Origin of the sequence: Mesorhizobium sp. M8A.F.Ca.ET.208.01.1.1, assembly GCF_004791315.1 — a bacterium.
GTDB lineage: Bacteria > Pseudomonadota > Alphaproteobacteria > Rhizobiales > Rhizobiaceae > Mesorhizobium.
Genome location: NZ_SRUT01000002.1, coordinates 1032811 through 1087186, shown reverse-complemented (window position 1 = coordinate 1087186; position 54376 = coordinate 1032811). Strand labels below are relative to the sequence as shown.

Here is a 54376-nt window from a genome sequence, read left to right as displayed (position 1 = left end):
CATTCGCGATCCGTCGACAGTCGGCCAGAACCTCAAGATCGCGCATATTCCCGACAGGGCGCTGATCGAAACCAGTGAAACCGGGCCTTTGCCGATGCGCTCCGCCGATGGCCGGCGGCCGTTCGACGTCTATGCGCGGCCATGGTCCGGCACGCGTGGCGCACGTGTTGCCATCGTCATTGGCGGGCTCGCTGTTTCACAGACCGGCACCCAGGCGGCGATCGCCAAACTGCCGGCGGAAGTGACGCTGGCCTTCGCGCCGCAGGGCAACAGCATCGGCCGCTGGATGCAGGCCGCGAGGCAGAGCGGCCATGAGATCGTCATGCAGGTGCCGCTCGAACCGTTCGACTATCCCAACGTCAACCCCGGCCGCAACACGCTGACGGTGGCGGCGACCCCCGACGAGAATCTCAGGAATCTGCACTGGGCGCTGTCGCGGACGACGAACTATACCGGCGTCATGAACTATATGGGCGCGCGTTTTTCCTCCGACGCGGCGGCGATGCAGCCGTTCATGGCCGAGCTCGGCAAAAGGGGCCTCGCCTATATCGACGACGGCTCGTCGGCGCGCAGCCTGGCTCCGGACATGGCGTTGAAGGATGGCGTGCCCTTCGTCGCCGGCGACACGGCGATCGACGCGGTCCAGGATCGCGGCGCCATCCTGAAGAAGCTCGACAGTCTCGAAGCGACCGCGCGTGCCAAGGGTACCGCTGTCGGTATCGGCTCGGCTTTCGACCTGACGGTCGACACCGTCACCTCCTGGATCGCTGAAGCGAAGAAGCGTGGCATCGAGATCGTGCCGGTTTCAGCGGTGGCCGTCGATCCGCAAAAAGGCTAACAGCCCGTCTTGATAATTCTACTCCGGTGGGCATCTGGCGGTGCTTTCCGCGCTTCCGGTACTCGCGTACTTTAAGTACGCTCCGCTCCGGTTCTCGAAACCGCTCTCCACCTGCGTCACCGGGAGCGAAATTCTCAAAACGGCTGGAATCTCACCCATGGCCAAAAAAGTCGACCGCGAAACGCTGCCTTATCGCCCCTGTGTCGGGCTGATGATCCTCAATGGCGATGGCCTGGTCTGGGTCGGGCATCGCATTGCCGAACCCGACAGCGAGTTCGCCGGCACGACGCAGCTCTGGCAGATGCCGCAGGGCGGCATCGACAAGGGCGAGGAGCCGCTGCAGGCGGCGGAGCGGGAGCTCTATGAGGAGACCGGCATGCGCAGCGTCTCGCTGCTGGCCGAGGCGCCGGACTGGATCAACTACGACCTGCCGGATCATCTCGTCGGCATTGCCTTCAAGGGCAGGTATCGCGGCCAGACCCAGAAATGGTTCGCGTTCCGCTTCCACGGCGATACCAGCGAAATCCAGATCAACCCGCCGCCGGGCGGCCACACCGCCGAATTCGACAAATGGTCGTGGCGGCCGATGCAGGATCTTCCCGACCTGATCGTGCCGTTCAAGCGCAAGGTCTATGAAGACGTGGTGGCGGCGTTCCGGCACCTGGTGCCGTAGCTGGACGAGTTGCGACCGGGTTCGAAGGACCTTGGTTGCCGTGCCGGCGCGTCGGTCCTATTGATGTTAATCCGCTACAAGGAGGGTCGCCATGAACGACGCCCCCGCAAGGTCGCTGCCCCATGACGTCGCCGCCGTAAGCCAAGCGGCTGCCGGGGCGATCTTGACCATCGATCTCGGTGCGATCCGTGAAAACTACCGGCGGCTGAAGGCAAGGCTGGGCGGCGCACGTTGTGCCGGCGTAGTCAAAGCCAACGGCTACGGTCTCGGCGCGAGCCAAGTGGCATCGGCGCTGATGAAGGAAGGCTGCGGCATCTTCTTCGTCGCGCTGCTGGCCGAAGGCATCGCGCTGCGCAAGGCGATCGGAGCCGGACCTGAGATCTACGTGCTGAACGGATTGCCGCCAGGCTCCGAGCCGGAGGCGGTCGCGTCCGATCTGTGCGCGGTCGTCAACAGTGGCGCGCAGTTGGAAGCCTGGCGCGCGGCGGCGCATCGCGTTGGCCGAAAACTTCCAGCCGCCATCCAGGTCGACAGCGGCATGTCGCGGCTTGGCATGGCGCCGGCCGAAGTCGAGGCGATGGCCGGTGATGCCGCCGCGTTCGACGGCATCGCCGTCAGATATGTGATGAGCCATCTGGCATGCGCGGACGAGCCGCGCCATCCCGCCAATGAACAGCAGCGGCTGGCCTTCGAGCGGTTGCGCGCCAGGCTACCCGAGGCACCCGCTTCGCTCGCCAACTCCTCCGGCATCTTTCTGGGGCCGTCCTACCATTATGATCTCGCCCGCCCTGGCGCCGCGCTCTACGGCATCAATCCGACACCTGCCGAACCCAATCCGATGCAGCCCGTGGTGCGGCTGCAGGCCAAGGTGGCGCAGACGCGCAGCGTCGAACAGGGCACCGGCATCGGCTATGGCCACACCTATCACGCGGAAGCGCCGCTCAGCCTGGCGACGATCTCGTTCGGCTATGCGGATGGCTGGCTGCGCCGGTCCGCGTCGGCCGCCTGGTTCGAGGGGGTGCGCCTGCCCTTCCTCGGACGGGTGTCGATGGATTCGATCATTCTCGACATTTCCGCCCTGCCGCCCGGCAAGCTTCGGGAAGGGGATCTCGTCGAACTGCTCGGCCCTTCGCAAACCGTCGACGACGCCGCCGGCCATGCCGGCACCATCGGCTACGAAATCCTGGCCAGTCTCGGCACGCGCTTCCACCGGCGCTATGTCGGCGGTTGAGCGGTTTGGCCACGCTTGACAAGCGGACGCCTGTCGGCAAGGTTCGGCGCATGAGCAACCTCGCTTATATCAGAACCTTGTTCAGGGTCTGCCCGATCGCGGGATCGTAGCCCCGGCGCGGCCGCCTTTCGGCGTTCGTCCGTACCGGGGCATCCATACATCCACCCATCGCCATCAAGCCGCACCGCTCTCCGCGGCTGCCGGCTTTCATCAGGCCGCCGTCAACGCGGCGGCAAGCGCGCATCCGTTCGATGCGCCGATCCATGAGGTTTGCCATGCAACATGCAACGGGACTGCATCCATCCGTCCAAATTCTAATCAGCGACACCGACCATGACAGGTTGACCGGCCTGGCCCGGACCGTGCTCGACCGCGCGCCCGAGACGGCCGATGAGCTGCTCGCGGAATTGGACCGGGCGGTGATTACGGAAGCGGCGGCAATTCCGGCCGGCGTCGTGCGAATGGGGTCGACAGTCACGGTTCGCGGTGAAGGCGGTGATATCAGGCGCATCACGCTGGTCTATCCAGGCGACGCCGACATTGCCGAAAACCGGATCTCGGTGCTGACGCCGATGGGAACGGCGCTTGTTGGCGTCAGCACCGGACAGGTGGTGTTCTGGAGCGGCCGTGGCGGCCGCAAACTGTCGGCAACCGTGGAGGCGGTCGATACGCCCGCCGGCGGCGGCGAGCACTGATCGTGGAGGCGATAATGAAAAACGGAAGCTGCCGCCTGACGACGAAGGATTTCGCCGTCCTGGAAGTAATGCTCGAGCGCCGGCGGGCATTCGCGGATCCGATGGTCGCGATGATCGAAGAGAAGCTTTCCAATGCCGGCGTCGTGCCCATCGAGTCGGTCGAACCCGATATCGTGACGCTGAACAGCCGGGTGGTGTTTTGCGTCGATGCCGGTGCGGCCGAGACGCGCACCCTGGTGCAGAACGACGTGCGCGGACCGGTCGGCTCCAGCCTGTCGGTGGTAACCAGGCGCGGCCTGTGCATGCTTGGCATGGCGCAAGGCCAGACGGCATCGCTCGAACACCCCGACGGCAGGCGCGAATCGATCCGGATCAAGGCGGTGCTCTATCAGCCGGAAGCCGCGCGGCGGGCAGCCCGGGAAAGAGCTTCCGCTGGCGGATCGCGGCCACATGGGCTGACCCTCGTCTACAGCGCTGACACGTCTATCCGGCCTCTTGGCGAGACGGCAGGAATGCGGCAGACAGGGAAAGACGACGATCCCGGTCCGTCGGCGGCGTGAAAAGCCACGGCGCATGGTTGAGAAGATCGGAATCGATTTTCGCCGGCGATCGTGCGCAAATCGCAGATGTGGCCGTGTCCTTCGGCATGAAGGACACGGCGTAAGGAGTGAATGATGAAGATCATGGTGCTGGGCAGTGGCGTCATCGGGGTGACCACGGCCTATTATCTCGCCGAGGCCGGCCATGAGGTGACGGTGATCGACCGCCAGAAAGGCCCGGCGCTGGAGACCAGCTTTGCCAATGCCGGCGAGATTTCGCCCGGCTATGCCTCGCCCTGGGCCGGCCCCGGCATTCCGCTCAAGGCGATCAAGTGGCTCCTGATGAAGCACGGCCCGCTGGTGGTCCGGCCGGCCTTCGACCCGCATATGTGGACATGGCTGGTCAAGATGCTGCGCAACTGCACCGCCGAGCGCTACGCCATCAACAAAGCGCGCATGGTGCCGCTGGCGGAATACAGCCGCGACACGCTGAAGGCGCTGCGCGAAGCGACCGGCATTGCCTATGACGAGCGGACCCAGGGCACGCTGCAGCTGTTTCGCACGCAAAAGCAACTCGACGGCACTGGAGGCGATGTCGAGGTGCTGAAGAAATATGGCGTGCCGTACGAAATCCTCGACAAGGATGGCTGCATCGCGGCGGAGCCGGGGCTGGCCGGCGTGCGCAAGAAGTTCGTCGGGGGGCTGAGACTGCCGCATGACGAGACCGGCGACTGCAAGATGTTCACCGACAGGCTGACCGAGCTCTGCGTGGCGCGCGGCGTCAAGTTCGAGTACGACGTGACCATCTGGCGCGTCATCCGCAGCCGCAATCGTGTCGCCAATCTGAGCACCAGTGCTGGCTGGAAGGCGGCAGACGCCTATGTCATGGCGCTGGGCAGCTATTCGGCGGGTTTCATGCGCCGGATGAAGCGGTCGATCCCGGTCTATCCGGTCAAAGGCTACTCGATCACGGTGCCGATCAAGGACGCCGCCGCCGCACCGGTGTCGACCGTAATGGACGAGACCTACAAGGTCGCGATCACCCGGCTTGGTGACCGCATCCGCGTCGGCGGCACGGCCGAGATTTCCGGCTTCGATCTCAGGCTGCACGAATCGCGGCGCCGCACCCTGGAACACTCGGTCGGCGATCTCTTTCCGGGCGCCGGCGCCATGCGCGAGGCGACGTTCTGGTGCGGGCTGCGGCCGATGACGCCGGATGGACCACCGCTGATCGGCCGCACCGAACTGTCCAACCTCTATCTCAATACCGGCCATGGAACGCTGGGCTGGACCATGGCCTGCGGCTCGGCCAAGGTGCTGGCCGACATCATCTCGAACCGGGTACCCGACATCGACGTGCGTGCCCTGGCGCAGGAGCGTTATCTTAAATAGCCCGCGCGCGTCTCGCCGGCGCGCTCTGTTCCTTGCTTTGATGCATGTCGTTGCCCCAAAACCGGAGCCACTTTTGGGCGACATCTCTTGGGTGGATGCAATTCCGGACGGAAAACCGCTTCGCACTTTTCCTGGAATTGCATCAGAACGCCTGCCTGACCCAGGCCTCGTCGAACAGCAGCCGGTAGGCCCACGGGATCGTCAGTTTGGTGGAAACCGGGTTCGAGTGGGCGAGATAGTCGTCATAGACCGGCTTCATCCTGGCGTAGAAGGCGGGGTCGAGCACCATCATGCCGTTTTCCGAATCGTGGAAGAAGCTGCGGTTATTGAGGTTGACCGAGGAGATGGCGACCAGCCTTTCATCGATCATCATGATCTTGGAATGCAGCACCACGTCAGGTGCCTTGAATTCGCGGATGTCGATGCGGTCGCCATATTTCTCGACGAACAGCTTGTTGAGCGCGGTGAGGAACCTGCCGCCGATATCGCCCTTGAGGTCGATGCGGCCGACAATGTCGATCTTGACGCCGCGGGCGAGCGCCCGATCGAAGGCCCGGGCGAGGCTCGGCGTCAGATTGAGGTAAGGGTTGACGATCTGGATATGGTGCTGGGCGGCGTCGACCAGCTCGACGAAATAGGCCTCCAGCGCGTGGTCATCCTCATAGGGCACCGAAATGAAATGCCGGACATTGCCAGATGGCAGGCCATCTCCGTGGACCGGGATGGAGAAGGGACGCGCCAGGTTTGTGTCGGCGTCGCGCAGCCATATTGTCGACAGATGCGCGGCGAGCGTCTCGACCATCGCCCTGTCGGCGAACTCGATGTCGAAGTCGCTCCAGTTCGAATAGTAGTTCAGCGAAAGGCCATCGGTCTTGCCGTATTGCTCGAGGTCCGGATAGCGGGACAGGTCGATCGGCCGGTGGAACAGGAAGCCATCATGGATGTTGCGGCCGCCGATGATCACGCGCGAACGCGCGGGGTCCTGCGCCAGCGTCGCCAGCATCTTGATATGATGGGTCTTGTGCAGCTGTGAAATCTGCTCGTCGATCGGCGCGCCATGATCCGCCCGCCAGCGGTATTCCTGCAGCTCGACATTGGGGAATTCGGCCGCCAGGCGCTGCAGCATGGCGTCGTCCTTGTCACGTTCAAGCACGTCGGTGACCATGATGCGCACCTTGGCGCCAAGCGCTGCATGATGGCGGATCAGCCGTTCGATGATGCGCCCGGAAAAGTCGGCCTTGAATTCGAGCGAGGACAGATAGATCAGCTTCAGCCTTGGCGCCTTCGAGAAATCGAGCGGCAATTCCGGATCGCCCTTGTCTATTGCCGCATCGGACAGAGGCGCGCCCATCAGTGCCTCGACCTTGGCGTTGAAGCCATCGCGCGATTTGCGCAGCAGCCTGGGGTGGCCGATCGGCATGGCGCAGGTCTGCGACAGCCACCGGCCGGCATAGAACGCGCGCTCGAGGGCGTCGAGGCCGGCGCCGTCGGGGACCGGGCAGCGCTGGTAGCGGCTATCCAAACTGGCGAGCGCCGGATCGGCGGTCTCTTCGCGCCGGATGGTGAGCGGCGCGCCGGTGGGCGCGAGGCTGGAGCGGATCCTTGCCGTGCACCGGTTCAGGTCATCGGCCGGAAACAGGCTGACCGTGTCGTTCTCGCTCGACAGGCGAAGGCGGAATGCCGCGCCGGCGGCAATGGTGCGTGAGGCTCCGGCGGCGCGGATCGCCAATGCGCCGTCGCAACTGCCTTCGATATCGGCTGGCTGCTGGCCGGCCTGGCGCACGACGATCTCGGTGTTGCGTGCCTGCAAGCCGGAAAAATCGAAGGTCTTGGAAGCCGAGGCCCGCGCCGCCGCATCGATGTAGAGCGTCTGCCGCGACACCCGCCAGCGGCCGTCGAAATGGCCGTCGCCGCCGCCCCCACTGGCCGGCGGCAGATGAGCGTTGGCGACCGGTCCGGCCAGTTGCCGTAGTGTCGAATATGTTGCCTGGAAATCGCGGTTCTGGACATCGCGGCGGTTGCGCCCGAACGGGCCGGTGCCGTTGGCTCGGTCCATGGCGCCGAGCTGGTTGTTGGCAAGCAGCGCCAGGAACCGTCTTTCGTAGTCGCTGTCGATGGCATTGCCGAAGAACCACGCCGCCGCGACCTGTGGCCCGGGCGTGCCGGCCGACAGCGAGGGCCGCGCGCAAGCTTCCTGTCCCGCCAGGAAGTCGCAGGCATTGCTACCCGCACCGGCACAACCGGCAAGGGCAGCCAGCCCGAACAGGGCGAGGATGACGATCGTGCGGCTATTCACCCGTTGGCTCCGGCCTTCATGGCGCTCAACTGCGCCGGGTCGCGCGGCGGCATGAAACCTTGCGGAAAAACCTTGCAGACGGGTATGGCGAAGGTGGCGATCAGCAGTTCGGCCTCGCTGCGCGTCTTGCGCGGTGCCGTCTTGTCGTCGCGGATTGCCCGCGCCGAGGCGACAAGGGCGCCGTCGCAGTCGCAATGGTCGCGGCGGGCGATGTAGCAGGCGTCATGGGTTCGGCAAACGGCGTCGAGGCGGTCGACCGGCCGGGCCGACAGATCGCCGGTGCGGGTGCCGGGACCGCAGTAATTGCCGATGACGAAAGGCGAGGGGCGCGCCATGGCGTAGCGGATCGGCTTGGGCAATTCGGCTTCCGGTACCTTTGTCCATGGATTGGCGCATGCGGAGACAAGAAGCAGCGGCAGGATGGCAAGAACGGCTCGCATGTCTATCCGCGCCAGCTTTCTGAAAGATGTCCCCACCCGGCGCCCGCCTTGCGTGGCCGAGGGCCGCACGCCTGATGCCACACTGGCTGGTTTTGTGGCAAGGAAAAGGCGGCGTGTGGGGACCGGCCGTGTTTGTGCCGTGACGGCGCTTCTACAGGAAGAGGCCCCGCTCACGCTCAACCGCCTTGGTGATGAAGCTGGCGACGATCTGGACGCGGCGCAGCGGCCTCACCGATTCATGGTAGACCAGCCAGTAGGCGCGGCGGATGGGCGCGACCACGTCGACGGCCACCAGCTCCGGCATCGAGCGGGCGACGAAGGTGTGCAGGATGCCGATGCCGGCGCCCGAGCGCACGGCTTCGGCCTGGCCGAGCGCCGAGGAGATGGCGAAGCTGGTGCGCCAGTCCGCGCTGAATTCGGCCGCGTAGTCGAGCGAAGGGCTGACGATGAGGTCCGGCACATAGCCGATGAGGGTGTGCCGGCCGAGTTCGGCGGCGGTTCTGGGCAGTCCATTGGCTTCGGCGTAGGCGCGCGACGCGAACAGGCCGAGCGAATAGTCGACCAGCTTTCCGGCAACCAGCCGCCCTTCGGTCGGCCGCTCGACGGTAATCGCGATATCGGCCTCGCGCCGCGACAGCGAAAAGGAGCGCGGCACCGGCACGAGCTGGATGGTGAGTTCGCGGTGCAGGGCGGTGAGTTCGCCCAGCCGCTTGGCCAGGAAGGCGACGCCGAAGCCGTCGGGTGCACCGATGCGCACGGTTCCGGACACGTCGTCGCCTTCGCCCGATATGGTCGAGCGGGCGGCGATCATGTCGCCTTCCATGCGCTCGGCGATGTCGAGGAAGCGCTCGCCTGCCGGCGTCAGCTCGCTGCCGGTGGTCAGGCGGCGGAAGAGTTTTGTCCTCAGTGCTTCCTCCAGGGCCGCGATGCGGCGCGAGACGGTGGCATGGTTGAGCTCCAGCCGCCGCGCGGCGCCAAGGATCTGGCCGGCGCGCGCCACGGCGAGGAAGATGCGGACGTCATCCCAGTTCAAGGGCGTGGTCCGACAGGACGGAGGGGGGCGCGAGGGAGCTCAACTTAACGATTCCAGCGAGAGTGAGCATACCTATCATTTGCGGCAATTGATGCACAGACCTCGCTTGTTGTCTATTTTCCGCACAACGGTTGCGTTCTCCCTCGCGTTGCCATTCGCCGGCCAAAGGCGGACAATGCGCCATCACCAACAAGGGAGAGAAATCATGATCGACTACGGTCATTTCATTGGCGGCAAGCGTGTCGCCGGCACCAGCGGCCGCAAGCAGGACGTCATGCAGCCGATGGACGGCTCGGTGCGCGGCACCGTGGCGCTGGCCTCGCAGGCGGAACTGCGGGCCGCAGTCGAGGATGCCAAGGCCGCGCAGCCCAAATGGGCGGCCACCAATCCGCAGCGCCGGGTGCGCGTGCTGATGAAATTCCTCGAACTGGTCGCCCGCGACTATGACGAACTGGCCGACATCCTGGCGCGAGAACACGGCAAGACCATCGCCGACGCCAAGGGCGACATCCAGCGCGGCCTCGAAGTGGTCGAGGTCTGCATCGGCGCGCCGCATATGATGAAGGGCGAGTTCACCGACGGCGCCGGCCCCGGCATCGACGTCTATTCGATGCGCCAGCCGCTCGGCGTGGTCGCAGGCATCACGCCGTTCAATTTCCCCGCCATGATCCCGCTTTGGAAAATCGCGCCGGCGATCGCTTGCGGCAATGCCTTCATCCTGAAGCCTTCGGAGCGTGATCCGGGCGTGCCGATGCGCATTGCCGAACTGTTCATCGAGGCCGGGCTGCCTGCCGGCATCCTCAACGTCGTCAATGGCGACAAGGATGTCGTCGACGCCATCCTCGACGATCCCGACATCAAGGCCATCGGCTTTGTCGGCTCGACCCCGATCGCCCACTACATCTATTCGCGCGGCACGGCGGCGGGCAAGCGCGTGCAGTGCTTCGGCGGCGCCAAGAACCACATGATCATCATGCCCGATGCCGACATGGACCAGACCGTCGACGCGCTGATCGGCGCCGGCTACGGTTCGGCCGGCGAGCGCTGCATGGCAATCTCGGTCGCCGTGCCAGTCGGCAACGACACCGCCAACCGGCTGATGGAAAAGCTGATCCCTCGCGTCGAGAGCCTGAAGGTCGGTCCGTCGACGGATTCGGCCGCCGATTTCGGCCCGCTGGTCACCGCCCAGGCGCTGGAGCGCGTCAAGGGTTATGTCGACACCGGCGTCAAGGAAGGCGCCAAGCTGGTGGTCGACGGCCGCGGCTTCAAGATGCAGGGTTACGAGGACGGCTACTATATGGGCGGCTGCCTGTTCGACAACGTGACCGCGGATATGCGCATCTACAAGGAAGAAATCTTCGGACCGGTGCTCTCGGTTGTGCGTGCGCCGCGCTATGAGGATGCGATCAAGCTCGCCAACGACCACGAGATGGGCAATGGCGTCGCCATCTTCACCCGCGACGGCGATGCCGCCCGCGACTTCGCCAGCCGTGTCCAGGTCGGCATGGTCGGCGTCAACGTGCCGATCCCGGTGCCGATCGCCTACTACACGTTCGGCGGCTGGAAGGCGTCTTCCTTCGGCGACCTCAACCAGCACGGCCCGGACGCCTTCCGCTTCTACACCAAGACCAAGACGGTGACCTCGCGCTGGCCGTCCGGCATCAAGGACGGTGCCGAGTTCGTCATCCCGACGATGAACTAAGCCGGACGGTTTCTTGGCTGCGCGTCCTCGCCTTCGGCTGCGGGCGCGCGGGCCGGCATCAAGGACGGAACCGAGTTCGTCATCCCGACGATGAGCTGACCGGACGCTCCCCTAAACCGAAGTTGAGAAAGCGCGGTGCAAATCGCGCTTCTTTTTCATGGGCGTCGGGAATGTGGGGGCTTTCGTCCGCTTAAGCCTTGCGCCGTCCAGCTGCGCCGCCGCGAGCGCGACGTCAGGTACATTATGCCAATGCCTCGCGCCCCGCGAGCATCTCCACATTCTAATAATTCCATCGCCGTGTGATGGAACCAACAGACCACCATCCGCCTTAGGCTTTATTCCTGCCACGCGTGCAGGCAATCAAACAGCGCCGGTGGCAGCCGGGGTTCTCGTCTGGCGCAAGGAGGTGTCAGATGACACGATTTCTTATGGCGACACTTTTGGCGGCGGCCGCGATGACCGGTGGAATCGCGCCAGCGAACGCGGCGGCGCAATGCGCGGCGCGCGCGGACATCATCAAGGCGCTCGGCGACAAATTCCACGAAACCGAGGCCGGGCGCGGCCTGATCAATCCGAACGTCGTCCTCGAGATCTTCATCTCGGATAAGGGTAGCTGGACCGTGCTGGCCTCGGACACCAAAGGCCAGAGTTGTGTTCTGTCGGTCGGCGAAGGCTGGGACAGCCCGACCATCACCGCGGCGATGCCGGGCGCTTGACGGCGCGAGGCTGCAGCGGGACCTCCCAGCGGCGGCCTTCAGACCGTCGGAATTGTGCCGCCATCGATGACGTACTCGGCGCCGTGGATTGCGGATGCGCGATCCGAAACGAGGAAGGCCACCAGTTCCGCGATCTCTTGCGGCCATGCCGGCCGGCCGATCGGGATGCCGCCCATCGCGTCCATGATACCTTGGCGGGCGGTCTCCTCATCCGAGCCCGAATGGGCCGCCAGCCGCTTCACCATTGCCTCCGAGGCGGTGGTGTGGATCCAGCCCGGCGCCACTATGTTCACGCGAATGCCTTGTGGCCCGAGTTCCTTGGACAGCGCCTTGCTGTAATTTGAAAGGGCCGCCTTCGCCGCCGCATAGGCGATGGTGGATTCGTGGAGCGGCAACCGGCGCTGGATCGACGAGATGTGTACGATCGCCCCGGAGCCCTGCTCGATCATGCGCGGGACAAGCAGGCGGTCGAGCCGCACCGCCGCAAGCAGATTAAGATTGAGTTCATCCTGCCAGATCCGGTCGGACAGCGCCGCGAAACCGCCGCCTGGGCTTTTCGACCCGCCAACGCTGTGAATGACGATGTCGATGCCGCCAAGACGGTCGATGATGGCGGCGGCCACGTTTGCCGCACCGTCGAGAGTGGCGACGTCAGCTTGCACGAAGAGTTCCGCCGGTGATCCGGCGTCGGGCGAACGGGCTGTCGTCGCGACCGTTGCACCTGCTGCGGCAAGCCGGTGAACGATAGCTTCGCCGGCGCCTTTGGTGCCGCCGGTGACCAGCACGCGCCTGCCCCGGAACTCCTGGTCATCGATCGCGAATGTCTGCCGGATGGTCATAGGCCAATCTCCAGTTTCGCGATCCGGTCGCCGCCCAGCGTGAAATTGTAGTGGAGCGTTATCGGGCTGCCGGGGAAGTCACCGGAGACGATACCGGCGATCCGCCATGCGTTGGCTGTGACACCGGCCTCCTTCACCTCGACTGTCGCGTGATATTTGTCGGTCGTACTTTGCATCCACCTGCGGATCGCTTCGGTTCCGCGATGGGTCTCGCCTTCGTCCTTGACGATGGCGTCCAGCGTGAAAGGCGCGAGCATCGCGCCGATGTCGTGGCGGTTGTTGGCGGCGAAATAATCCGCCAGCGGCGGAGGAAGGGTCACGGTCACGGTTTGTCTCCAATTGGATGCCGCCGTCTGTGGGAGGGGGCGGCTGTTGTCGGCCGCTAAGATGAGGTATGCTGGAGAAATGACAAGAACCGACGAAAAAGTAAGGTACTTACCCGAAAGTGAGGCTGAGACGCTGACGCCGCTCTCCGCAGCGAGCGGTGTGGAAAACGTGCTACGCATCCTCGAGGGCCGTTGGAAGCTGGTGATCCTGTTCCATCTGTTCGGCGGCAAAGTGCTGCGCTTTTCAGACCTCGAGCGGGCGATACCGGCTATTTCGCAGAAAATGCTGATCCAGCAGCTCCGGCAGATGGGCGCCGACGGGATTGTCCGCCGTATCGTTCACCATCAAGTACCGCCAAAGGTCGAGTATTGCCTGACCGATTGGGGTCAGGCCCTGTGCCCGGCTCTCGATGCCCTGTTGAAATGGGCGGCGCAAAAGGGCTCCGCCGACGCCTGACCGAGCCTATCGTGTCGCAGCCACCTCGGCATGGCCGCGCAGCAGCGCCATCAGCTTCTTGGCGTCCTTGGCGGCGCCCTCCTCGTCGCCGTCGAGGATCGAGCGGATCAACGCGACATGGTGCTCAGCGGATTCCGCCAGCCCGGTGTCCGACTTGTAGCGGAACCAGAAGCGGCGGCTGTGGGTCTGCAACGGGGCGGCCAGCCGGGCGGCGAACGGATTGTCGGCGGCCAGCGCCAGCGCTTCGTCGAGCGCCTTGTCGGCCTGGATGAAGGCAAGCACATTGCCCGAGATCACCGCCTTCTGCATGGCAAGCGCGGCCTCGTGAAACAGGTCGGCGGCCTCGCGGGTGACGAAGCGTGCGGCCGATCGTGCGAGCACCACCTCGACGCCGCGCCTTGCGTCGAGCACGCGCAGCCAGTCGCCGGGATGCAGCGGTGCGATCGCGATGCCGGCACGCGGCCTGACATCGAGCAGTCCCTCCCAGGCCAGCCGCTGGATCGCCTCGCGCACCGGCGTGCGGCCGAGCGCCAGCCGCTCGATCAGGGAGCCCTCGGTGACAAAACTCGCCGGCGCCAGTTCGAGCGTCACGATCATGTGTTCGAGGACGCGATAAGCCCTGGTCGCCGCGGGCTCGGACACGGTGCTTGCTTCCATGGATATCAAAGGCGGTCTCCTGATATATCTAAAATATATCATAACAGATTCCGCATTGACAGCGGCTTTCCTAACAGATATACGGCTGATATATCAGATGGAGAGATAGTCATGTGGACCGGAGTTTTCCCCGCCGTCACGACCAAATTCACCGCCGACGACCGGCTCGATCATGCCGAGATGGAGCGTTGCTTCAGCCTGCAGATGGAGGCCGGCTGCGACGGCATCATCGTCTGCGGCTCGCTCGGCGAAGGGCCGATGCTGTCGCCTGACGAGAAGATCGAGGTGCTGAAGACCGCGCAGAAGGTCGCTGGCAAGAAGCCGGTGCTGCTGACGGTCAACGAGGCCGGCACCCGCGAGGCCGCCAGCATCGCCAGGCGCGCCGCCAAGGAAGGCGCCAACGGCCTGATGGTGGTGCCGAGCCCGATCTATCATACCAACGCGGAAGAGACCGTGGCGGCGCTGCGCGCCGTGGCCGAGGCCGGCGACCTGCCGGTCATGATCTATTCCAACCGGCTCGCCTACCGCGTCGATGTCACCGTCGACCAGATGGAGGAGCTTGCGTCGGACAAGCGTTTCGTCGCCATCAAGGAATCCTCCGACGACATCCGCCGCTCGACCGAGATCATCAACCGCCTGGGCAGCCGCTACGACCTGTTCACCGGCGTCGACAATCTCGCCTTCGAGGCGCTGTCGGTGGGCGCCATCGGTTGGGTGGCCGGCCTGGTCACCGCCTTCCCGCGCGAAACCGTCGCCATCTACCAGTTGATGAAGCAGGGACGCCGCGAAGAGGCGCTCGCCATCTACCGCTGGTTCCGGCCGCTGCTCGACCTCGATGTCTCGACCTATCTGGTGCAGAACATCAAGCTTGCCGAAGTGTTCGCCATCAACACCAATGACCGCGTGCGCATGCCGCGCATGCCGCTCTCGGGCGAACGCCGCAAAGCGGTCGAGAAGATCGTCAAGGATGCGCTCGCGGTGCGGCCGACGCTGCCGCAATTCTGAATTGGCGATGGCGCAGGCCCCCTCATCCGGCCGCTTCGCGGCCACCTTCTCCCCAGGGGGAGAAGAGTTCGCCAGCGTTGGCGTCAGCCTCTTCTCCCCAGCGGGGAGAAGGTGGCCCGAAGGGCCGGATGAGGGGGCTGGCACGGAGAAGCGAGAGAGGGCGTTTTGCACTGTGCGCCGCCATGAGTAACAATGCCGTAATCGACATCGCCATCATCGGTGGCGGCATCATCGGCATCTGCGCGGCGGCCTTCCTTGCCGAGGCGGGACTGGATGTCACGGTCTTCGACCGCACCGGTATCTGCGAGGAGACGAGTTCCGGCAACGCCGCCGCCTTGGCCTTTTCCGACGTGCTGCCGCTGGCGCACAAGGGCATGATCCGGCAGCTGCCGAAATGGCTCGCCGATCCGCTCGGCCCGCTCAGCATTCCGCCCGTCTACCTGCCGAAGCTGCTACCCTGGCTGGTTCGCTTCTGGCGCGCCGGCGCGCCAGGGAAATACGAGGCGAGCCTGGCGGCGCAGTCCGGCATGATGAAGCTTGCCGAGGCCGAGTGGATGGATCTGCTCGATCGTTCCGGCACGCGGCCGATGCTGCGTGAGGACGGTTCGCTCGAGCTCTATGAAAGCGAAGCCGAGTTTCGCGCCTCGATGTCGGGCTGGGCGGCGCGCGAGCGCTTCGGCATCGGCTTCCGGCACGTCGAGGGCAAGGACCTGGCGGACTTGCAGCCGGGGCTGTCACCGCGTTTCGTCAGGGGCACCTTCGTGCCGGGATGGAAGACGGTCGCCGATCCAAAACTGCTCGGCAAGGCCGTGTGGGCCTACGCGCAGTCCAAGGGTGCCCGTTTCGAGATGGCCCGCATCGACCGGGTCGCCGCCGGTCAAGACGGCGCGACACTGACGCTGGCAGAAGGCTCGACCAGGCAGGCCAGGCACCTCGTCATTGCCGCGGGCGCCTGGTCGCACCTGCTGGCGCGGCAGCTCGGCGACCGCATTCCGCTGGAAACCGAACGCGGCTACAACACGACATTGCCGAGAGCCGCGTTCGACGTGAGGCGGCAACTGATCTTCTCCGGCCACGGCTTCGTCATCACCCCGCTCGACACGGGCCTGCGCGTCGGCGGTGCCGTCGAGCTTGGCGGCATCGAACGGCCGCCCAATTTCAACAGGGCGAAAGCGCTCTTGCGGAAGGCGCAGGCATTCCTGCCGGGGCTCGATCCCACGGGCGGACGCGAATGGATGGGGTTCCGGCCCTCGCTGCCGGATTCGGTGCCCGTCATAGGCAAGGCAGCGCGAAGCCGGGCGGTCATCTATGCCTTCGGCCACGGCCATCTCGGCCTGACCCAGGCTGCGGCAACCGGGCGGTTGATCAGGGAATTCGTTCTGGGGCAGACTTCGTCCGTCGATCTGGTCCCCTTCAGCCCACAACGATTTTGATTTTTTCGGGTTTTGATTTTCGAGGAGCGACATGGCCAAGAAATCCTTCTTCTGCATCGACGGTCACACCTGCGGCAACCCGGTGCGGCTGGTCGCTGGCGGCGGTCCGCTGCTGCAGGGCTCGACGATGATGGAACGGCGCGCGCATTTCCTCGCCGAATATGACTGGATCCGCACCGGCCTGATGTTCGAGCCGCGCGGCCATGACGTGATGTCCGGCTCGATCCTCTACCCGCCGACACGCGAGGACTGCGACATCGCCATCCTGTTCATCGAGACGTCAGGTTGCCTGCCCATGTGCGGCCACGGCACCATCGGCACGGTGACGATGGCCATCGAGCACGGCTTGATCAGGCCGAAGACGCCGGGTGTGTTGCGGCTCGACACGCCGGCCGGCCTGGTCATCGCCGAATACAAGCAGGTCGGCGAGTATGTCGAGGAGGTGCGCATCACCAACGTGCCGTCGTTCCTCCATGCCGAAGGGCTGACGGTCGAATGTCCCGGGCTCGGCGAGATCACGGTGGATGTCGCCTATGGCGGCAATTTCTACGCCATCGTCGAGCCGCAGGCGAATTATCGCGACATGGCGGATTATTCGGCCGGCGACCTCATCGCCTGGAGCCCGGTGGTGCGGCAACGGCTCAACGAGAAATATACCTTCGTGCATCCGGAAAACCCAGGGATCAACCGGCTGTCGCACATGCTGTGGACCGGCAAGCCGACGGTCGAGGGCGCGGATGCGCGCAATGCCGTCTTCTACGGCGACAAGGCGATTGATCGCTCGCCCTGCGGCACCGGCACCTCGGCGCGCATGGCGCAGCTCCATGCCAAAGGCAAGCTCAAGGCCGGAGACGCTTTCGTCCATGAATCGATCATCGGGTCGCTGTTCAAGGGCAAGGTCGAAAAGGAGGTCAACTTGGCCGGGAAGCAGGCAATCATCCCCTCGATTGGCGGTTGGGCGAGGATGACCGGACTGAACACCATCTTCATCGACGACCGCGATCCGTTCGCGCATGGTTTTGTGGTCAAGTAGGGAGAATCCTGACCCTACGGAAAGGAGTGTGACGAAAAAACGAACCGTGTCAGGAACGCAACGATTCTTCTCATCACCTAATTTTGACGGTGATTTCTTCGAAACGGAGCGCATGATGAGGCGCAATCGTCAAAGACATTGCGTTATGCCAATGATAGGGTCCGCGATAGTCCAGGGGCTGGGTGGAAAAAACGGGCGATCGGGAAGGCGTGGTTGGAAACACGCGGAGCGATCAAAAAAAATCACGTTGCAATCCGGCCTCGAAACTTTACGACTAGGGGAAATACGAAAAGGAATGCGTCTGCATGGGCGACATTCCAGGGGAGCCATGTACACATGCAGTACTTCGTCCAGCAGCTTATCAATGGGCTGACGCTGGGATCGATCTATGGGCTGATCGCGATCGGCTACACGATGGTCTACGGCATCATCGGCATGATCAATTTCGCCCATGGCGACATCTTCATGGTGGGCGCTTTCACGGCGCTGATCGTCTTCCTCATCCTCGGCGCGCTGTTTTATTCGGTGCCCGTGGTCATCGCGCTGCTGGTCATGATGATCGTGGCGATGCTGCTCACCAGCCTTTACAATTGGACGATCGAGAAAGTGGCCTACCGGCCGCTGCGCGGTTCGTTCCGGCTGGCGCCGCTGATCACCGCCATCGGCATGTCGATCGCGCTGTCGAACTTCGTCCAGGTGACGCAAGGGCCGCGCAACAAGCCGATCCCGCCGATGGTCAGCCAAGTCTACAACATCAACGGCGTCAGTGTGTCGCTGAAGCAGATCATCATCGTCATCGTCACCGCTTTGCTGCTGGCGGTGTTCTGGTACCTGGTCAACAAGACCTCGCTTGGCCGGGCGCAACGCGCCTGCGAGCAGGACCGCAAGATGGCGGCACTGCTGGGCATCGACGTCGACCGCACCATCTCGATCACCTTCATCATGGGTGCGGCCCTTGCCGCCGTCGCCGGCACGCTTTTCCTGATGTACTACGGCGTCATCGCCTTCTCCGACGGCTTCGTGCCGGGTGTGAAGGCCTTCACGGCCGCGGTGCTTGGCGGCATCGGCTCGCTTCCGGGGGCCGTGCTCGGCGGACTGCTGATCGGCTTCATCGAGAGCATGTGGTCGGCCTATTTCTCGATCGACTACAAGGATGTCGCCGCCTTCTCGATCCTGGCGATCGTCCTGATCTTCCTGCCTTCCGGCATATTGGGCCGGCCAGAAGTCGAAAAGGTCTGAGACCATGGCCGTAACCGTATCTCCAGAGCGCGACACCGTCGCCAGTCCCGTGCAGCGCGCCCTGCGCGAGGCCTTCTATGCCGGCGCCATCGCGCTTGGCCTGTTCGTGCTGTTCATCGGCCTCAAGACCGACCAGAACATGTCCAACGAACTGGTCGTGGTGCAGCGCTGGGGCCTGCTTGCCGCGGTGGTGATCGCCACCGCCGTCGGACGCTTCCTTTACGTTGCCTACGGCCAGCCCTTCATGGCCAACCAGAAGGTCGCCAACGTGACCACCGGCCTCATGCCGGCAAGCGTGGCATCCCGCTTCTTCACCCTGCCGGCCTTCATCGGAGCGGCGGTCGCCATGGTGCTGCTGTTCGTGTTCAACAGCTCTCTCGCCGGATGGGTTGGGGCAGAGCCGGCCGGCTATCTGCAATTCCTGCGTGCCCTGTCGGTCATCTATGTGCTGGCCTGCGTGATCTATTACTTCCGCGCCTTCATCCATGCCAACTTCACCAAATTGGGCATCTCGGCCCTGGTGCTGTACCCGATCCTCGTGGTCGCGGTGCTGTCGCTCAACGCCTGGTCGATCACCGGAGGGCTGCAGGGTTCGTTGAAATGGGTCGATAATTTCGGCATCCAGATCCTGATCTATGTGATGCTGGCCTGGGGACTGAACATCGTCGTCGGCCTCGCCGGTCTGCTCGATCTCGGCTACGTCGCTTTTTATGCGCTTGGCGCCTATGCCTATGCGCTTCTGGCCACGCATTTCGGCCTGTCGTTCTGGATATTGTTGCCCGCCGCGGGCGCCATGGCAGCGCTCTGGGGGGTGCTGCTCGGCTTTCCCGTGCTGCGCCTGCGCGGCGACTATCTGGCGATCGTGACGCTCGCCTTCGGCGAGATCATCCGCCTCGTGCTGATCAACTGGCGCGAGGTCACCAATGGGTCGGCAGGCATCTCCGGCATTCCCAAGGTCAGCTTCTTCGGCCTGATGACCTTCAACGTGTCGGACCCGAACTACATCGCCAAGGTGCTGAACATCGCCACGTCCAGCGCCTACTACAAGATCTTCCTCTACTACCTGATCCTTGGGCTCTGCCTGTTAACCGCCTTCGTCACCATCCGGCTGCGGCGCCTGCCGGTCGGCCGCGCCTGGGAAGCCTTGCGTGAGGACGAGATCGCCTGCCGCTCGCTGGGCATCAACACCACCACGACCAAGCTCACCGCCTTTGCCACCGGCGCCATGTTCGGCGGTTTTGCGGGCTCCTTCTTCGCCGCCCGGCAAGGTTTTGTCAGCCCGGAATCCTTCGTCTTCCTGGAATCGGCCATTATCCTGGCCATCGTCGTCCTTGGCGGCATGGGCTCGCTGGTCGGCATCGCCGTCGCCGCGATGGTGATGATCGGCGGCACCGAGGCGCTGCGCGAACTCGATTTCCTCAAGCAGGTCTTCGGGCCCGATTTCACACCGGAACTCTACCGCATGCTTCTGTTCGGCATGGCCATGGTCATCGTCATGCTGTGGAAGCCGCGCGGCTTTGTCGGCAGTCGTGAACCAACCGCCTTCCTTAAGGAGCGAAGGGCTGTCTCAGGCTCCTTCACCAAGGAGGGCCACGGCTGATGAATGCGACCACGCAAATGAACGACGCCATCCTGCAGGTCGAGCATCTGTCGATGAAGTTCGGCGGTCTGGTCGCCATCGGCGACCTGTCCTTCACCGCCAGGCGCGGCGAAATCACCGCGCTGATCGGTCCCAACGGCGCCGGCAAGACCACGGTGTTCAATTGCATCACCGGCTTCTACAAACCGTCGGAAGGCATGATCACGCTCAACCGGGCCGACGGTTCCAGCTACCTGCTGGAACGGCTGCCCAACCACGAGATCCCGGCGCGAGCCAAGGTGGCGCGCACCTTCCAGAACATCCGCCTGTTCTCGGGCATGACGCTGCTGGAGAACCTGCTTGTCGCCCAGCACAACAAGCTGATGAAGGCTTCGGGCTATACGATCCTGGGCCTGTTCGGCTTCAGCGGCTACCGCAAGGCCTCGGCCGAATCGGTTGAGCTTGCCAAGCACTGGCTGGAGAAGGCCGATCTCGTCGATCGTGCCGACGATCCGGCAGGCGACTTGCCCTATGGCGCGCAGCGGCGGCTCGAAATCGCGCGCGCCATGTGCACCGGTCCTGAGCTGCTGTGCCTCGACGAACCGGCGGCCGGCCTCAACCCGAAGGAATCGGCGGCTCTCAACGAACTGCTGATGGGAATCAAGCATACGACCGGCACCTCGATCCTCTTGATCGAGCACGACATGTCCGTGGTCATGCAGATTTCCGACCACGTCGTGGTGCTGGAATATGGCCGCAAGATCTCCGACGGCAATCCGCAGTCGGTGCGCACCGATCCGCGCGTCATCGCCGCCTATCTCGGCGTCGATGACGAGGAGGTCGAGACCGTGCTCACCGAAGTCGGCGACGAGGACGTCATCGAACAGCTCGATATCGGCCCCGACTCCACGCATGGCCCGGGGACATCGGCGTCGTATCTGGCCGGGCCGGTGAGCGACACCGTCGGCCATAGCGAAGGCGAACGGGTGACCGTGTCGAAAGGCGCCTCGAAGGCAGCGCAGGTCGACGCCCGCGCCGCCACCGTGGCAAGCAGGCCTGTCGCGCCGACCCCGACGCCGGCCAAATCCGCCGCGAAGAAGGCGGCGCCAAGGAAAACGGCCGCAAAGGCGCCTGCCACGAAGGCCGAAGGCGTTTCGAACCGCCTCGCTGCCCCCCGTGGCGGCAAGGCCGACAACCTGACCCGCATCAAGGGCATCGGTACGGTCAACGAGAAGAAGCTCAACGAACACGGCATCTTCCACTTCGACCAGATCGGCGCCTGGAAGAAGGCGGACGTCGAGGCGGTGGAGGCCTATCTCGCCTTTGACGGGCGCATCGCGCGCGAGGAATGGGTCAAGCAGGCGAAGCTGCTCGGCCAGGGCAAGGATACGGAATTCTCGCGCCGCGTCGACGCGGGCAAGGTGGCGACGAGTCATGCTTCCGGCAAAGCCGCGAGCACAGGCAAGCCCGTTCAGGGCAAGCGTGGAGGGGGCAAGTGATGGCCACGACAACGCTGCTCGATATCAAGGGCGTGGAGACCTATTACGGCAACATCCGGGCGCTGAACGGCGTCAATGTCACCGTCAAGCAAGGGGAGATCGTGGCGCTGATCGGCGCCAACGGCGCAGGCAAGTCGACGCTGATGATGACCATCTTCGGGGCCCCACGCGCCCGCACGGGCACCATCACCTTCGCCGGGACCGATATCACCCAGCTGCCGACGCATGAAATCGCACGCATGCGCATTGCCCAGTCACCCGAGGGCCGGCGCATCTTCCCGCGCATGACGGTGATGGAAAACCTGCAGATGGGCGCCAGCCTCGACAACCTCAAATATTACGGCGAGGACGTCGAGAAGGTGTTCACGCTGTTCCCCAGACTGAAGGAGCGGATCGCCCAGCGTGGCGGCACCTTGTCGGGCGGCGAACAGCAGATGCTGTCGATCGGACGCGCATTGATGGCGCGGCCGAAACTGCTGCTGCTCGACGAGCCGTCGCTGGGCCTGGCGCCGCTGATCGTCAAGCAGATCTTCGATGCCATCCGCGAATTGAACCGCACCCAAGGGCTGACCGTGTTCCTGGTCGAGCAGAACGCGTTCGGCGCGCTCAAGCTCGCCACGCGCGGCTACGTCATGGTCAACGGCAATGTGACGATGAGCGGCACCGGCAAGGAGTTGCTCGCCAATCCGGAAGTGCGCGCCGCTTATCTCGAAGGCGGACATCACTGAGTTCAGGAGACTTCCCATGCAAGGCATTCTCTACGAGGAACCGTCGATCTGGCAGTTCTTCTTCGTCACCTGCCTGCTCGGCGGATGGGCGGCATGGATGACCGGCAAGGCCAGCGCCCAGACATGGCGCAGCTTCATCCAGCTGTTTGCCTATCTGCTCGGGCTCGGCATCGGCATCCGCTTCATCCATCACGCGCTGTTCGACGGTACGATGTTCTCGCTGCATTACTATATCGTCGACACAGTCGTGCTGATGATACTGGGCTTTGTCGGCTATCAATACACACGAACCAACCAGATGGTCACACAGTATAATTGGCTCTACGAAAGAGCTTCAATCTTGAGCTGGAAACCGAAAGGTTGACGGTCATCATTAACGCCGCGTCAGGGATGAATCGGCGTGACAAGTGCCTGAAAATCGGCAAACTATGCTTTCTGCGATAAGGGTGGGCATCGCATGAAAGCTTCATCCACGCCCACTCCGTTAATGGGAGCGTTTAAATGAAAAAGTCACTTTTGTCCGCCGTGGCCCTGACCGCGCTCGTCGCGTTCGGCGGCAACGCGTGGGCTGATGTAATGTTCGCCGTCGCCGGACCGATCACCGGTCCGAACGCGGCCTTCGGCGCGCAGCTGCAGAAGGGCGCGGAAGCGGCGGTCGCCGAGATCAATGCCAAGGGCGGCATCAACGGCGAGCAGATCAAGCTCGAAATCGGCGACGACGTCTCCGACCCGAAGCAGGGCATCTCGGTCGCCAACAAGTTCGTCGGCGACGGCGTCAAGTTTGTGATCGGTCACTTCAACTCCGGCGTGTCGATCCCGGCCTCCGAAGTCTACGCCGAAAACAACATCGTCGAAATCACGCCGGCCGCAACCAACCCGAAGTTCACCGAGCGCGGCCTGTGGAATGTGTTCCGTACCTGCGGACGCGACGACCAGCAGGGCAGCATCGCCGGCGGCTACATCGCCGCGAACTTCAAGGATGCCAAAGTCGCCGTGATCCATGACAAGACCCCTTATGGCCAGGGCCTCGCGGACGAAACCAAGAAGGCGATGAACGCCGCGGGCATCAAGGAAGTGATGTATGAAGGCGTCAATGTCGGCGACAAGGACTTCTCGGCGCTGATCGCCAAGATGAAGGAAGCCGGCGTCACCCTGATCTACTGGGGAGGCCTGCACACCGAAGCCGGCCTGATCATCCGTCAATCCGCGGACCAGGGCCTCAAGGCACCGATGATGTCGGGTGACGGCATCGTGACGGACGAACTCGCCGCGATCGCGGGCGACGCCGTCGCCGGCACGCTCAACACGTTCGGCCCCGACCCGCGCCTGATCCCGGCCAACAAGGAGCTCGTCGAGAAGTTCCGCGCGCAAGGTTTCGAGCCGGAAGCCTACACGCTCTACGCCTACGCTGCCGTGCAGGTGGTCGCCGAGGCAGCTGCCGCCGCCAAGACGAACGATCCGCAGGCCGTCGCCAAGGCGATGCATGAAAACGGCCCGTTCCCGACCGTCCTGGGCGATCTCGCCTATGACGCCAAGGGCGATCCGAAGCTGCCGGGCTACATCATGTACGAATGGAAGAAGAAGGACGACGGCAAGTATTCCTGGTTCCCGAAGTCGTAATTCATTCCGATCCGAAACCAAACGATGCCCGGCGCCTCGCGCCGGGCATTTTCTTTGATGCCCGCTGGCGCCGTGACATCCCGCCAGCGTTCCTTAGCCAGCCGGGAAGATCGCATCCAGGATCGAAATTGTCGCCATTGTTCCGCCCATACGGACGAATGCATGCGAGTGTTGGCCGAATAATTGATTTAAATCGGTTTAAACCAACGTCGATTTTGTTTGCACTGCAGCATTTTCACGCTAATCATTGCCCCGATTTCCCGTCCCTTCCGCTGCTGGAGCCCAGTCCTTGGCCATCACGAAGATCCTCGTCGCCAACCGGTCAGAAATCGCCATCCGCGTCTTTCGCGCGGCCAATGAGCTGGGCCTCAAAACCGTGGCGATCTGGGCCGAGGAAGACAAATACTCACTGCATCGCTTCAAGGCCGACGAAAGCTACCAGGTCGGGCGCGGTCCGCATCTCAACAAGGACATGGGGCCGATCGAGAGCTACCTGTCGATCGAGGAGGTGATCCGCGTCGCCAGGCTTTCGGGCGCCGACGCCATCCACCCCGGCTACGGGCTCCTGTCGGAAAGCCCCGAATTCGCCGAAGCTTGCGCGCAAGCAGGCATCACCTTCATCGGACCGAAGCCCGACACGATGCGGCGGCTGGGCAACAAGGTCGCCGCGCGCAATCTCGCCATCGAGGTCGGCGTGCCCGTGGTGCCGGCCACCGATCCGTTGCCGGACGATATGGAGGCGGTCAAGGAACTCGCCAAGACGGTCGGTTATCCGGTCATGCTCAAGGCCTCGTGGGGTGGCGGCGGGCGCGGCATGCGCGCTATCCGTTCCGAGGCCGACCTTGCTCGCGAGGTCATGGAAGGCAAGCGCGAGGCGAAAGCCGCATTCGGCAAGGACGAGGTCTATCTCGAAAAGCTGATCGAGCGCGCCCGCCACGTCGAGGTGCAGGTGCTTGGCGACACGCATGGCAATGCCGTGCATTTGTTCGAGCGCGACTGCTCGATCCAGCGCCGCAACCAGAAGGTCGTCGAGCGCGCGCCGGCGCCCTATCTCAGCGAGGACCTGCGCCAAGAGCTTTGCGGCTATGCGCTGAAGATCGCGCGCGAGACCAGCTATATCGGCGCCGGCACCGTCGAATTCCTGCAGGATGCCGATACCGGCAAGTTCTATTTCATCGAGGTCAATCCGCGCATCCAGGTCGAGCACACCGTCACCGAGATGGTGACCGGCATCGACATCGTGAAAGCGCAGATACACATCCTCGACGGCTTCGCCATCGGCACGCCGGAATCGGGCGTGCCGGCGCAGCGGGACATCCGGCTGAACGGCCATGCCTTGCAGTGCCGCATCACCACGGAAGATCCCGAACACAATTTCATTCCGGACTATGGCCGCATCACCGCCTATCGCGGCGCCACCGGCTTCGGCATCCGTCTGGATGGCGGCACGGCCTATTCCGGCGCGGTCATCACCCGCTTCTACGATCCGCTGCTGGAGAAGGTCACGGCCTGGGCGCCGACACCGGCCGAGACGATCGCCCGCATGAACCGCGCCTTGCGCGAATTCCGCATCCGCGGCGTCGCCACCAACCTCACCTTCCTCGAAGCGATCATCAATCACCCGAGCTTCGCCGACAATTCCTATACGACGAAGTTCATCGATACGACGCCGGAGCTGTTCCAGCAGGTCAAGCGCCAGGACCGCGCCACCAAGCTGCTTAACTATCTGGCCGACGTCAGCGTCAACGGCCATCCCGAGACACGCGGCCGGCCGACGCCGAAGGCAGACGCGGCGCCGCCCGTGGTGCCCTATCTCAACGGCAATGTGCCGAGCGGCAGCAAGCAGAAACTCGACGTGCTCGGGCCGGAGAAGTTCGCCGCCTGGATGCGCGAGCAGAAGGAAGTGCTGGTCACCGACACGACGATGCGCGACGGCCACCAGTCGCTGCTCGCCACGCGCGTGCGCACGCACGACATTGCCGGCATCGCCGGCACCTATGCGCGGGCGCTGCCGCAACTTCTTTCATTGGAATGCTGGGGCGGCGCCACTTTCGACGTCGCCATGCGCTTCCTCACCGAGGATCCATGGGAACGGCTGTCGCTGGTGCGGGAAGCCGCCCCCAACCTGTTGCTGCAGATGCTGCTGCGCGGCGCCAACGGCGTCGGCTACACCAATTACCCCGACAATGTCGTGCAGCATTTCGTCAAGCAGGCAGCGGCGGGCGGCATCGACCTGTTCCGCGTCTTCGACTGCCTGAACTGGGTCGAGAACATGCGTGTCGCCATGGACGCCGTGGGCGCCGAGGGCAAGCTGATCGAAGCGGCGATGTGCTATACCGGCGACATTCTCGATCCGGCGCGGGCCAAGTACGACCTGAAATATTATGTCGGGCTGGCCAGCGAATTGCAGGCCGCCGGCGCCCATATCATCGCGGTCAAGGACATGGCCGGCCTGTTGAAGCCGAGTGCCGCCCGCGTGCTGTTCAAGGCGCTGCGCGAGGCGACCGACCTGCCGATCCATTTCCACACCCACGACACATCGGGCCTGTCGGCGGCAACCGTGCTGGCGGCGGTGGAAAGCGGTGTCGACGCCATCGACGCGGCGATGGATGCCTTTTCCGGCAACACTTCGCAGCCATGTTTGGGTTCGATCGTCGAAGCGCTGAAGGGCACCGAACGCGATCCGGGCCTCGACCCGCAATGGATCCGGAAAATCTCGTTCTACTGGGAAGCGGTGCGCAACCAGTACGCCGCCTTCGAGAGTGACCTGAAAGGTCCAGCTTCCGAGGTCTACCTGCACGAAATGCCGGGCGGGCAGTTCACCAACCTCAAGGAACAGGCGCGTTCGCTCGGGCTGGAGACACGCTGGCACGAAGTGGCGCAGACCTATCATGACGTCAACCTGATGTTCGGCGACATCGTCAAGGTGACGCCGTCCTCGAAGGTCGTTGGCGACATGGCGCTGATGATGGTGAGCCAGGACCTGACCGTTGCCGATGTCGAGAATCCGGCCCGCGACATCGCCTTCCCGGACTCGGTCGTCTCGATGCTGCGCGGCGACCTCGGCCAGTCCCCGGGCGGCTGGCCGCAGGTGCTGCAGAAGAAGGCACTGAAGGGCGACAAGCCGATCACGGCGCGGCCCGGTTCGTTGCTCAAGCCGGCCGACCTCAAGAAGGGCCGCAAGGAGATCGAGGACAAGCTCGAGCGCAAGCTGTCGGAGTATGAGTTCGCCTCGTGGCTGATGTATCCGAAGGTGTTTTCCGACTTCGTCGCCGCCCAGGAAACCTACGGCCCGGTCAGCGTTCTGCCGACGCCGACCTATTTCTACGGCATGAAATCGGAAGACGAGATCTTCGTCGACATCGAAAAGGGCAAGACCTTGGTCGTGCGCTGCCAGGCGTTCGGCGATGTCGACGACAAGGGCATGGTCACCGTGTTCTTCGAGCTCAACGGCCAGCCGCGGCGTGTGAAGGTGCCCGACCGCGCGCATGGCGCTTCCGCCGCCAAAGCGCGCCGCAAGGCCGAGCCCGGCAATGAGGCGCATGTCGGGGCGCCGATGCCGGGTGTGGTTTCGGCGCTCGCGGTTGCCGCCGGCCAGGCGGTCAAGGCCGGCGACGTGCTGCTCTCCATCGAAGCGATGAAGATGGAGACGGCATTGCATGCCGAGCGCGATGGCACGGTCGCCGAGGTGCTGGTCAAGGCCGGCGACCAGATCGATGCCAAAGATCTGCTGATAGCCTTCAGCTGATCTGCGCCCTGGCCGCGTGGCTGTCCGCATCATGGCGGCAGCCCTTGGCGAGCTGTCGATAACGGCTTGACCCGCCGGCCCCGGTCGGGCATCGAACCGCTGAAATTCGCCGCGGCACGTTCCCCGAGTCGCGGCGCGGAACCGATCTTTGGAGAAAAAAATGGCCGACGATATCACCGAGACCAGCCAGACTGTTGCCGCCGGCCAGCTGCGTGCCTTGATCGAGCGCATCGAGCGGCTCGAGGAAGAAAAGAAGACGATCGCCGACGACATCAAGGAAGTCTTCGCCGAGGCCAAGGGCACCGGCTTCGACACCAAGGCGATCCGCACCATCATCCGTCTGCGCAAGAAGGACCAGGCCGAGCGCCAGGAGGAGGATGCCATCCTCGATCTCTACATGGCCGCGCTCGGCATGGAGTAAGGCTCACGGCCGGCGCCCGATGCGGTTGCCGGAGATACGGTTCGAACCATGAGCGAATTCGACTTCGGCGGCCGTCGCGCCTCGGAATTCCGCCATCGCGGCTTCTGGTCGCTGTTTGCCGAACGGCATCCGGAAGAAAGAGCCCGGCTGACGCGGCGCGGACCCTGGTTCTGGCAGCGCGGGCTGCCCGACTTCGTACTGGTGCTTTCCATGTATGTCGCGCCGGCGCAGAACCATGTCGGCGTCTTCTTCGGGCGCAACGAGAAGTTCGGCGCCACGGACTCGTGGTCGCGGCTGAAACCGTTTCAACCGGCGATCGAGGCCACGCTGAAGCTCAAACCCGAACAGAGCTGTGAGGGGCTCGGCATCAACTCAATGTGGCGGGTGAACTGCTACTCCGAGGACAATTGGCCGGCCATGACCGACTGGCTGGTGAGGGAATGCTCACGCTTCGAGGAAGCCGTGACCGACGTTCTGGGGCAGAGATAGGTCGCCGGTCATGACGGACTTTTTCCGTACGCGCTGGAGAGGCGAAGCGCCGCTCGGCCGCCTGTTCTGGCGCGACACGCTGCTTGTCGGCACCTTGATCAGCGTCGCCTCGTCGGCGCTGGCGCTTGTCCTGCTCGAGCTGAAACTGCCGCTCTGGCTGGTGCTGATGGTGCATTTCCTGCCTGTGCCCTACAACATCTTCCTGACCATTGCGGTCTGGCGCGCGGCCGAGAAGGCCGGTGGCTTCAAGGCTCAACTGATGATGCTTGGCTCGGCGCTTTGGTTGATTGCGACGGCAGTCGCCTGAGCCGCGTCCCACTTTCCTGGAATTGCTCCATACGAAAAAGGGCGGCCGAAGCCGCCCTTTGCGAGGTCATATCCGGGACAGGTCAGGCCGCCGGCTCGAATTTCAGCGCCACGCCGTTGATGCAGTAGCGCAGGCCGGTCGGCGGCGGGCCGTCCTCGAAGACATGGCCGAGATGGCTGCCGCAACGAGAGCAGTGGCACTCGGTACGGACCATGCCGTAGCTGCGGTCAACGGTGTTCTCGACCGAGCCCGGAACGGGATCGTTGAAGCTCGGCCAGCCGGTGCCGCTTTCGAACTTCAGCGTGGATTGGAACAGCGGCTGGTCGCAGCCGACGCAGGAAAAAGTGCCGGCACGCTTCTCATAGAGCAGGGCGCAGCTTCCCGGCCGCTCGGTGCCGTGGTTGCGCATGACCGCATATTGCTCCGGCGTCAGCCGGGCTCGCCATTCGGCATCGGTGCGGGTGACGGGGTAGGTGTGGGTGTCCATTTGATCTCCTCAGCCTTGTCGGCTCGTTCTTGGTTGCAACCGGATATTCGCCCCAACATAGGCATTTGTTACAGACCTGCCCAGTGCCTGGCATTGTAAGGTCGAATCGCTTGCTAGCTTTCGGCGTCTGTGCTGCCCCTCACCTGCCTGCCGGCATCCTCTCCCCGTACAGTGACGGGGAGAGGGGTGCTCCCGTCGCCGGTTTCGCCAATCGCCGGCATTGCAAGATGGGCATCGAGGCCACGGCCAGCTTCCTTCTCCCCGTCACTATACGGGGAGAAGTGCCCGTCAGGGCGATGAGGGGCAGCGCCAACCTTGTCCTGTATCTCCGACAACTAATGCTTTCTGGAAAGCTGCTTCGTCGCGGCTTCCAGCCCGGCCAGTGTCAGCGGGAACATGCGGCCGCCGAAGATGTCGCGAATCATGGCGATGGAATGCGTAAAGCCCCAATTCCTTTCACTCTCCGGATTCAGCCACACCGCGTTCGGCCATTGCTGCAGGAGCCGGCCGAGCCAAACGCTGCCCGCCTCGGGATTCCAGTGTTCCACCGAGCCGCCGGGGTGGGCGATCTCGTAAGGGCTCATCGAGGCATCGCCGACGACGATGACCTTATAGTCGGGGCCATATTTGTGGATGAGGTCAAACGTCGGAATCACCTCGGCATGGCGGCGGCGATTGTCCTTCCACACGCCTTCGTAGAGGCAGTTGTGGAAATAGAAATATTCGAGCTGGCGGAATTCGGCGCGAGCCGCCGAAAACAGCTCCTCGACGCTCTTGATGTGGTCGTCCATCGAGCCGCCGACATCGAAGAACATCAGGAGCTTCACCGCATTGCGACGCTCGGGCCGTGTCCGGACGTCGAGATAGCCGTGCTCGGCGGTGGCGTGGATGGTGCCGGGCAGGTCGAACTCTTCCTCGGCGCCTTCGCGCACCCAGCGGCGCAGACGCTTCAGCGCGATCTTGATGTTGCGGGTGCCGAGTTCGACGGCATCGTCGAAATTCCTGAATTCGCGCTTGTCCCAGACTTTTACCGCGCGCCGGTTGCGGCTTTCAGCTTGCCCGATGCGCACGCCTTCAGGGTTGTAGCCATAGGCGCCGAAGGGCGAGGTGCCGCCCGTGCCGATCCATTTCGAGCCGCCCTGGTGGCGGCCCTTCTGTTCCTTGAGCCGCTGCTTCAGCGCCTCCATCAGCCTGTCGAAGCCGCCAAGCGCCTCGACCAGTCTTTTCTCCTCCTCGGTCAGGTGCTTATCGGCGAGCCGGCGCAGCCATTCCTCGGGAATGTCGGCGACGTCGACGGCATCCGGGCCGCCGAGCGCCTCGATGCCCTTGAAGACATGCGCGAACACCTGGTCGAAGCGGTCGATATGGCGCTCGTCCTTCACCAAAGCGGCGCGGGCGAGATAGTAAAAACCCTCGACGTCATAATCGACAAGCCCGGCTTCCAGCCCTTCGAGCAGAGAGAGGTATTCCCTGAGCGAAACGGGAACGCGCGCTGCCTTCAGTTCAAGGAAGAAGGGGATGAACATGACTACAACAGATCATACTCGATAAAGCCGGTCCTACGCGCGACGTGGTCGTAGAGCTTGCGCGCGGTGGCGTTGGTCTCGTGCGTCATCCAGTAGACGTTTTTCACCCCGATCTTGCCGGCCTCCTGCTTCACGGCTTCGATGAGGGCCGCACCGATACCCTTGCCGCGCACATCCGGGTCGGCGAACAGGTCCTGCAGGTAGCAATTGTTTTTCTCCGACCAGCCGGAGCGGTGATAGAGGTAGTGGGTGAGGCCGACGGCCTTGCCGTCGAGGGTCGCGATAAAACCCTTCGGCTCGAATTCGCCTGTCGTGAACAGCCGCTTCCAGGTGATCTCATAGACCTCTTCCGGCAGCTTGGTTTCATAGAAGGTCAGATAGTCGGTCCACAAGCGGCGCCAGTCGGCGTGGTCGGATTGCGCGAGCGGGCGGACAACAATCTCAGACATTTCATCTCCTCCGAAGGGTTCTGGCCGATGCTGACGTGCTCTGCGGCCGGCGGCAACGGTCCACATCAGGGGAAAGTGCTATTGCTGCCTTGCTATTGCTGCCGTCTGGCCATGAAGGCCAGCCGCTCGAACAGATGCACATCCTGTTCGTTCTTCAGCAGGGCACCGTGCAGCTTGGGCAGCGCGTTCTTGGCGTCGGCGCGCAAATCCTCGGGCGCGATGTCATCGGCGACCAGCAGGCGGATCCAGTCCAATGCCTCGGAGGTTGACGGCTTCTTCTTCAAGCCCGGCACGTCGCGAATTTCGTAGAACTGGGTGAGGGCCGCGCGCACCAGGTTCTGCTTGATGCCGGGATAATGGACATCGACGATCCGGTGCAGCGTATCGACGTCGGGAAAGCGGATATAATGGAAGAAGCAGCGGCGCAGGAAGGCGTCCGGCAGTTCCTTCTCGTTGTTGGAGGTGATGATGACGATCGGGCGGACGGCGGCGCGGATGGTCTCGCCGGTCTCGTAGACGAAGAACTCCATCCGATCGAGTTCCTGCAGGAGATCGTTGGGGAATTCGATGTCGGCCTTGTCGATCTCGTCGATCAGGAGCACGACCTTCTTGCCGGCCGCGAACGCCTCCCAGAGCTTGCCGCGCTTGATGTAGTTCTTGATGTCGTTGAACCTGACATCGCCAAGCTGGCTGTCGCGCAGCCGCGACACGGCGTCGTATTCGTAGAGACCTTGCTGCGCCCGTGTCGTCGATTTGACATGCCATTCGATGAGGTCGAGGCCGAGTGCTACCGCCACCTGGCGGGCTAGTTCCGTCTTGCCGGTGCCGGGCTCGCCCTTCACCAGCAGCGGCCGTTCCAGCGTTATCGCCGCGTTGACCGCCACCATCAGAGCCTTGTCGGCGACATAGGCCGCCGTGCCTTCGAAACGCATTTTTGCTCCTTGGTTCATTCCGGGAACCGTAAGGAGGCCCTCCGGTCCGCGCAAGGGCGGGTCTGCAAGGCGATGATGCCGACCGGTGCGGAAAGAGCGCCTCCTCTCTGGCGCTTGTGTCACCATCGGCCTATATTGATCGAGGCGGTCTGCGCTTCCCGGCAGGAGACACTTTTCCCCGGGGCCTTAACGATCCTTAGGGAGCTGTCCCTGGGAAGACCCGTGGGTTTTCTCACACGGCGCCCACCTACTTTGTAGGCACCCGGGATCGACCTCTCCACCGGTTGTGTGGACCGTCACTTGTCGCAAGGCGTCCACCCATCCTGGCGGATGATGCGGTGGAAAACGTCGCGCTTGAGACGTCACACAGCTCTGACCTTTTCTACCTTGGCCGCATGACCTCTCCCAAAGACCTGAAAAAGCAGCTACGCCTCGAGGCACTCGCTCGCCGCGACGCGCTCGACGAATTCTGGCGGGTCGAGGCCGCGCTCGAAATGGCGGAGACGGCGCGCGACCATCTGGAGATCGGCCCTGGCCAGATCGTCTCCGGTTTCTGGCCGATGCGCTCGGAGGTCGATGTCAGGCCGCTGATGTTCGCCTTGCGTGAGCGGGGCGCACGGCTCTGCCTGCCTGCCATTCTCGACAAGACCACCATCGTCTTTCGCGAACTGGTGCGTGGCGCGCCGATGGTCGACATGGGTTTTGGCACGATCGGACCGCACGCGGAGGCCGAGGTTCTCGACCCCTCGGTCATGCTGGTGCCGCTCGCCGCTTTCGACGCACGCGGCCACCGCATCGGTTATGGCGCCGGCTATTACGATCGCGCGATCGCGAAGCTCGTCGACAAGGGGCATACGCCCCGGCTGATCGGCATAGCCTTCGACTGCCAGGAAGTGGCGCAGGTTCCGGACGAGAACCATGACGTGATCATCCCGGAAATACTCACCGAGAGCGGGTTGCGCCGCTTCACGCCAAAATTGTAGATAATGGAGGCATGATCTTTTCGCGGATGTCATGCGGCATTTGCTTCGCTGACTTTCGGTGCAGGATCATATGAGACTTCTCTTCCTCGGTGACATGGTTGGAAAAACGGGACGTACGGCGGTGTGGGAACAGCTGCCTGGCCTGATCTCGGACTTCAAACTCGACTTCGTCATCGTCAACGGCGAGAATGCCGCCGGCGGCTTCGGCATCACCGAAGAGATCTTTCGGGAGACCATCGCTGCAGGCGCCGATGTCGTCACCACCGGCAACCATGTCTGGGATCAGCGCGATGCGCTGGCCTTCGCGCCGCGCGAGCAGCGGTTCCTGCGGCCTTCCAATTTTCCCAAGGGTACGCCCGGGCGCGGCTCCGGCGTCTACATCGCCAAAAACGGCGCGCGCGTGCTGGTCGCCAACATCATGGGCCGAGTATTCATGCATCCCGAGCTCGACGATCCGTTCCAGGCCGGCGAACGTGAGCTTGCAGCCTGTCCGCTCGGCGAGCAGGCCGATGCGGTGATCATCGACTTCCATGCGGAAGCGACCTCGGAGAAAATGTGCTTCGCGCATTTCGTCGACGGCCGCGCCAGCCTGGTCGTCGGTACTCACACGCACCAGCCCACCGCCGATCACCAGATCCTCAATGGCGGCACCGGCTATCTGTCGGATGCCGGCATGTGCGGCGATTATGATTCCTCGCTCGGCATGGACAAGGAGGAACCACTCAACCGGTTCCTGTCGAAAGTACCGAAAGGGCGTTTCGAGGCAGCGACCGGCCCGGCGACCTTGTGTGGGGTCGGTGTCAATATTTCCGATCGTACCGGACTGACCGAGAAGATCGCGCCGTTTCGTCGCGGGCCGAGACTGGAAGAAACGGCTCCGTCGTTCTGGTCGTGACATTGATATAGGCGCGCGCAGTACCTAACTGCCGACGACATCTGCTTCAGATCGTTAAAAGAGGGGACAACGACCTCCATGCAGCTTATCGAATTTCTTGCGCCGCATTTTCAATTCGTTTCCGATCCAACCGCATGGGTCGCCTTGCTGACGCTGGTGGTGCTCGAGATCGTGCTCGGCATCGACAATCTGATCTTCATCTCCATTCTGACCAACAAGCTGCCCGTGGACCAGAGGGCTCGTGCGCGCCGGCTCGGCATCTCGGCGGCACTGATCATGCGCCTGGTGCTGCTCGCCACCATTTCGGTCATCGTCCAACTGACGACGCCGGTCTTCACCGCGTTCGGCCACGGTTTCTCCTGGCGCGACCTGATCCTGATCGCCGGCGGCCTGTTCCTGGTGTGGAAGGCGACCAAGGAGATCCACCACACGGTCGATCCCGACGACCACAAGGACACGATGATGGGAGAGACGCTCAAGATCTCGCTTGCCGGCGCGATCTTCCAGATTCTGCTGCTCGACCTCGTCTTTTCGATCGATTCCATCATCACCGCCGTCGGCATGACCGACGAGATCGCCATCATGTACATCGCGGTGATCGTGGCCGTCAGCGTGATGATGCTGGCGGCGGGTCCGCTGGCCAACTTCATCGCCAAGAACCCCAGCATCGTCATGCTGGCCCTGGGCTTCCTGTTGATGATCGGCATGACGCTGATCGCGGACGGCATGGGCTATCATGTTCCCAAGGGCTACATCTACGCGGCGATGGGTTTTTCGGCGCTGGTCGAGGGGCTCAACATGCTGGCGCGGCGGCGCAAGAAAGCGAAATCCGGCGACGGGCATTAGAGCGCGGACGCCACAGTCTGACTTTTGACTCGATTTTTACCGAATTGTATGTACAGTAATGTAAATCGAGGCTGCCCGCTTTGCGATTTGAATGGGACCTTGAAAAGGCCAGACGCAACCTTGCCAAACATGGGGTTGCATTCGATCTCGCCCAGAAGGTGTTCGATGACCCGCTTCATCTTATCGTGCCTGACCGCTTCGAAGACGGTGAGCAACGATGGCATGCGATCGGGATGGTCAAAACCGTAGTGGTTCTGCTGGTTGTCCATACCTACCCGGATCGCGAAGCTGAAGAGCGGGTTCGGATTGTCAGGGCTCGGAAAGCGACGCCGCATGAAAGGAGGCGCTATGAGCAGGAAGGACCTTAGCCACGACCAGCGAGACCAGCTTGCAAAGCTGGCCGATTTGCCTGACAGCGAGATTGATACTTCCGATATTCCAGAGGCTCCGGCCGAGAACTGGATACATGCCCGTCGTGGGCATCTTTACCGCCCAATTAAGCAGCCGGTGACCATTCGGCTCGATGCCGACGTGCTCTCCTGGTTCAAGGAACATGTCGGAGGTGGGGGCTATCAAACCGAGATCAATCGCGTGCTCCGCCACCATGTGATCGAACAGGAAAAACGGCGATCCTGAGTCGTTTAACCTGCCGGTACCCCCCTCGGGTGACGATCACCGATGAGGCTCAGGGTCAGGCCCTGCTCCAGCCAGGCCTTGGCGCCGGCGAGCACCAGCGTGAAGCCGCCGGTTGAGCCGACCGCTTCTTTCACCTGCTCGTCGCCATTGCCGGTAAAGCCAAAATTCCCGACTTCGAGGAATGTCGCCTCGCCAGGCATTTCAGTGAAGGTCCAGACCACAGTGGTCGGCGGGTCGCTCCACGTCATGACGATCTTCTTGTCCCGGACGATCTCGCTGACGTCGACGGTCGTCGAGACGCCATACATGCGCCACTCCCACTGAACAGGCTTGCCACCGTCAAGCCGGCCGCTGCCATGGGTGAACCAGAAGCGGGTCGTGATCGCCGGATCGACGATGGCCTCGAAAACATCAGCGACCGGCCGCCGGATCAGCATGGCGGCTTCGGCTGTCGGTGTTTCACGGATTTCCATGGCGATCTCCTTTCGAATACGCTCACCAGGCGTCGGGTTCGCGCACCATATGAATGATGTTGGCCGGATTGGTGATCCAGCCACCACGGAAACCCTCGCCCAATGGCTCGATGGCATCGCAACGCACAACGCCTGCCTTGGCCAGATGATCCGCGGCGCCCGGAAAATCCTGCGTGAAAAGCTCCAGCCAAATCTCGGCCTGGCTCATCATCGGCACTTCGTCGATCCACAGCCGGTTAGGCCCAAGTTCGAAGCCGATCGCCGGCGGCTTGGCGGTGAACGGCTTGAGGCCAACGACGTCGCGGTAGAAGGCGATCGTCGCTTCGTACTGGTGCGACGGCACCTTCATGGCGATGTTGATGCCGCCGGTGATCTTCGCGGTCATGGTTCCCGTCCTTGTTGGGGTGCTGGTTGGCTGGTTCAACTGGCGTTCCGTCATGGCAGGTTGATCTGCCAGGAGACGCCGAACCTGTCGTTCAGCCATGCGAAGCGGCGGCTAAAGCCATAGTTGTCCGGCGGCATCAGGAAGCCGCCTCCCTTCGCCAAGGTTTCGACGATGCGCTCCAGCTCCTGTTCGGAGGAACAGTCGACATAGAGCGAGAACGACGGCGTGAAGGTGAAAGCGTGGTGAACAGGGCTGTTATAGACCGTCACCTCCAGGCCGCAGATGGAAACGCGCGCGAGTTTGAGCATACCTTCCGCGCCGTCTTCACCGGAACCGTAACGTGTGACGTCGAGGATGCTACTGTCGGGAATGGCCTCGCAATAAAGGGTCATTGCCTCTTCGGCCTTGCCCTCGAACATCAGGAATGGCCTTACTTTCGTCATTGCGGGTTCTCCCCTTTTCCTATCGTCGTTCAAACATTGGCCTCGCTGGCGGGTTCGCCCCTCATCTCGCTGCGGTAATAACCGTCGCGCAGATTGATGCCGTATTCGACATAGGCCTTCATGCAGGCCAGCATCTGCGACCAGCCCTCGCAATTCAGGTAGGACTTCTTCAGGCCGACCGCGCCTTCCTGCCAGCCGCTCTCGGCGATGGTGACGAAGGTGCCGCCATCGTCGAGCGGCTCGAAATTCATCTCGATGCGGGTCTTGTAGGCGGGCTTGCCGTCGGTGTCGGTGGCATCCCAGCGCAGCACGATGCGGCTGTCCTTGACCACTTCGTCGACCTCGACCGGCACCTTGCCCCACCAGACGACACCCGAACCGGCAACCAATGGCGCGCTGGCGCCGCCGATGGTGGTGAAATAGCCGCTGAGCTTCTTCGGATTGACGACCGCGTCAAAGACTTCGGCGACCGGTTTGCCGATGCGCCCTGAAACACTGAATCCAAGAGACATATCCACAGCTCCTTGCTTGATCGCGACAACGATATGTTATAGAAACATAACATGTCAAGCCGATCGCAAGACGACAATGTTTTCAAGGCGCTGGCGCATCCGCGCCGGCGCGAAATACTGGATCAGTTGAAAGACGAGCCAAAGACCACCGGCATGCTGTGCGATGCCTTTCCCGCCATCGACCGCTGCACCGTCATGCTGCATCTCAAGGTGCTGGAGGAGGCGGATCTGATCGTTGCGCGTCGTGACGGACGCGAGCGCTGGAACCATCTGAATTCCCTGCCGATCAAGCAGATCCACGACCGCTGGATCAGCCAGTATGCCGGCCACGCGCTCAGCATCATCGACCGGCTGAGGTCCGATCTGGAAGCATAGACAAGGCCGGGATCGCCGTGGCGCGGCGCGGCTGGACGAATTGAGCCGATTTATCTATAAGCCGGCCATTCCGACAAGGAGCGCCGCGCGTCCACCCGGACGCATCAGGGTCGTTCTGAAATTTTGAATTCGAGCCTTTTGCAAAGGCGAGGTGACGCATCTCGCGGCAAGGGGCTCTAGCCGAACACGACAGGGGTGCCATGGCTGGCCATTCACAGTTCAAGAACATCATGCACCGCAAGGGCCGTCAGGACGCGGTGCGGTCGAAAATGTTTTCCAAGCTGGCGCGCGAAATCACCGTTGCCGCCAAGAGCGGGACGCCCGATCCATCGATGAACCCGCGCCTGCGCCTGGCGATCCAGAACGCCAAGGCCGTGTCGATGCCGAAGGACAACATCCAGCGCGCCATCAACAAGGCCTCGATGGGTGATGCAGAGAATTACGAAGCCGTGCGCTACGAAGGGTATGGTCCAGGTGGCGTCGCCGTGATCGTCGAGGCACTGACCGACAACCGCAACCGGTCGGCGTCCAACGTCCGCGCCGCCTTCACCAAGGCCGGCGGCGCGCTCGGCGAAACCGGATCGGTGTCGTTCATGTGGGACCGCGCCGGCGAAATCTACTATCCGGCCTCGGCCGGCAGTGCCGACAAGATCATGGACGCGGCCATCGAAGCCGGCGCCGACGATGTCGAGTCGGACGAGGAAGGCCACACGATCTATTGCGCCTTCGAGACTCTCGGCGAGGTGTCCAAGGCACTTGAAGCCTCGCTCGGCGAGGCCGAATCGGTCAAGGCGATCTGGAGGCCGCAGAACAATGTCCCCGTCGACGAAGAGCGGGCGCAGTCGCTGATGAAACTGGTTGCGACGCTCGAGGACGATGACGACGTGCAAAGCGTGTACGCCAACTTCGAAGTCGATGACGAGACCTTGGCCAAGCTCCGCGCGGCGTGAGTGAAGCCCGATCCGACATGAGCAAAGCTCGGTTGCCCGCCATCCGCATCACCTACTGCACGCAATGCCAATGGCTGTTGCGTGCCGGCTGGATGGCGCAGGAGCTGCTCTCCACCTTCGGCACCGATCTCGGCGAGGTGACGCTGGTGCCGGGCACAGGCGGCATCTTCACCATCTCCTGCAACGATGTGCTGGTCTGGGACCGCAAGCGCGACGGCGGTTTTCCGGACGCGGCTAAACTCAAGCAGTTGGTCCGCGATGTGATCGATCCGGATCGTGATCTCGGCCACGCCGACCGTAAGGCGAAGAGCTGAGATTTTGCTGCGAAAGCAGGACCATCATTTTCCGGGCCGGCGTCCGAAAACAGCACCGATGCCGGCACCGATCGCGATGCCCACGCCGACGCCGAGGGCCGAATCATCCATCGCCGCGCCAAGGGCAGCACCGAGGCCAACGCCGATCGCGATGCCGATGGCCATGGTCGAATAGGGGTCGTTCACGGCTCTTCTCCCGATAATGCTTGCGGCCGCCGCAACGCCCGATGCGGCGGCCCGCAAACATGTCAACGCGAGGCGAACCAGAAGGATGCCATCGCCACGATGGCGGTGACGGTGCGGACGTGGTTCCACATCACCCAGTCCCTGAGAAAGTCGGACCAGACCGCGGCACCATTGCTGCTGGCTGGATCGACTGCGGCCAGTGCATCGTTGAGCGGCACGTTGAAGACCATGGTCACGATCGGGTTGCCGACAAGATAGATAAGCGCGCCGGCGAGTAGCCAGAGCGAACCCGGCTGGCTCCAGCCGATGATCGCGCCGGCGACGAGCACCAGGCAGATCAGCCCTGTGCCGAAAAGGGCGGTCATGAACATCGGCGTGATGACGGTGACGTTGATCGAATTCATGGCGGCGATGCCGCCCGCCGCCGGCAGACGGGCAAATGCCGGCATGACGAAATTGGAGAAGGCGAAGAACACGCCGCCGACGACGCCTGCGCCCAGGGCCGCGATGAAGGTGAGGCTGGGGAGAAGTTTGGCGATCATGTCAGTTGCTCCAGATGCCGGTTGCGGCGGTTTCGGTTGCGTAGGCGGAAAAGTCCCTGGGCTGGCGGCCGAGCACGCGCTGGACGCCGTCGGCGAGGGCCTCGTTGCGGCCGTCGAGAACTTGCGTGAACAGCTCGTTGAGCAGCCAGGCGAACTCAGGCGGCAGGTCATGCGCGGCGACCGCCGTGGTGAATTCGTCATGCGAGATACTGACAAAGCGGATATCGCGCCCGGCGGCCCTTGCGATCTCTGCGACCGCGTCGGCGAAACTCAGCAGCCGCGGTCCGGTTAGTTCATAGAGCAGGCCGACATGGTCGGGCTCGGTCAGCGTGACGAAGGCCACTTCGGCGATGTCGTCGGCATCGACAAAAGGTTCGCCGACAGGCCCGACCGGCAGCGCCACCTCGCCCGCCAGCAGCGGCTCGATGAGAAAACCTTCGGAGAAGTTCTGCGAGAACCAGGCGCAGCGCAGGATCGTCCACTCCGCGCCCGAGGCCTTCAGCATCTCCTCGGCGCGCTGGGCCTCGTGCTCGCCGCGCCCCGAGAGCAGCACCAGCCGGGTGACGCCACTGGCCACCGCAAGCCGGGAGAAGACGCCAACGGTTTCGGCGGCACCCGGCACGGCGAGGTCTGGATAGTAGCTGATGTAGACGGCGTCGACGCCATCGAGTGCGGGTCCCCAGGTGGCGGGAACTTCCCAGTCGAAGCGCGGCGCGCCGGAGCGCGAGCCGATGCGTACCGGCACGCCATGCGCGGTCAGCCGCGCCGCGAGACGGCTGCCGGTCTTGCCGGTGCCGCCGAGGATCAGGATTGGTTTGGTATCAGTCATGTCATTTTCTCCGCGTCAAAACATGAGTAATCCTCACATTTGCAAAACGTGATAAACCCTCGTATTTTGTAAGTCAAGTCATTCCCCGCGATTTGCCGAGCGGGTTTGTTGGAGACAGTCATGGACGGCACAGCGGCCAACGATCAGATTGCCTCGCCACGCCGGGCGCCGAGCCAGCAGCGCAGCCGCGAGCGGGTCGAGCGCATGCTGGCCGCCGCCTCGGCGCTGATCGCGGAGCAAGGCAGCGATGCCATGCGCATGGGCGAGGTGGCGGAACGGGCAGAGGTGTCGATCGGGTCGCTCTACCAATTCTTTCCGGACAAGCGGGCGATCGTCTGGGCGCTGGCCGAACGCTACACCGTGGAAAGCCAGGCCTGCATTTCGGCGGCGTTGAAAGACGTCAACGACGCCGAAGGGCTTGGCCGGGCGTTCTCGGAGCTGGTCGACATTTATTACGGGTTGTTCCTGGCCGAGCCGGTGATGCGCGACATCTGGTCGGGCACGCAAGCAGACAAGGCGCTGCGCCAGCTCGAGCTCGCCGACAGTCGGGCCAATGCCGAATTCCTGGTCGCGGTGCTGAAGCGGCTACGCCCCGGCGCCGACCCCGTCTCCCTGGAGACCACGGCGTTTCTCGTCTGGCAGATGGGCGAGGCGGTCATGCGCTTGGCGATCTCGGTCGAGCGGCAAGAAGGCGACAGGCTGGTCGCCGCCTACAAGCGCATGGCGCTGCGGGAGCTGCTGGCCGAGTAGAGAAGCCTTGAACTTCCCATAGTTTCAACATCTGGTGAAGCCGCCAAGGACGGAGCCCCTCTCCCCCGTCACTATACGGGGAGAGGATGCCGGCAGGCAGGTGAGGGCAGCGCGGGCCTGTGATATTTAAGAACAGCTTTATGACGGGGGGAGGGGAAGATGGTTCTGGTCAACAAAAAACCCGCCTCGAAGGCGGGTTCTTGATCTGCGAAAGCCCGATGCGGCTTAGAGGCCGAAACCCTCAAAACGCTTCTTGAACTTCGACAGGCGGCCGCCGCGGTCGAGCAGGGTCTGCTGGCCGCCGGTCCAGGCCGGGTGGGTGGTCGGGTCGATATCGAGGTTCATCGTATCGCCTTCCTTGCCCCAGGTCGAACGGGTCATGTATTCGGTGCCGTCGGTCATGACGACCTTGATGGTGTGGTAGTCGGGATGGATTGCGCTCTTCATGGCTCGGTTCCTGGCTTGCCGGCGCGGCTGACGGGCATAAGCCTGCGTCGATGCGCCTCTTTTTAAAACTCGAAGCCGCAGCTATTGAGGAGCCACGGCTTCTAAAACGATCGGCGTGCCTATACATCAGCCGGAATTGAATCACAAGGCCGCGGCAAGCGCATATTCAAGGCGCATGAAGCTGAGGCGGCTAGAGGAAACAGCGAGATGGCGCAATCAAGCAGCGCAGACGAGCGCCGACGCTCGCTCAAGCCGCTCAGGCGCCTGTTTCCCTACATCACTGGATATCGCACGCTGGTGGTCGGCGCCCTCATCTCGCTGGTCATCGCAGCGGCAACGACGCTGGCGCTGCCGCTGGCGGTGCGGCGCATGATCGACCATGGTTTCTCGTCGTCCAGCACCAGTTTCATCGCCGAATACTTCGCCGCCCTGGTGGCGATGGCCGCCGTGCTGGCGGCGGCATCGGCCGGCCGCTACTATTTCGTCATCACGCTCGGAGAGCGCGTCGTCGCCGACATCAGACGCGATGTCTTTGCCCATGTGACGACGCTGTCGCCTGCCTTCTTCGACACCGCCCAGTCCGGCGAGATCGTGTCGCGGCTTGCCGCCGATACCACACAAGTCAAATCGGCGGTCGGCGCCACGGCCTCGGTCGCGCTGCGCAACGTCATCCTTGGCCTCGGCGCATTGGCGATGATGGTTGTCACCAGCCCGAAACTGTCCGGCTTGGTCATTGCCGCGATACCGGTCATCGTGCTGCCGCTGGTCGCCTTTGGCCGCTCGGTGCGTCGCAAGTCGAGGCAGGCGCAGGACACGCTTGCCGACGCTACAGCCTATGCCAGCGAACAGATCGCCGCGGTGCGCACGCTGCAGGCGTTCACCAATGAGACACTGGTCACTGGACGGTTTTCGGGTGCGGTGGAAGCGGCCTTCGAGGCGGCGCGGGCCTCTATCTTCGCACGTTCCTTCCTCACCTTCTTCGCCATCTTTACCATTTTCTCCTCGGTCGTTGCGGTGCTGTGGTTCGGCTCGCGCGACGTGCTTGACGGCAATCTGTCGCCCGGCACACTCGGGCAGTTCCTGCTTTATTCGGTGTTCGCCGCCGGCGCGCTCGGCGCGCTGTCGGAAGTCTGGGGCGAACTCGCGCAAGCAGCCGGCGCCGCCGAACGGCTGACCGAGATATTGGCCGAGACACCGGCGATCCAGGCGCCTGCCGATCCGAAGCCGTTGCCTGCGGCCGCCAAAGGCGCGATCATCTTCGATGATGTCTCGTTCTCCTATCCGGCAAGACCCGACCGCGCCGCCGTCCATGGCTTGAGTTTTTCGGTCAAACCCGGCGAGACGGTGGCCATCGTCGGTCCTTCAGGGGCCGGCAAGAGCACCGTCTTTTCGCTGATCCTGCGCTTCTACGATCCCGAAACCGGCAAGATCCTGATCGACGGCGTCGACGTGCGCGAAGCTGATCCGGTTTCGGTGCGCGAGCGCATCGCCATCGTGCCGCAGGATGTCACCATTTTCGCGGCGAGCGCGCGCGACAATATCGGCTTTGGCCGTCCAGGTGCCAGCGAGGCCGAGATCGAGACCGCGGCTAAGGATGCGCTTGCCGACGAATTCATTCTCAAGCTCGAACATGGCTATGACAGCCCGGTCGGCGAACGTGGCGTGACGCTGTCGGGCGGCCAGCGCCAACGGGTCGCCATCGCCCGCGCCATCCTGCGCGATGCGCCGATCCTGCTGCTCGACGAGGCGACCTCCGCCCTCGACGCCGAAAGCGAGACGCTGGTGCAGACGGCGCTCGAGCGGCTGATGCAGGGGCGCACCACCATCGTCATCGCCCACCGGCTGGCGACGGTGCTGAAGGCCGACAGGATCCTGGTCATGGATGGCGGCCGCATCGTCGAGGAAGGCACGCATCAGAGCCTGGTCGCCAAGGGCGGCATCTATGCGCGGCTGGCCAAGCTGCAATTCGAGACCGGCGCCAGCGCCTTCAGGGGCGCGGCTGAATAGCGGGCGCGTTTCGGCCGGCGACTACAGCGTCGCCTCACGCAGTTCCGTATCGTTTGCGCAAATGCTCCGTGAAATACATGGCGTTGAGTTTTTCGCCGGTGGCGCGTTCGAGCAGGTCCGGCGTCGACCAGCGCGACCCCTGCGACCAGATTTTCTCGCGACGCCAGCCGTTGATGGCCGCGAAATTCCCTTTCGCCAGGTCGTCGTCGGCTGAAGGATGTTCGCGCACCAGCGCGGCCCATTGCTGCGCCGCCATCATCGCGCCCAACGTGTAGGAGGGGAAATAGCCGAAGGCGGCACCCGGCCAGTGCACGTCCTGCATCGGCCCATCGGCCGGATTGTCGATGGTGGAGAGGCCGAGATAGTCGCGCATCTTGGCATCCCAGGCTTCGGGCAGATCAGCCACCTCCAGGCGGCCGGAGACAAGCTCCTGCTCCAGTTCGTAACGCAGGATGACATGCAGCGGATAGGTCACTTCGTCTGCGTCGACACGGATCAGGCCACGCTCGACACGATGCACATGTGGCAGGATATCGTCGAGCGACCAGGCTTCGCCGAGATGCTTTTCCACCACCGGCAGCGCCCAGCGCCAGAAGGCGGGATTGCGGCCGATCTGCTTTTCGACGAACAGGCTCTGGCTTTCATGCACGGCCATGCCGCGGGCCTTGCCGAGCGGCCAGTGCGACCATGCCTTGGGCAGGTTCTGTTCATAGAGCGCATGCCCGGTCTCGTGCAGCACGCCCATCAGCGCCGACAGGAAATCCGATGTCTTGTAGCGGGTGGTGATGCGCACGTCGCTGGGCACGCCGCCGCAGAACGGATGGTGCGACACCGACAGCGAGCCGTGGGTCAGGTCGAAGCCGATCGCGACCATCATGGCAAGGCCGAGTTCGCGCTGCCGGTCGATCGCATAGGTGCCCGAAAGCGGCTTCAGCGGATGCTTGCGCAGCCGCGCTTCCTGGATCGCCAGCGCCTCAGGCACGAAGCCTTTGAGGAAGGCCTTCAGGTCGGCGAAGACAGGAGTGATGTCAGCCGTGCGGTTGCCGGGGTCGAATTGCTCCATCAGCGCGTCATAAGGGGCAAGGCCGAGCACGTCGGAGCGCAGGGCCGCCTCTTCGCGCACCAGCGCCACCACGCCCTCGAGCGCCGGCTGGAAGCCAGCCCAGTCGTTCTTGGCGCGCAGGTCGCGCCATAGCTGCTCGCAACGCATGCGCGCCGTCGTCTGGCGTTCGACGAACTCGACCGGCAGGCAGGTCAGGTTGGTGTACTGCCGCCGCAGCTCGGCGAGAGCCGCCCGCTGCTCATCGTCCAATGCCTCGCCTTCAGCGGCGGCGATCCAGTCCGATATTTCCGGTGCGGTCGCCCTGGTGTGATACATGCCGGCAAGGGCCGCCATCGCCTCGGCGCGCTTCTCGCCGCCGCCGACGGCCATGTGGGTCGCTTCATCGGCACCGAGGATGGCCAGCGCATGTTCAAGCGCTTCGAGCTTGTGGCCGAGGTCGTCGAGTTTGTGAAAGGACATGGCGGCTTCCGTGATTGAGGACGGCGCGAAAAGACACCAACGCAAAAGCATTGGCAACCCTCGGATACCATCCGGCGGATGCAGCTTGCGCAGGCGAGGTCGAGCATGAAATGCTGCCGGCGACGCATGAAGGGGAGCAGAATGATCGGCAACATCCTGGTCGGGCTGGTGGCATTGATCCATGCCTACATCGTCTATCTCGAGATGGTGCTTTGGGACACGCCGCGCGGGCACAAGACATTCCGCCTGACGCCGGAATTCGCCAGCGCCTCCAAAGTGCTCGCCGCCAATCAGGGCCTCTACAACGGCTTCCTCGCCGCCGGCCTGATCTGGGGGCTTTACCTCGGCGCCGCCGGTTTCCAGGTCAAGGTCTTCTTCCTGGCTTGCGTGGCCGTTGCCGGTCTCTATGGCGCGGCGACGGTCGGCCGCAAGATCCTGTTCATCCAGACCGTTCCGGCGGTGGTCGCCCTGATCGCGGTCTGGCTCGATTGGTAGATGGGCTGGCGAGGAAAAAGGACGCCCGCGGGATTGGGGTCCCGAAGACGCCAGGTGGTCCCTTCCTCTGGGACGCTTCCAGGCAGATGGCCTCAGCCGTTCGGATAGTTTCCGCCGTCGGAGCCGTCGCCCATCAGGAAACCGGTGCCGGTATCGACCCTCAGTCGCTGGTCGACATTGTCGAGCCGGCGCAGCAGGTCATGGTATTGCGCGGCCGGTATCCTGCCGTGATCCGACGCGGCTATCTTCTCGGCGGCCTGACCGATGCGGGCCGTTCGTATTTCCAGGCGCTCCGCGACGGCCGGGGTGATGTTTTTGGCCTGCCTTGCGTCGGCGATGCCCTGGTGGACACCTTGAACCTGCTGAACGAGCGCCTCGACACGCGGACCCGTCATGTCGGTCGGGTCGGTCGCGTCGAGAGCGCCCTTGTGATGGCCAGCGGCATAGGCGCCGGCAAGCGGGGCGGCGATCAGAATTGCGGCAAGGATTGCAGTCTTGAGAGATGCTGAAGAGCGCATGACGGCGCCTCCTTTTGCTGGGAAGGGAGCGGTCTTGCCGCTCCGCGTTCCGGACGTGGGCCGTCCGGTTCCGTCGCGTCGCGATGGGAGAGGCATCGCCGGCGGTTCTCGGCCCTGTGCGGCAAGCTAGGAGTGCCTCGGCGCGAAGTGTAATTAAAAAAAGATAATCTTTTCAGGCCTTGCCGGCCGATCCCTGCGCCCTAGAGTTGAGCCGACGAACAATTTCGCGTGAGTTCGCGTGATGATGGATCAACGTTCGGTGAGCTTCAGTTCAATGCGGCGGTTCTTGTTGCGCGCTTCGTCGGTGTCGGCGGGATCGAGCGGCTGGAACTCGCCGAAGCCGGCGGCGACCAGCCGGTTGGCTGGCACGCCGTTCTCGATCAGGAACTTGACCACCGAGGTCGAGCGTGCCGTCGACAGTTCCCAATTGTCGCGGTAACGGCCATTGCCGGACAGCGGCTTGTTGTCGGTGTGGCCGTCGACGCGCAGCACCCAGTTGATCTCCGGCGGGATCTCCTTCTGCAATTCGATGATGGCGTCGGCGAGTTTCTTCATCTCGACCTTGCCGGCATCGTTGATCACTTCGGAGCCGGTCGGGAACAGCACTTCCGACTGGAACACGAAGCGGTCGCCGACGATGCGGATGTTCTCGCGATCGGCGAGGATTTCGCGCAGGCGCCCGAAGAAATCGGAGCGGTAGCGGTTCAATTCCTGCACGCGCTGCGCCAGCGCCACGTTCAGGCGACGGCCGAGATCGGCGATCTTGGTGTTGGAATCGCGGTCGCGCGTTTCGGAGACGTTGAGGGCATCCTCGAGCGCGCCGATCTGCTTGCGCAAGGCCGCGATCTGCTGGTTGAGGATCTCGACCTGGCTCAGCGCCTGCTGGCTGATCTGGCGCTGGCTGTCCAGTTCGCCGCCCAGCTCGGCGGCACGCTGGTTGGCGGCGTCGCCGGCGCCGGCACCTTGTGCCAGCAACTGTTCGAGCCGGCTCTTTTCCGCCTGAGCCGCCGACAGCGACGCCTGCAGATTGGCGAGCGAATCCTCCTTGTCCTGCGCCGTCGAGCGCTCCAGCGCCAGAAGCTGGGTCAGTTCGTTGATCTGCGAATTGAGGCGCGACAGCGCCGTGTCCTTGCCGGAGATTTCGCGGCCGAGCAGGAACTGCGCCAGCACGAAGACGGTGAGCAGGAACATGATGGCGAGCAACAGGGTCGACAGCGCGTCGACGAAGCCAGGCCAATAATCGATGCGGCGATCGGTACGCCGGCCCCTGGCAAGCGCCATGCTAGTGCACCCCGGGCTTCTTCAGCGCGTCGGCGATCTTTTCCAGCGTGTTGCGCATCGCCTTCTGCTCGTCGGACTGGGCCTCGACCCAATCGCGCATGATCTGCTGCTCGGAACGCATGTTCTTGACCAGGCCGGAAATGCCGTCGGCGAGATTGGCCATGGCGGTGGCGACGCGCGGGTTGGAGCCGCCGCCATTCTCCTGCATGCTGCGCAGCCGCTCCGACAACAGGCGGATTTCGTCGGAGGGTTCGGTCCTGGCCGCGTCGGAGACGACGATGTCGGACGACAGGTCGGTGACCGAGGACAGCCAGTTTTCGAGTTCGGTGTAGAAGCGCGTCTGGGCGCGGCCGGCCTGCAGGTCGAGGAAGCCGAGCACGAGCGAGCCGGAGAGGCCGAACAGCGAGGACGAGAAGGCGGTGCCCATGCCGGCCAGCGGCGCCGACAGGCCCTGCTTCAGCGAATCGAGCACCGCCGCGGCATCGCCGGTGCCGGGATCGAGAGACTCGATGGTCTCGCGGATCGAGCCGATCGTATTCAACAGGCCCCAGAAAGTGCCGAGCAGGCCGAGAAACACCAGCAGGCCGACCAGGTAGCGCGAGGTGTCGCGGCTTTCGTCAAGGCGCGTGGCGATGGAATCCAGCATTGTGCGCATCGATGAGGTCGAAAAGGCCATCGACGACGAGCGGCCGATCATCGCCTTCATCGGCGCCAGCAGCACCGGTTCCGTGGTCTCCGAGCCGGCGCGGAAGGAGTTGACCCAGCGCACCTCGCGAAACAGCCGGCCGACCTGCGTGAAGGCCAGCAGGATACCGACGACGAGCACGCCGACGATGAGGCCATTGAGGCCGGGATTGGTGACGAAAGCGGTGGTGACCTGGCGGGTCAAGATGGCGGCGATGAAGGCGACGATGGCCAGGAAGATGACCATGGTGAACAGAAAGACCTGCGGACTCGACAATTTGTGTGGATCGTAGACCAGTACGTCGGAGCGCCTGCCCATGCCGAAGGATCTGAGAAAAGCCATCCGTGCCCCGTTTCCGATGCCGCTGCCGCCGATCACGTAGGTGGCGACTCTAAACGGAATTGTGACCAAATTGAATGGTGCTTGGCAATATTGCCACAGGTAGCCTTAGGAGCCGGCGCCTCAAAGGCGGTTGATGACCAGGCAGTCGACCATGGCCGCCAGATGCAGACCGGCGCCGGTGACGACGAAGCCGTGCCACAGGGCGTTGTGGAAGCGCAGCGCCTTCCAGGCGAAGAAAATCACGCCGCAGGAATAGACGACGCCGCCGGCGACGATGAGCATGATCGACGTGGTCGGCAGCGTCTCGACGAGCGGTTTGACAAGGATGACGCCGCTCCAGCCGATGGCAAGGTAGAAGACGATCGCCAGCCTGTCGAAGCGGCCGGGGAAAAACACCTTGATGGCAATGCCCGTTGCCGCCGCGGCCCAGACCAGAACAATCATCCAGCGCGCCAGCGGCGAGTTTCCCAACTGGGCGAGGAAGGGTGTGTAGGTGGCGGCGATCAACAGATAGATCGCGGCATGATCGAAACGCCGCAAGATCCACTTCGCGGGCGAGGTCACCGGCCACAGATTGTAGGTCAACGATACCGACAGGACGGTGAGCAGCGAGACGACATAGAAGACGGCGGCGATGTATTCGCCGGGCCCGACCCGGAAGGCGGCGAGCGCCAGCAGCGCCGAGCCGGCCGTGATCGCCAGCACGATGCCCACCGCATGGACGATCCCGTCGGCGATCATCTCGGCGCGCGAATAATGCCAGCGTCCGATGAACGGAATCTCGATCTGTGGCGGCGTGTTGATCATCTATCGTCCTAGCGTCACCCTTTATCTGGGCAACCGCCGGACAGTATTTCAAGCTTTGTTTGCGGTTTTGCGACTGCGGCCGTTCAGCGCGGCGGGAGCGGCTTTTTCACCGTCTTCAGCAATGCGCGCTGGATGATCTCATTGCCGGCGACGACCGTGCCGGTGTCGAGCATATCCTGTCCGCCATCGATGTCGGAGGCGAAGCCGCCCGCTTCGCGGATCAAGAGCAGGCCGGCGGCGATGTCCCAGGCCGACAGGCCAACTTCCCAGAACCCGTCCATGCGCCCGGCGGCGACATAGGCAAGATCGAGCGAGGCGGAGCCCATGCGGCGGACGCCGGAGACCTCGGCCATGACGTTGCGCAGCTCGACCAGGAAATTGCCGTGGTGGCCGCGGCCGAGATGCGGCACGCCGCAGCCGATCACCGTGTCGACAAGCTTCGTGCGGCCGGCGACGCGCAGGCGGCGATCATTCATGAAGGCGCCGCCGCCGCGCTCGGTGGTGTAGAGCTCGTCCATGGCAGGATTGTAGATGACGCCGGCAACGATCTGGCCCTGGCGCTCGAGCGCGATGGAGACTGCGAAAAGCGGAATGCCGTGGAGGAAATTGGTGGTGCCGTCGAGCGGATCGACGATCCAGCGGTGCTGGCTGTCGTCGCCGGCGACGGCGCCGCGCTCTTCCATCAGAAAGCCGTAGCCCGGGCGTGCCTTCGACAATTCGGCAAAGACGATGTCCTCGGCCTTGCGGTCGGCCTGGCTGACATAGTCGCCGGGCCCCTTCATCGAAACCTGCAGGTTCTGAACCTCGCCGAAGTCGCGCGACAGCGAGCGGCCGGCCTTCATTGCGGCCTGGACCATGACGTTGAGGAGGGCTGAGCGTGCCATAGTGCTTCTTCCTGGTGCGGCGCTTTAAACTCTGTCTCGATGCATGCCGGTGACCCAAATCCGGGGCCACTTCTGGGCGGCACGCATCAGTCGGCGCGGCGCACGTAAGTGATTTCGTTGGTGTCGACGATGATGCGTTCGCCGGCGCCGATGAAGGGCGGCACCAGCACGCGAATGCCGTTTTCCAGCACCGCCGGCTTGTAGGAGGACGCTGCGGTCTGGCCCTTCACCACGGGATCCGCCTCGGTAATGGTCAGCGTCACATAGTCGGGCAGCGAAATGCCGATCGGCCGTTCCTCGTAAAGCTGAACCGTCACCATCATGCCGTCCTGCAGGAACGCGGCGCGGTCGCCGACGAAATCCTTGTTCAGTTCGAGCTGCTCGTAGCTTTGGGTGTCCATGAACACCAGCGCGTCTTCCTGCTCGTAGAGAAAGGAAAAATCCTTCAGGTCGAGCCGGATCTGCTCGACCGTCTCGGCCGAACGGAAGCGCTCGTTGAGCTTGGTGCCGTTGATGAGGTTCTTCAGTTCCACCTGGTTGTATGCGCCGCCCTTGCCGGGCTTGACGGTGTTGGTCCTGACCGCCACCCAGAGGCCGCCATCGTGTTCGATGACATAGCCGGGACGGATTTCGTTGCCATTGATCTTGGCCATGATGATGGGATCCGGGATGCTGCCAACGGCCAGGCCGTCGGTATGGGATGTTCGCCGTGACAAGCGATTTAAGGCTCCAAGACCACAAATCGCCCGGAGAGGCAAGGGAGGGCGGGTCGGCTCCGGCCGGCAAGCCGGCGTCAGGTCTCGACCTCCAGGACATCGCCGACGGTCTTTTCAATGGCCTGCGCGGCCTTTGCCAGGCGGTTGGGGTGCGGAGAGCGCAGGGCCACCACCTGCAATGAAAGATCGAGATCTCCGGTATCGACAAGCGCGAGGTCGTCGGGAAGTCCGCGCGCGGCGAGCCGCGACGGCATGAGGCCGAGGCCGTGTCCCCGACGTACCCATTCCATCTGCATCGCCGGGTCCTGAATTTCCGCCGCTATAACGAGCCGATGCCGTTCGCCGCCCAAAATGGCCAGGAGTCTCTGACGCGCGTCGCAAGGCTCGGGACCAAGTACCCAAGGCCTGGAAGCCCAGGCGGCGTCCGTGAGACGGGGTTTGGTGGTGCCAGCCGGCGCTATGATGGCGAGGCGTTCCGTGCCAAGCGCGTCCGGGCCTTCATGATCGGCGGATCGCAGAACGATCGCCATGTCGAGTTGGCCGCGTTCGAACTGCTCGATCAGCTCCGCGCTCCAGCCGGTCTTGAGCCGCAAGGATATTTTTGGAAACGCCCCAGCCGCGCTGGCTATACCGCCCGCAACGCCCGCGTCGGACAGGCCATGTGCCAGGCCGACACGCAGCACGCCTTGCGGCTCGGTGTCGGCGGCGAAGGCTTTCAGAGCCTCGACCGAAGCCAGTATGTCTTTCGCGCGCTCCAAGACCTCCAGTCCCGCCGTGGTCAGGCGCGGCGGCTTCTGCCGGCGATCGAGAAGCGTTGTCCCGAGCATATCCTCCAGTCGCTGCATCTGACGCGTGACGGCAGGCTGCGTCAGAGGCAGGCGGCGGGCCACGCTCTGGATCGAGCCCTCCTCGGCGAACAGGACGAGCGTGCGTAATTCCTCCAGCATTTCCAACATTGCTCCAAATGCATAATTATCCTGATTATTATGAATTTGAAATCATGACCAAGGCAAGCGATTTTCCTTTCCAGGACCTCCAGACGGAAAGGAAAGACAATGAAGGCCATCGAATTGCAGCACCCGGGCGGCATCGACAACCTCAGACTGGTCGAGCGGCCAATGCCGGAACCGGGGCGCCAGGAGATGATCATCAGGGTCAGGGCAACCGCGCTCAATTACCGCGACGTGGAAATCGCCCGTGGCATTTACCACACTGCCTTTGCGCTGCCGTTGGTGCCGCTTTCGGATGGCGTCGGCGAAGTGGTTGCGGTTGGCGCCGAAGTGACCCGCTTCAAGGTCGGCGATCGTGTCTGCGCCACATTCTGGCAGCGTTGGGTCGGCGGCAGTTTCGCCATGGCTGAGCCCTCCTATCAACGGGGCGGCCCGATCGACGGGTTGCTCAGCGAGTTCGCCAGGCTGGATGAACAGGCGGCCGTCCTTGCGCCGGAGCACCTGAGCGATGTCGAAGCCGCGACGCTGCCTTGCGCCGCCGTGACGGCCTGGCATGCGCTGTTCAGCGAAGGCCGGTTGAAGCCCGGCGAGACGGTGTTGAGCCTGGGCACAGGCAGCGTCTCGCTGTTTGCAGTGCAGTTTGCGGCTGCCGCCGGGGCACACGTCATCGTCACGTCGAGCAGCGACGACAAGCTCACACGCGCAAAGGCGCTTGGCGCCCATGACGGCATCAACTATCGCAGCGACCCGGATTGGGCGTCGGCCGTGCTGGCGCTCACCGGTGGGCGTGGCGCCGATCACATCATCGAAGTCGGCGGCCCGCAAAGCTTCGCCCAGTCGCTGAGGGCTTCGGCGCGCGGTGCCCAGATCAATGTGATCGGCTATCTCGGTGGCAGCGAGGGCGCAATCAATCCGCTCGACATCTTTCGCCGCCAGGTCCGGGCACGCGGAATTCCGGTCGGTTCACGCGAATCCTTCGAGGCGATGAACCGGGCCCTCGCCGTCAACCGGTTGAGGCCGGTGATCGACAAGGTCTTGCCGTGGCGGGAGGCAGCCGGCGCCTTCCGCCATCTCGAACGCGGCTCGCCCTTCGGCAAAGTCGTCCTGGATCACATGCAATGAGCGCGCGCTGTCCTCAGGGCAGGCGGTTCGCCTTCTGCAGGGCCTGCTTGGTCTGGTCATCGCTCAGCCCTTGCAGGAAATCGTCCATCTCCTGATCGATGAGGCCGGCGCGGCGGGCAACGATATACCAGGCGCCGGCGAGTACCAGGTCCGGATCGGTGCCGATGCCTTGCATATAGAGTTTTGCCAGGCGGTTCTGGGCCGCGACATTGCCGCCTTCGGCGGCCTGTTTCGTCCAGCCGAAAGCCGATTTCAGGTCGCGCGCGCCGCCGCGGCCCTCGATCATCCAGGCGGCGAGATCGATCTGCGCGGTGTCGTAGTTCTGACGGGCGGCCTGCGCCAGCAGCCGCCGTGCCTGTGCATCGTCGCGCGGCTTGCCGCCGACGCCGTTGGCATAGATCTGCGACATGGCGTATTGCGCGTCGGCGAGACCGGTCGCGGCAGCGCGCTCATAGTAGGAAACCGCCTTGGCCAGGCCGGCGTCGCCGGGATCCTGCTGGACCAGCATCTGCGCGAAATTGAATTGCGCCAGCTGGTTGCCGGCTTCGGCGGCTGCCTGCATTAGGGCATAGGCTCCCTTCGCGTCCTTCTTGACGTAACGGCCGTCGAGCAGCATCAGCGCATATTGGAACTGCGATTCCGGCACGCCCTGCTCGGCGGCAAGCGCGTACCATTTGGCGGCCTCGGCGGAGTTCAACGGCACACCCAACCCACGCGACAGGATCTCGGCCACCAGCGTCTGCGCCGCCGGGTCGCCGTTCTGGGCACGGACCAGGGCCAGATTATAGGCGGTCTTGTAAAGCCCGCGCTGGAACGCGCCATAGGCGGCGTCCGCCGGCTTGGCGCCGAAGCGGTCGGGATTGACGCTGTCGACCGAGGGCAGCGGTGCGGGCTCCGCCGTGGTGGCGGGCTGCGGCAGCTTGTTTTCGATCGGCTTGTCGGTGTGCATGCCGGTTTCAGGCTTGCGCTGCGGCAAGGGTATAGTTTCGGCGGCGGCGGCCTGGATCATCACCGCCGCAAGCAGGGCCTGAAGGGAAAGCCTTGCCAGGGACACGTCAATCCTCGAAGCGCGGCGCTGTGTCGTCGAGCAGGGCATTGGCCCGGGCGATCGCCACCTTCGGATCGACGCCGTCGGCGAACACGGCGCTCGAC

At 63.6% G+C, this 54376-nt stretch carries 63 protein-coding genes and 1 other RNA gene (2 of these 64 running past the window's edge); 35 read left to right on the top strand and 29 right to left on the bottom strand.

From position 1 onward, the window contains the following. From EN851_RS15885 to alr, 3 genes are all read left to right on the top strand, one after another. A protein-coding gene (locus tag EN851_RS15885) for a divergent polysaccharide deacetylase family protein (RefSeq protein ID WP_135929567.1) crosses the window boundary here: on the top strand, positions 1-838 show its 3' portion. 359 nt of this gene lie to the left of the window's left edge; 838 of the gene's 1197 nt are visible here — the last part of the coding sequence; its start codon lies off the left edge, out of view; the stop codon is at positions 836-838. A gap of 157 nt (positions 839-995) precedes the next feature. Continuing rightward, on the top strand, positions 996-1511 hold the full coding sequence (locus tag EN851_RS15880; RefSeq protein ID WP_135929566.1) for an RNA pyrophosphohydrolase: 516 nt from the start codon (positions 996-998) through the stop codon (positions 1509-1511). Between the two features lie 91 nt (positions 1512-1602). Then, positions 1603-2742, top strand: coding sequence for an alanine racemase (gene alr, locus EN851_RS15875; protein WP_135929565.1), 1140 nt, complete (start codon positions 1603-1605; stop codon positions 2740-2742). 64 nt (positions 2743-2806) lie between these two features. On the opposite strand, the gene EN851_RS15870 is transcribed toward alr, so the two are convergent. Then, positions 2807-3007 (bottom strand): hypothetical protein, encoded by a 201-nt coding sequence (locus EN851_RS15870; protein WP_127281267.1) that lies wholly within the window; start codon positions 3005-3007, stop codon positions 2807-2809. 10 nt (positions 3008-3017) lie between these two features. Here EN851_RS15870 and rnk point away from each other — a divergent pair, with 10 nt between their 5' ends. The 3 genes from rnk to EN851_RS15855 all read left to right on the top strand — a co-directional run bounded on the left by rnk (position 3018) and on the right by EN851_RS15855 (position 5368). Beyond that, positions 3018-3437 (top strand): nucleoside diphosphate kinase regulator, encoded by a 420-nt coding sequence (gene rnk, locus EN851_RS15865; protein WP_135863249.1) that lies wholly within the window; start codon positions 3018-3020, stop codon positions 3435-3437. A gap of 14 nt (positions 3438-3451) precedes the next feature. Continuing rightward, positions 3452-3997, top strand: a complete 546-nt coding sequence (locus EN851_RS15860) for a GreA/GreB family elongation factor (RefSeq protein ID WP_135929564.1) — start codon at positions 3452-3454, stop codon at positions 3995-3997. Positions 3998-4111: 114 nt separating this feature from the next. After that, the gene (locus tag EN851_RS15855) at positions 4112-5368 is read left to right on the top strand and encodes a D-amino acid dehydrogenase (RefSeq protein ID WP_135882274.1); all 1257 of its coding nucleotides are present in this window, start codon (positions 4112-4114) and stop codon (positions 5366-5368) included. 142 nt (positions 5369-5510) lie between these two features. Here EN851_RS15855 and EN851_RS15850 read toward each other — a convergent pair whose 3' ends face one another. The 3 genes from EN851_RS15850 to EN851_RS15840 form a co-directional block, all read right to left on the bottom strand. Continuing rightward, positions 5511-7664 carry a phosphatidylserine/phosphatidylglycerophosphate/cardiolipin synthase family protein gene (locus EN851_RS15850; RefSeq protein ID WP_135929563.1) on the bottom strand — a complete coding sequence of 718 codons (2154 nt, stop codon included), beginning with the start codon at positions 7662-7664 and terminating at the stop codon, positions 5511-5513. Continuing rightward, positions 7661-8104, bottom strand: coding sequence for a hypothetical protein (locus EN851_RS15845; protein WP_135929562.1), 444 nt, complete (start codon positions 8102-8104; stop codon positions 7661-7663). Before EN851_RS15845 ends, EN851_RS15850 begins: the two co-directional genes overlap by 4 nt. Before the next feature lie 151 nt (positions 8105-8255). Further along, entirely contained in the window at positions 8256-9137 is an 882-nt protein-coding gene (locus EN851_RS15840; protein WP_127872154.1) for a LysR family transcriptional regulator, read from the bottom strand. A gap of 205 nt (positions 9138-9342) precedes the next feature. Here EN851_RS15840 and EN851_RS15835 point away from each other — a divergent pair, with 205 nt between their 5' ends. Both EN851_RS15835 and EN851_RS15830 read left to right on the top strand, forming a co-directional pair. Continuing rightward, positions 9343-10839 carry a CoA-acylating methylmalonate-semialdehyde dehydrogenase gene (locus EN851_RS15835; protein WP_135929561.1) on the top strand — a complete coding sequence of 499 codons (1497 nt, stop codon included), beginning with the start codon at positions 9343-9345 and terminating at the stop codon, positions 10837-10839. 413 nt (positions 10840-11252) lie between these two features. After that, positions 11253-11555, top strand: a complete 303-nt coding sequence (locus EN851_RS15830) for a hypothetical protein (RefSeq protein ID WP_127280981.1) — start codon at positions 11253-11255, stop codon at positions 11553-11555. Between the two features lie 38 nt (positions 11556-11593). Here the strand turns inward: EN851_RS15830 and EN851_RS15825 are convergent, their stop codons facing one another. Further along, on the bottom strand, positions 11594-12394 hold the full coding sequence (locus tag EN851_RS15825; RefSeq protein ID WP_127872152.1) for an SDR family oxidoreductase: 801 nt from the start codon (positions 12392-12394) through the stop codon (positions 11594-11596). Beyond that, positions 12391-12720: a nuclear transport factor 2 family protein gene (locus EN851_RS15820; protein WP_127276538.1), complete on the bottom strand. Its 330-nt coding sequence runs from the start codon at positions 12718-12720 to the stop codon at positions 12391-12393. Before EN851_RS15820 ends, EN851_RS15825 begins: the two co-directional genes overlap by 4 nt. 79 nt (positions 12721-12799) lie before the next feature. Here EN851_RS15820 and EN851_RS15815 point away from each other — a divergent pair, with 79 nt between their 5' ends. Next, a complete protein-coding gene (locus EN851_RS15815; RefSeq protein ID WP_127276536.1) occupies positions 12800-13177 on the top strand; it encodes a winged helix-turn-helix transcriptional regulator in 378 nt (125 codons plus the stop codon). 6 nt (positions 13178-13183) lie between these two features. On the opposite strand, the gene EN851_RS15810 is transcribed toward EN851_RS15815, so the two are convergent. Further along, positions 13184-13876 carry a GntR family transcriptional regulator gene (locus tag EN851_RS15810; protein ID WP_189343586.1) on the bottom strand — a complete coding sequence of 231 codons (693 nt, stop codon included), beginning with the start codon at positions 13874-13876 and terminating at the stop codon, positions 13184-13186. Between the two features lie 69 nt (positions 13877-13945). Here EN851_RS15810 and EN851_RS15805 point away from each other — a divergent pair, with 69 nt between their 5' ends. The 13 genes from EN851_RS15805 (at position 13946) to EN851_RS15745 (ending at position 28935) form a co-directional block, all read left to right on the top strand. Continuing rightward, the gene (locus EN851_RS15805; protein WP_127276532.1) at positions 13946-14839 is read left to right on the top strand and encodes a dihydrodipicolinate synthase family protein; all 894 of its coding nucleotides are present in this window, start codon (positions 13946-13948) and stop codon (positions 14837-14839) included. Between the two features lie 182 nt (positions 14840-15021). Next, positions 15022-16272 carry an FAD-dependent oxidoreductase gene (locus EN851_RS15800; protein WP_189521852.1) on the top strand — a complete coding sequence of 417 codons (1251 nt, stop codon included), beginning with the start codon at positions 15022-15024 and terminating at the stop codon, positions 16270-16272. A 31-nt stretch (positions 16273-16303) separates the two neighbouring features. After that, positions 16304-17305, top strand: a complete 1002-nt coding sequence (locus EN851_RS15795; protein WP_135929560.1) for a 4-hydroxyproline epimerase — start codon at positions 16304-16306, stop codon at positions 17303-17305. A 336-nt stretch (positions 17306-17641) separates the two neighbouring features. Beyond that, positions 17642-18544, top strand: coding sequence for a branched-chain amino acid ABC transporter permease LivH (locus EN851_RS15790; RefSeq protein WP_127276526.1), 903 nt, complete (start codon positions 17642-17644; stop codon positions 18542-18544). Positions 18545-18548: 4 nt separating this feature from the next. Further along, positions 18549-20144, top strand: coding sequence for a high-affinity branched-chain amino acid ABC transporter permease LivM (gene livM, locus EN851_RS15785; RefSeq protein ID WP_127276524.1), 1596 nt, complete (start codon positions 18549-18551; stop codon positions 20142-20144). Continuing rightward, positions 20144-21622 (top strand): ATP-binding cassette domain-containing protein, encoded by a 1479-nt coding sequence (locus EN851_RS15780; RefSeq protein ID WP_135929559.1) that lies wholly within the window; start codon positions 20144-20146, stop codon positions 21620-21622. Before livM ends, EN851_RS15780 begins: the two co-directional genes overlap by 1 nt. Then, the gene (locus EN851_RS15775; protein WP_127276520.1) at positions 21622-22350 is read left to right on the top strand and encodes an ABC transporter ATP-binding protein; all 729 of its coding nucleotides are present in this window, start codon (positions 21622-21624) and stop codon (positions 22348-22350) included. The genes EN851_RS15780 and EN851_RS15775 overlap by 1 nt, the downstream gene beginning before the upstream one ends. A 16-nt stretch (positions 22351-22366) precedes the next feature. Further along, positions 22367-22714, top strand: coding sequence for a DUF6867 family protein (locus EN851_RS15770; RefSeq protein WP_135929558.1), 348 nt, complete (start codon positions 22367-22369; stop codon positions 22712-22714). 137 nt (positions 22715-22851) lie between these two features. Beyond that, positions 22852-23970: a branched-chain amino acid ABC transporter substrate-binding protein gene (locus EN851_RS15765; RefSeq protein WP_127276516.1), complete on the top strand. Its 1119-nt coding sequence runs from the start codon at positions 22852-22854 to the stop codon at positions 23968-23970. A gap of 289 nt (positions 23971-24259) precedes the next feature. Beyond that, positions 24260-27718, top strand: coding sequence for a pyruvate carboxylase (gene pyc, locus EN851_RS15760; protein WP_135929557.1), 3459 nt, complete (start codon positions 24260-24262; stop codon positions 27716-27718). Between the two features lie 160 nt (positions 27719-27878). Next, positions 27879-28139 (top strand): DUF2312 domain-containing protein, encoded by a 261-nt coding sequence (locus EN851_RS15755; RefSeq protein WP_027053014.1) that lies wholly within the window; start codon positions 27879-27881, stop codon positions 28137-28139. Between the two features lie 48 nt (positions 28140-28187). Then, on the top strand, positions 28188-28628 hold the full coding sequence (locus tag EN851_RS15750) for a hypothetical protein (protein ID WP_135929556.1): 441 nt from the start codon (positions 28188-28190) through the stop codon (positions 28626-28628). A 10-nt stretch (positions 28629-28638) separates the two neighbouring features. Next, positions 28639-28935 carry a hypothetical protein gene (locus tag EN851_RS15745; protein ID WP_135917100.1) on the top strand — a complete coding sequence of 99 codons (297 nt, stop codon included), beginning with the start codon at positions 28639-28641 and terminating at the stop codon, positions 28933-28935. Between the two features lie 82 nt (positions 28936-29017). Here the strand turns inward: EN851_RS15745 and msrB are convergent, their stop codons facing one another. The 4 genes from msrB to EN851_RS15720 all read right to left on the bottom strand — a co-directional run bounded on the left by msrB (position 29018) and on the right by EN851_RS15720 (position 32329). Then, complete coding sequence (msrB, locus tag EN851_RS15740; protein ID WP_027141754.1) at positions 29018-29422, bottom strand: peptide-methionine (R)-S-oxide reductase MsrB; 405 nt, start codon at positions 29420-29422, stop codon at positions 29018-29020. A 335-nt stretch (positions 29423-29757) separates the two neighbouring features. Then, positions 29758-30948: a VWA domain-containing protein gene (locus EN851_RS15730; protein ID WP_135929555.1), complete on the bottom strand. Its 1191-nt coding sequence runs from the start codon at positions 30946-30948 to the stop codon at positions 29758-29760. Positions 30949-30950: 2 nt separating this feature from the next. Further along, positions 30951-31397 (bottom strand): GNAT family N-acetyltransferase, encoded by a 447-nt coding sequence (locus EN851_RS15725; RefSeq protein WP_135929554.1) that lies wholly within the window; start codon positions 31395-31397, stop codon positions 30951-30953. Positions 31398-31489: 92 nt separating this feature from the next. Then, positions 31490-32329 (bottom strand): MoxR family ATPase, encoded by an 840-nt coding sequence (locus tag EN851_RS15720; protein WP_135929553.1) that lies wholly within the window; start codon positions 32327-32329, stop codon positions 31490-31492. 143 nt (positions 32330-32472) lie between these two features. Between EN851_RS15720 and ssrS the strand changes: the two genes are divergently transcribed. From ssrS to EN851_RS15690, 6 genes are all read left to right on the top strand, one after another. Further along, a non-coding RNA gene (gene ssrS, locus EN851_RS15715) (6S RNA) lies at positions 32473-32628 on the top strand. Between the two features lie 96 nt (positions 32629-32724). Then, on the top strand, positions 32725-33312 hold the full coding sequence (locus EN851_RS15710) for a 5-formyltetrahydrofolate cyclo-ligase (protein ID WP_135917197.1): 588 nt from the start codon (positions 32725-32727) through the stop codon (positions 33310-33312). 70 nt (positions 33313-33382) lie between these two features. Further along, on the top strand, positions 33383-34207 hold the full coding sequence (locus EN851_RS15705; protein ID WP_127278128.1) for a YmdB family metallophosphoesterase: 825 nt from the start codon (positions 33383-33385) through the stop codon (positions 34205-34207). Between the two features lie 78 nt (positions 34208-34285). Then, positions 34286-35053, top strand: a complete 768-nt coding sequence (locus EN851_RS15700; protein WP_135863230.1) for a TerC family protein — start codon at positions 34286-34288, stop codon at positions 35051-35053. 80 nt (positions 35054-35133) lie between these two features. Further along, positions 35134-35421 (top strand): BrnT family toxin, encoded by a 288-nt coding sequence (locus EN851_RS15695; protein WP_245512009.1) that lies wholly within the window; start codon positions 35134-35136, stop codon positions 35419-35421. Further along, entirely contained in the window at positions 35402-35689 is a 288-nt protein-coding gene (locus tag EN851_RS15690) for a BrnA antitoxin family protein (RefSeq protein ID WP_127278125.1), read from the top strand. Before EN851_RS15695 ends, EN851_RS15690 begins: the two co-directional genes overlap by 20 nt. Positions 35690-35694: 5 nt before the next feature. Here the strand turns inward: EN851_RS15690 and EN851_RS15685 are convergent, their stop codons facing one another. Genes EN851_RS15685 through EN851_RS15670 form a run of 4 tightly spaced genes read right to left on the bottom strand, consistent with a single transcriptional unit; the run spans position 35695 to position 37502 of the window. Further along, positions 35695-36162 (bottom strand): SRPBCC family protein, encoded by a 468-nt coding sequence (locus EN851_RS15685; protein WP_127278124.1) that lies wholly within the window; start codon positions 36160-36162, stop codon positions 35695-35697. Positions 36163-36184: 22 nt separating this feature from the next. Continuing rightward, positions 36185-36547 (bottom strand): hypothetical protein, encoded by a 363-nt coding sequence (locus EN851_RS15680; RefSeq protein WP_127278123.1) that lies wholly within the window; start codon positions 36545-36547, stop codon positions 36185-36187. 50 nt (positions 36548-36597) lie between these two features. Then, positions 36598-36990: a VOC family protein gene (locus tag EN851_RS15675; protein ID WP_127278122.1), complete on the bottom strand. Its 393-nt coding sequence runs from the start codon at positions 36988-36990 to the stop codon at positions 36598-36600. A gap of 29 nt (positions 36991-37019) precedes the next feature. After that, positions 37020-37502 (bottom strand): SRPBCC domain-containing protein, encoded by a 483-nt coding sequence (locus EN851_RS15670; RefSeq protein ID WP_127278121.1) that lies wholly within the window; start codon positions 37500-37502, stop codon positions 37020-37022. Positions 37503-37553: 51 nt separating this feature from the next. Between EN851_RS15670 and EN851_RS15665 the strand changes: the two genes are divergently transcribed. From EN851_RS15665 to EN851_RS15655, 3 genes are all read left to right on the top strand, one after another. Next, positions 37554-37877 carry a helix-turn-helix domain-containing protein gene (locus tag EN851_RS15665; protein ID WP_127278120.1) on the top strand — a complete coding sequence of 108 codons (324 nt, stop codon included), beginning with the start codon at positions 37554-37556 and terminating at the stop codon, positions 37875-37877. 200 nt (positions 37878-38077) lie between these two features. Beyond that, positions 38078-38827 (top strand): YebC/PmpR family DNA-binding transcriptional regulator, encoded by a 750-nt coding sequence (locus EN851_RS15660; protein WP_135929552.1) that lies wholly within the window; start codon positions 38078-38080, stop codon positions 38825-38827. A 17-nt stretch (positions 38828-38844) separates the two neighbouring features. Further along, positions 38845-39141: a SelT/SelW/SelH family protein gene (locus EN851_RS15655; RefSeq protein ID WP_032934919.1), complete on the top strand. Its 297-nt coding sequence runs from the start codon at positions 38845-38847 to the stop codon at positions 39139-39141. 24 nt (positions 39142-39165) lie between these two features. On the opposite strand, the gene EN851_RS36310 is transcribed toward EN851_RS15655, so the two are convergent. From EN851_RS36310 to EN851_RS15645, 3 genes are all read right to left on the bottom strand, one after another. Then, positions 39166-39327: a hypothetical protein gene (locus EN851_RS36310; RefSeq protein ID WP_167531406.1), complete on the bottom strand. Its 162-nt coding sequence runs from the start codon at positions 39325-39327 to the stop codon at positions 39166-39168. A gap of 62 nt (positions 39328-39389) precedes the next feature. After that, entirely contained in the window at positions 39390-39869 is a 480-nt protein-coding gene (locus EN851_RS15650; RefSeq protein ID WP_189521851.1) for a DUF1772 domain-containing protein, read from the bottom strand. Position 39870: 1 nt separating this feature from the next. Next, a complete protein-coding gene (locus tag EN851_RS15645) occupies positions 39871-40698 on the bottom strand; it encodes an NAD(P)H-binding protein (protein WP_127278118.1) in 828 nt (275 codons plus the stop codon). Positions 40699-40818: 120 nt separating this feature from the next. Between EN851_RS15645 and EN851_RS15640 the strand changes: the two genes are divergently transcribed. Further along, the gene (locus tag EN851_RS15640) at positions 40819-41448 is read left to right on the top strand and encodes a TetR/AcrR family transcriptional regulator (protein WP_127278117.1); all 630 of its coding nucleotides are present in this window, start codon (positions 40819-40821) and stop codon (positions 41446-41448) included. Between the two features lie 225 nt (positions 41449-41673). Here the strand turns inward: EN851_RS15640 and rpmE are convergent, their stop codons facing one another. Continuing rightward, positions 41674-41895: a 50S ribosomal protein L31 gene (rpmE, locus tag EN851_RS15635; protein WP_096451251.1), complete on the bottom strand. Its 222-nt coding sequence runs from the start codon at positions 41893-41895 to the stop codon at positions 41674-41676. 207 nt (positions 41896-42102) lie between these two features. On the opposite strand from rpmE, the gene EN851_RS15630 reads away from it, so the two are divergent. Continuing rightward, positions 42103-43902, top strand: a complete 1800-nt coding sequence (locus EN851_RS15630) for an ABC transporter transmembrane domain-containing protein (RefSeq protein ID WP_135919905.1) — start codon at positions 42103-42105, stop codon at positions 43900-43902. 34 nt (positions 43903-43936) lie between these two features. Here EN851_RS15630 and EN851_RS15625 read toward each other — a convergent pair whose 3' ends face one another. Beyond that, positions 43937-45424 carry a carboxypeptidase M32 gene (locus EN851_RS15625; RefSeq protein ID WP_135929551.1) on the bottom strand — a complete coding sequence of 496 codons (1488 nt, stop codon included), beginning with the start codon at positions 45422-45424 and terminating at the stop codon, positions 43937-43939. Positions 45425-45565: 141 nt separating this feature from the next. Between EN851_RS15625 and EN851_RS15620 the strand changes: the two genes are divergently transcribed. Beyond that, positions 45566-45919, top strand: a complete 354-nt coding sequence (locus EN851_RS15620) for a DUF1304 domain-containing protein (RefSeq protein ID WP_135917126.1) — start codon at positions 45566-45568, stop codon at positions 45917-45919. A 92-nt stretch (positions 45920-46011) separates the two neighbouring features. Here the strand turns inward: EN851_RS15620 and EN851_RS15615 are convergent, their stop codons facing one another. From EN851_RS15615 to EN851_RS15585, 7 genes are all read right to left on the bottom strand, one after another. Beyond that, complete coding sequence (locus EN851_RS15615; protein WP_135929550.1) at positions 46012-46437, bottom strand: hypothetical protein; 426 nt, start codon at positions 46435-46437, stop codon at positions 46012-46014. Positions 46438-46686: 249 nt separating this feature from the next. Next, entirely contained in the window at positions 46687-47718 is a 1032-nt protein-coding gene (locus EN851_RS15610) for a peptidoglycan -binding protein (RefSeq protein WP_127277953.1), read from the bottom strand. Position 47719: 1 nt separating this feature from the next. Further along, entirely contained in the window at positions 47720-48745 is a 1026-nt protein-coding gene (locus EN851_RS15605; RefSeq protein ID WP_135929549.1) for a MotA/TolQ/ExbB proton channel family protein, read from the bottom strand. A 120-nt stretch (positions 48746-48865) separates the two neighbouring features. Continuing rightward, positions 48866-49552: a hemolysin III family protein gene (locus EN851_RS15600; protein WP_127872142.1), complete on the bottom strand. Its 687-nt coding sequence runs from the start codon at positions 49550-49552 to the stop codon at positions 48866-48868. A gap of 83 nt (positions 49553-49635) precedes the next feature. Then, positions 49636-50436, bottom strand: coding sequence for an inositol monophosphatase family protein (locus tag EN851_RS15595; protein WP_127277950.1), 801 nt, complete (start codon positions 50434-50436; stop codon positions 49636-49638). 86 nt (positions 50437-50522) lie between these two features. Next, on the bottom strand, positions 50523-51089 hold the full coding sequence (efp, locus tag EN851_RS15590) for an elongation factor P (protein ID WP_027141779.1): 567 nt from the start codon (positions 51087-51089) through the stop codon (positions 50523-50525). A 140-nt stretch (positions 51090-51229) separates the two neighbouring features. Next, a complete protein-coding gene (locus EN851_RS15585; protein ID WP_135929548.1) occupies positions 51230-52108 on the bottom strand; it encodes a LysR family transcriptional regulator in 879 nt (292 codons plus the stop codon). 99 nt (positions 52109-52207) lie between these two features. Between EN851_RS15585 and EN851_RS15580 the strand changes: the two genes are divergently transcribed. Then, positions 52208-53224 carry an NAD(P)-dependent alcohol dehydrogenase gene (locus EN851_RS15580; RefSeq protein ID WP_135917128.1) on the top strand — a complete coding sequence of 339 codons (1017 nt, stop codon included), beginning with the start codon at positions 52208-52210 and terminating at the stop codon, positions 53222-53224. A gap of 13 nt (positions 53225-53237) precedes the next feature. Here EN851_RS15580 and EN851_RS15575 read toward each other — a convergent pair whose 3' ends face one another. Continuing rightward, positions 53238-54278 (bottom strand): tetratricopeptide repeat protein, encoded by a 1041-nt coding sequence (locus EN851_RS15575; RefSeq protein ID WP_135917129.1) that lies wholly within the window; start codon positions 54276-54278, stop codon positions 53238-53240. Position 54279: 1 nt separating this feature from the next. Continuing rightward, positions 54280-54376: the final stretch of a thiamine phosphate synthase gene (locus tag EN851_RS15570; protein ID WP_127872139.1), read on the bottom strand. The gene runs 551 nt beyond the window's last position; the window shows 97 of its 648 coding nt (coding positions 552-648); its start codon lies beyond the right edge, outside the window — the gene reads right to left on this strand; its stop codon occupies positions 54280-54282.

Excerpts from the sequence above, each read along its gene's own strand:
- EN851_RS15810 (WP_189343586.1), bottom strand. The coding sequence starts at position 13,876 with ATGATATATTTTAGATATATCAGGAGACCGCCTTTGATATCCATGGAA.
- EN851_RS15790 (WP_127276526.1), top strand. The coding sequence starts at position 17,642 with ATGCAGTACTTCGTCCAGCAGCTTATCAATGGGCTGACGCTGGGATCG.
- EN851_RS15780 (WP_135929559.1), top strand. The coding sequence starts at position 20,144 with ATGAATGCGACCACGCAAATGAACGACGCCATCCTGCAGGTCGAGCAT.
- EN851_RS15580 (WP_135917128.1), top strand. The coding sequence starts at position 52,208 with ATGAAGGCCATCGAATTGCAGCACCCGGGCGGCATCGACAACCTCAGA.
- EN851_RS15645 (WP_127278118.1), bottom strand. The coding sequence starts at position 40,698 with ATGACTGATACCAAACCAATCCTGATCCTCGGCGGCACCGGCAAGACC.
- EN851_RS15585 (WP_135929548.1), bottom strand. The coding sequence starts at position 52,108 with ATGTTGGAAATGCTGGAGGAATTACGCACGCTCGTCCTGTTCGCCGAG.
- rnk (WP_135863249.1), top strand. The coding sequence starts at position 3,018 with ATGCAACATGCAACGGGACTGCATCCATCCGTCCAAATTCTAATCAGC.
- EN851_RS15675 (WP_127278122.1), bottom strand. The coding sequence starts at position 36,990 with ATGACGAAAGTAAGGCCATTCCTGATGTTCGAGGGCAAGGCCGAAGAG.
- EN851_RS15700 (WP_135863230.1), top strand. The coding sequence starts at position 34,286 with ATGCAGCTTATCGAATTTCTTGCGCCGCATTTTCAATTCGTTTCCGAT.
- EN851_RS15755 (WP_027053014.1), top strand. The coding sequence starts at position 27,879 with ATGGCCGACGATATCACCGAGACCAGCCAGACTGTTGCCGCCGGCCAG.
- EN851_RS15605 (WP_135929549.1), bottom strand. The coding sequence starts at position 48,745 with ATGGCTTTTCTCAGATCCTTCGGCATGGGCAGGCGCTCCGACGTACTG.
- EN851_RS15855 (WP_135882274.1), top strand. The coding sequence starts at position 4,112 with ATGAAGATCATGGTGCTGGGCAGTGGCGTCATCGGGGTGACCACGGCC.
- EN851_RS15815 (WP_127276536.1), top strand. The coding sequence starts at position 12,800 with ATGACAAGAACCGACGAAAAAGTAAGGTACTTACCCGAAAGTGAGGCT.
- msrB (WP_027141754.1), bottom strand. The coding sequence starts at position 29,422 with ATGGACACCCACACCTACCCCGTCACCCGCACCGATGCCGAATGGCGA.
- EN851_RS15600 (WP_127872142.1), bottom strand. The coding sequence starts at position 49,552 with ATGATCAACACGCCGCCACAGATCGAGATTCCGTTCATCGGACGCTGG.
- EN851_RS15870 (WP_127281267.1), bottom strand. The coding sequence starts at position 3,007 with ATGGATCGGCGCATCGAACGGATGCGCGCTTGCCGCCGCGTTGACGGC.
- EN851_RS15665 (WP_127278120.1), top strand. The coding sequence starts at position 37,554 with ATGTCAAGCCGATCGCAAGACGACAATGTTTTCAAGGCGCTGGCGCAT.
- EN851_RS15830 (WP_127280981.1), top strand. The coding sequence starts at position 11,253 with ATGACACGATTTCTTATGGCGACACTTTTGGCGGCGGCCGCGATGACC.
- EN851_RS15825 (WP_127872152.1), bottom strand. The coding sequence starts at position 12,394 with ATGACCATCCGGCAGACATTCGCGATCGATGACCAGGAGTTCCGGGGC.
- EN851_RS15655 (WP_032934919.1), top strand. The coding sequence starts at position 38,845 with ATGAGCAAAGCTCGGTTGCCCGCCATCCGCATCACCTACTGCACGCAA.
- EN851_RS15720 (WP_135929553.1), bottom strand. The coding sequence starts at position 32,329 with ATGCGTTTCGAAGGCACGGCGGCCTATGTCGCCGACAAGGCTCTGATG.
- EN851_RS15725 (WP_135929554.1), bottom strand. The coding sequence starts at position 31,397 with ATGTCTGAGATTGTTGTCCGCCCGCTCGCGCAATCCGACCACGCCGAC.
- EN851_RS15620 (WP_135917126.1), top strand. The coding sequence starts at position 45,566 with ATGATCGGCAACATCCTGGTCGGGCTGGTGGCATTGATCCATGCCTAC.
- EN851_RS15610 (WP_127277953.1), bottom strand. The coding sequence starts at position 47,718 with ATGGCGCTTGCCAGGGGCCGGCGTACCGATCGCCGCATCGATTATTGG.
- rpmE (WP_096451251.1), bottom strand. The coding sequence starts at position 41,895 with ATGAAGAGCGCAATCCATCCCGACTACCACACCATCAAGGTCGTCATG.
- EN851_RS15670 (WP_127278121.1), bottom strand. The coding sequence starts at position 37,502 with ATGTCTCTTGGATTCAGTGTTTCAGGGCGCATCGGCAAACCGGTCGCC.
- EN851_RS15845 (WP_135929562.1), bottom strand. The coding sequence starts at position 8,104 with ATGCGAGCCGTTCTTGCCATCCTGCCGCTGCTTCTTGTCTCCGCATGC.
- livM (WP_127276524.1), top strand. The coding sequence starts at position 18,549 with ATGGCCGTAACCGTATCTCCAGAGCGCGACACCGTCGCCAGTCCCGTG.
- EN851_RS15770 (WP_135929558.1), top strand. The coding sequence starts at position 22,367 with ATGCAAGGCATTCTCTACGAGGAACCGTCGATCTGGCAGTTCTTCTTC.
- EN851_RS15795 (WP_135929560.1), top strand. The coding sequence starts at position 16,304 with ATGGCCAAGAAATCCTTCTTCTGCATCGACGGTCACACCTGCGGCAAC.
- EN851_RS15745 (WP_135917100.1), top strand. The coding sequence starts at position 28,639 with ATGACGGACTTTTTCCGTACGCGCTGGAGAGGCGAAGCGCCGCTCGGC.
- EN851_RS15680 (WP_127278123.1), bottom strand. The coding sequence starts at position 36,547 with ATGACCGCGAAGATCACCGGCGGCATCAACATCGCCATGAAGGTGCCG.
- EN851_RS15805 (WP_127276532.1), top strand. The coding sequence starts at position 13,946 with ATGTGGACCGGAGTTTTCCCCGCCGTCACGACCAAATTCACCGCCGAC.
- EN851_RS15710 (WP_135917197.1), top strand. The coding sequence starts at position 32,725 with ATGACCTCTCCCAAAGACCTGAAAAAGCAGCTACGCCTCGAGGCACTC.
- EN851_RS15615 (WP_135929550.1), bottom strand. The coding sequence starts at position 46,437 with ATGCGCTCTTCAGCATCTCTCAAGACTGCAATCCTTGCCGCAATTCTG.
- EN851_RS15685 (WP_127278124.1), bottom strand. The coding sequence starts at position 36,162 with ATGGAAATCCGTGAAACACCGACAGCCGAAGCCGCCATGCTGATCCGG.
- alr (WP_135929565.1), top strand. The coding sequence starts at position 1,603 with ATGAACGACGCCCCCGCAAGGTCGCTGCCCCATGACGTCGCCGCCGTA.
- EN851_RS15705 (WP_127278128.1), top strand. The coding sequence starts at position 33,383 with ATGAGACTTCTCTTCCTCGGTGACATGGTTGGAAAAACGGGACGTACG.
- EN851_RS15690 (WP_127278125.1), top strand. The coding sequence starts at position 35,402 with ATGAGCAGGAAGGACCTTAGCCACGACCAGCGAGACCAGCTTGCAAAG.
- EN851_RS15775 (WP_127276520.1), top strand. The coding sequence starts at position 21,622 with ATGGCCACGACAACGCTGCTCGATATCAAGGGCGTGGAGACCTATTAC.
- efp (WP_027141779.1), bottom strand. The coding sequence starts at position 51,089 with ATGGCCAAGATCAATGGCAACGAAATCCGTCCCGGCTATGTCATCGAA.
- EN851_RS15880 (WP_135929566.1), top strand. The coding sequence starts at position 996 with ATGGCCAAAAAAGTCGACCGCGAAACGCTGCCTTATCGCCCCTGTGTC.
- EN851_RS15625 (WP_135929551.1), bottom strand. The coding sequence starts at position 45,424 with ATGTCCTTTCACAAACTCGACGACCTCGGCCACAAGCTCGAAGCGCTT.
- EN851_RS15595 (WP_127277950.1), bottom strand. The coding sequence starts at position 50,436 with ATGGCACGCTCAGCCCTCCTCAACGTCATGGTCCAGGCCGCAATGAAG.
- EN851_RS15640 (WP_127278117.1), top strand. The coding sequence starts at position 40,819 with ATGGACGGCACAGCGGCCAACGATCAGATTGCCTCGCCACGCCGGGCG.
- EN851_RS15765 (WP_127276516.1), top strand. The coding sequence starts at position 22,852 with ATGAAAAAGTCACTTTTGTCCGCCGTGGCCCTGACCGCGCTCGTCGCG.
- EN851_RS15800 (WP_189521852.1), top strand. The coding sequence starts at position 15,022 with ATGAGTAACAATGCCGTAATCGACATCGCCATCATCGGTGGCGGCATC.
- EN851_RS15835 (WP_135929561.1), top strand. The coding sequence starts at position 9,343 with ATGATCGACTACGGTCATTTCATTGGCGGCAAGCGTGTCGCCGGCACC.
- EN851_RS15660 (WP_135929552.1), top strand. The coding sequence starts at position 38,078 with ATGGCTGGCCATTCACAGTTCAAGAACATCATGCACCGCAAGGGCCGT.
- EN851_RS15650 (WP_189521851.1), bottom strand. The coding sequence starts at position 39,869 with ATGATCGCCAAACTTCTCCCCAGCCTCACCTTCATCGCGGCCCTGGGC.
- EN851_RS15630 (WP_135919905.1), top strand. The coding sequence starts at position 42,103 with ATGGCGCAATCAAGCAGCGCAGACGAGCGCCGACGCTCGCTCAAGCCG.
- EN851_RS15730 (WP_135929555.1), bottom strand. The coding sequence starts at position 30,948 with ATGTTCATCCCCTTCTTCCTTGAACTGAAGGCAGCGCGCGTTCCCGTT.
- EN851_RS15750 (WP_135929556.1), top strand. The coding sequence starts at position 28,188 with ATGAGCGAATTCGACTTCGGCGGCCGTCGCGCCTCGGAATTCCGCCAT.
- EN851_RS15860 (WP_135929564.1), top strand. The coding sequence starts at position 3,452 with ATGAAAAACGGAAGCTGCCGCCTGACGACGAAGGATTTCGCCGTCCTG.